This is a genomic window from Pseudomonas sp. EL_65y_Pfl1_R83, from assembly GCF_963970695.1.
GTDB lineage: Bacteria > Pseudomonadota > Gammaproteobacteria > Pseudomonadales > Pseudomonadaceae > Aquipseudomonas > Aquipseudomonas tritici.
This window is the reverse complement of sequence record NZ_CAXAQI010000002.1, coordinates 1-56,592: the sequence shown is the minus strand read 5'-3', so window position 1 is coordinate 56,592 and position 56,592 is coordinate 1. Positions and strand designations below refer to the sequence as shown.

The 56,592-nt window shown below is 60.4% G+C and carries 54 protein-coding genes (1 of these 54 only partly in view); 10 read left to right on the top strand and 44 right to left on the bottom strand.

The genetic code is table 11. The annotated features are described in order from the left end of the window. The 5 genes from AACY08_RS02485 to AACY08_RS02465 form a co-directional block, all read right to left on the bottom strand. Positions 1 to 630, bottom strand: the 5' portion of a protein-coding gene (locus AACY08_RS02485) for an OmpA family protein (RefSeq protein ID WP_339467820.1). The gene continues 186 nt to the left of window position 1, outside the view; only the first 630 of its 816 coding nucleotides appear in the window; the start codon lies at positions 628 to 630; its stop codon lies beyond the left edge, outside the window. Continuing rightward, positions 627 to 989, bottom strand: a complete 363-nt coding sequence (locus AACY08_RS02480; RefSeq protein WP_049711951.1) for a DUF4398 domain-containing protein — start codon at positions 987 to 989, stop codon at positions 627 to 629. The genes AACY08_RS02485 and AACY08_RS02480 overlap by 4 nt, the downstream gene beginning before the upstream one ends. 9 nt (positions 990 to 998) lie before the next feature. Beyond that, the gene (locus AACY08_RS02475) at positions 999 to 1,814 is read right to left on the bottom strand and encodes a substrate-binding periplasmic protein (RefSeq protein WP_339467816.1); all 816 of its coding nucleotides are present in this window, start codon (positions 1,812 to 1,814) and stop codon (positions 999 to 1,001) included. A gap of 84 nt (positions 1,815 to 1,898) precedes the next feature. After that, entirely contained in the window at positions 1,899 to 2,828 is a 930-nt protein-coding gene (locus AACY08_RS02470) for an electron transfer flavoprotein subunit alpha/FixB family protein (protein ID WP_065873947.1), read from the bottom strand. Between the two features lie 16 nt (positions 2,829 to 2,844). Then, a complete protein-coding gene (locus AACY08_RS02465) occupies positions 2,845 to 3,594 on the bottom strand; it encodes an electron transfer flavoprotein subunit beta/FixA family protein (RefSeq protein ID WP_339418878.1) in 750 nt (249 codons plus the stop codon). A gap of 506 nt (positions 3,595 to 4,100) precedes the next feature. Between AACY08_RS02465 and AACY08_RS02460 the strand changes: the two genes are divergently transcribed. After that, the gene (locus AACY08_RS02460; protein ID WP_339418880.1) at positions 4,101 to 5,765 is read left to right on the top strand and encodes an electron transfer flavoprotein-ubiquinone oxidoreductase; all 1,665 of its coding nucleotides are present in this window, start codon (positions 4,101 to 4,103) and stop codon (positions 5,763 to 5,765) included. Positions 5,766 to 5,881: 116 nt separating this feature from the next. Here the strand turns inward: AACY08_RS02460 and AACY08_RS02455 are convergent, their stop codons facing one another. Then, complete coding sequence (locus AACY08_RS02455; protein ID WP_049711947.1) at positions 5,882 to 6,775, bottom strand: AraC family transcriptional regulator; 894 nt, start codon at positions 6,773 to 6,775, stop codon at positions 5,882 to 5,884. 180 nt (positions 6,776 to 6,955) lie between these two features. Here AACY08_RS02455 and AACY08_RS02450 point away from each other — a divergent pair, with 180 nt between their 5' ends. After that, entirely contained in the window at positions 6,956 to 8,008 is a 1,053-nt protein-coding gene (locus AACY08_RS02450) for an NAD(P)-dependent alcohol dehydrogenase (RefSeq protein ID WP_339418883.1), read from the top strand. Between the two features lie 106 nt (positions 8,009 to 8,114). On the opposite strand, the gene AACY08_RS02445 is transcribed toward AACY08_RS02450, so the two are convergent. The 6 genes from AACY08_RS02445 to AACY08_RS02420 form a co-directional block, all read right to left on the bottom strand. Next, a complete protein-coding gene (locus AACY08_RS02445) occupies positions 8,115 to 8,918 on the bottom strand; it encodes an IclR family transcriptional regulator (RefSeq protein ID WP_339436497.1) in 804 nt (267 codons plus the stop codon). A gap of 140 nt (positions 8,919 to 9,058) precedes the next feature. Beyond that, positions 9,059 to 10,024, bottom strand: coding sequence for an L-arabinose ABC transporter permease AraH (araH, locus tag AACY08_RS02440; protein WP_339418886.1), 966 nt, complete (start codon positions 10,022 to 10,024; stop codon positions 9,059 to 9,061). Positions 10,025 to 10,041: 17 nt separating this feature from the next. Beyond that, a complete protein-coding gene (gene araG, locus AACY08_RS02435; protein WP_339467813.1) occupies positions 10,042 to 11,541 on the bottom strand; it encodes an L-arabinose ABC transporter ATP-binding protein AraG in 1,500 nt (499 codons plus the stop codon). Further along, a complete protein-coding gene (locus AACY08_RS02430; protein WP_339467811.1) occupies positions 11,538 to 12,518 on the bottom strand; it encodes a substrate-binding domain-containing protein in 981 nt (326 codons plus the stop codon). The genes araG and AACY08_RS02430 overlap by 4 nt, the downstream gene beginning before the upstream one ends. Before the next feature lie 35 nt (positions 12,519 to 12,553). Next, on the bottom strand, positions 12,554 to 13,375 hold the full coding sequence (locus AACY08_RS02425; protein ID WP_339467809.1) for an SDR family oxidoreductase: 822 nt from the start codon (positions 13,373 to 13,375) through the stop codon (positions 12,554 to 12,556). A 237-nt stretch (positions 13,376 to 13,612) separates the two neighbouring features. Continuing rightward, on the bottom strand, positions 13,613 to 14,092 hold the full coding sequence (locus tag AACY08_RS02420) for a GNAT family N-acetyltransferase (protein WP_034099874.1): 480 nt from the start codon (positions 14,090 to 14,092) through the stop codon (positions 13,613 to 13,615). Positions 14,093 to 14,280: 188 nt separating this feature from the next. Between AACY08_RS02420 and AACY08_RS02415 the strand changes: the two genes are divergently transcribed. The 3 genes from AACY08_RS02415 (at position 14,281) to AACY08_RS02405 (ending at position 16,213) form a co-directional block, all read left to right on the top strand. After that, the gene (locus tag AACY08_RS02415) at positions 14,281 to 15,477 is read left to right on the top strand and encodes an MFS transporter (RefSeq protein ID WP_339467807.1); all 1,197 of its coding nucleotides are present in this window, start codon (positions 14,281 to 14,283) and stop codon (positions 15,475 to 15,477) included. An 85-nt stretch (positions 15,478 to 15,562) separates the two neighbouring features. Continuing rightward, positions 15,563 to 15,895 (top strand): hypothetical protein, encoded by a 333-nt coding sequence (locus tag AACY08_RS02410; protein WP_339467805.1) that lies wholly within the window; start codon positions 15,563 to 15,565, stop codon positions 15,893 to 15,895. Positions 15,896 to 15,946: 51 nt separating this feature from the next. Beyond that, on the top strand, positions 15,947 to 16,213 hold the full coding sequence (locus tag AACY08_RS02405) for a hypothetical protein (RefSeq protein WP_339467803.1): 267 nt from the start codon (positions 15,947 to 15,949) through the stop codon (positions 16,211 to 16,213). A gap of 65 nt (positions 16,214 to 16,278) precedes the next feature. Here AACY08_RS02405 and AACY08_RS02400 read toward each other — a convergent pair whose 3' ends face one another. The 20 genes from AACY08_RS02400 to AACY08_RS02305 all read right to left on the bottom strand — a co-directional run bounded on the left by AACY08_RS02400 (position 16,279) and on the right by AACY08_RS02305 (position 33,989). Then, the gene (locus AACY08_RS02400; protein ID WP_339467801.1) at positions 16,279 to 17,196 is read right to left on the bottom strand and encodes a PfkB family carbohydrate kinase; all 918 of its coding nucleotides are present in this window, start codon (positions 17,194 to 17,196) and stop codon (positions 16,279 to 16,281) included. After that, the gene (locus AACY08_RS02395) at positions 17,189 to 18,655 is read right to left on the bottom strand and encodes a purine-cytosine permease family protein (RefSeq protein WP_339467799.1); all 1,467 of its coding nucleotides are present in this window, start codon (positions 18,653 to 18,655) and stop codon (positions 17,189 to 17,191) included. The genes AACY08_RS02400 and AACY08_RS02395 overlap by 8 nt, the downstream gene beginning before the upstream one ends. A gap of 192 nt (positions 18,656 to 18,847) precedes the next feature. Continuing rightward, complete coding sequence (locus AACY08_RS02390; protein ID WP_339467797.1) at positions 18,848 to 19,849, bottom strand: ADP-ribosylglycohydrolase family protein; 1,002 nt, start codon at positions 19,847 to 19,849, stop codon at positions 18,848 to 18,850. Continuing rightward, complete coding sequence (locus AACY08_RS02385; protein ID WP_339467795.1) at positions 19,846 to 20,559, bottom strand: GntR family transcriptional regulator; 714 nt, start codon at positions 20,557 to 20,559, stop codon at positions 19,846 to 19,848. Before AACY08_RS02385 ends, AACY08_RS02390 begins: the two co-directional genes overlap by 4 nt. A 70-nt stretch (positions 20,560 to 20,629) precedes the next feature. Further along, positions 20,630 to 21,190 (bottom strand): DUF1285 domain-containing protein, encoded by a 561-nt coding sequence (locus AACY08_RS02380; RefSeq protein ID WP_339467793.1) that lies wholly within the window; start codon positions 21,188 to 21,190, stop codon positions 20,630 to 20,632. Between the two features lie 16 nt (positions 21,191 to 21,206). Continuing rightward, a complete protein-coding gene (locus AACY08_RS02375; RefSeq protein ID WP_339467791.1) occupies positions 21,207 to 21,812 on the bottom strand; it encodes a DUF4823 domain-containing protein in 606 nt (201 codons plus the stop codon). 118 nt (positions 21,813 to 21,930) lie between these two features. Beyond that, the gene (locus AACY08_RS02370; RefSeq protein ID WP_339467789.1) at positions 21,931 to 22,899 is read right to left on the bottom strand and encodes a GTP 3',8-cyclase MoaA; all 969 of its coding nucleotides are present in this window, start codon (positions 22,897 to 22,899) and stop codon (positions 21,931 to 21,933) included. Between the two features lie 115 nt (positions 22,900 to 23,014). Then, on the bottom strand, positions 23,015 to 23,668 hold the full coding sequence (locus AACY08_RS02365; protein WP_010208394.1) for a TetR/AcrR family transcriptional regulator: 654 nt from the start codon (positions 23,666 to 23,668) through the stop codon (positions 23,015 to 23,017). 515 nt (positions 23,669 to 24,183) lie between these two features. Beyond that, positions 24,184 to 24,969, bottom strand: coding sequence for a TatD family hydrolase (locus tag AACY08_RS02360; RefSeq protein WP_339467787.1), 786 nt, complete (start codon positions 24,967 to 24,969; stop codon positions 24,184 to 24,186). A 53-nt stretch (positions 24,970 to 25,022) separates the two neighbouring features. Then, positions 25,023 to 26,012, bottom strand: coding sequence for a DNA polymerase III subunit delta' (locus AACY08_RS02355; protein WP_339420921.1), 990 nt, complete (start codon positions 26,010 to 26,012; stop codon positions 25,023 to 25,025). Then, positions 26,005 to 26,637 carry a dTMP kinase gene (gene tmk, locus AACY08_RS02350; RefSeq protein WP_339467784.1) on the bottom strand — a complete coding sequence of 211 codons (633 nt, stop codon included), beginning with the start codon at positions 26,635 to 26,637 and terminating at the stop codon, positions 26,005 to 26,007. Before tmk ends, AACY08_RS02355 begins: the two co-directional genes overlap by 8 nt. A 19-nt stretch (positions 26,638 to 26,656) precedes the next feature. Beyond that, the gene (gene mltG / locus AACY08_RS02345; protein ID WP_339467782.1) at positions 26,657 to 27,790 is read right to left on the bottom strand and encodes an endolytic transglycosylase MltG; all 1,134 of its coding nucleotides are present in this window, start codon (positions 27,788 to 27,790) and stop codon (positions 26,657 to 26,659) included. A gap of 1 nt (position 27,791) precedes the next feature. Then, on the bottom strand, positions 27,792 to 28,607 hold the full coding sequence (gene pabC / locus AACY08_RS02340) for an aminodeoxychorismate lyase (RefSeq protein ID WP_339467780.1): 816 nt from the start codon (positions 28,605 to 28,607) through the stop codon (positions 27,792 to 27,794). Beyond that, the gene (gene fabF / locus AACY08_RS02335; RefSeq protein ID WP_339420916.1) at positions 28,607 to 29,851 is read right to left on the bottom strand and encodes a beta-ketoacyl-ACP synthase II; all 1,245 of its coding nucleotides are present in this window, start codon (positions 29,849 to 29,851) and stop codon (positions 28,607 to 28,609) included. Before fabF ends, pabC begins: the two co-directional genes overlap by 1 nt. A 128-nt stretch (positions 29,852 to 29,979) precedes the next feature. Continuing rightward, complete coding sequence (gene acpP, locus AACY08_RS02330) at positions 29,980 to 30,216, bottom strand: acyl carrier protein (protein WP_003175607.1); 237 nt, start codon at positions 30,214 to 30,216, stop codon at positions 29,980 to 29,982. 191 nt (positions 30,217 to 30,407) lie between these two features. Further along, positions 30,408 to 31,151 (bottom strand): 3-oxoacyl-ACP reductase FabG, encoded by a 744-nt coding sequence (gene fabG / locus AACY08_RS02325; protein WP_005790544.1) that lies wholly within the window; start codon positions 31,149 to 31,151, stop codon positions 30,408 to 30,410. A 31-nt stretch (positions 31,152 to 31,182) separates the two neighbouring features. Next, the gene (gene fabD, locus AACY08_RS02320; RefSeq protein ID WP_339467777.1) at positions 31,183 to 32,121 is read right to left on the bottom strand and encodes an ACP S-malonyltransferase; all 939 of its coding nucleotides are present in this window, start codon (positions 32,119 to 32,121) and stop codon (positions 31,183 to 31,185) included. 126 nt (positions 32,122 to 32,247) lie between these two features. Next, on the bottom strand, positions 32,248 to 33,258 hold the full coding sequence (gene plsX, locus AACY08_RS02315; RefSeq protein WP_339467775.1) for a phosphate acyltransferase PlsX: 1,011 nt from the start codon (positions 33,256 to 33,258) through the stop codon (positions 32,248 to 32,250). A gap of 4 nt (positions 33,259 to 33,262) precedes the next feature. Beyond that, positions 33,263 to 33,445, bottom strand: coding sequence for a 50S ribosomal protein L32 (gene rpmF / locus AACY08_RS02310; protein WP_008152339.1), 183 nt, complete (start codon positions 33,443 to 33,445; stop codon positions 33,263 to 33,265). 13 nt (positions 33,446 to 33,458) lie between these two features. Beyond that, positions 33,459 to 33,989 (bottom strand): YceD family protein, encoded by a 531-nt coding sequence (locus tag AACY08_RS02305; RefSeq protein ID WP_049711923.1) that lies wholly within the window; start codon positions 33,987 to 33,989, stop codon positions 33,459 to 33,461. A 105-nt stretch (positions 33,990 to 34,094) separates the two neighbouring features. Between AACY08_RS02305 and AACY08_RS02300 the strand changes: the two genes are divergently transcribed. Next, the gene (locus tag AACY08_RS02300; protein WP_339420911.1) at positions 34,095 to 34,673 is read left to right on the top strand and encodes a Maf family protein; all 579 of its coding nucleotides are present in this window, start codon (positions 34,095 to 34,097) and stop codon (positions 34,671 to 34,673) included. Between the two features lie 130 nt (positions 34,674 to 34,803). On the opposite strand, the gene AACY08_RS02295 is transcribed toward AACY08_RS02300, so the two are convergent. From AACY08_RS02295 to rluC, 3 genes are read right to left on the bottom strand one after another with little or no spacing between them, the layout of a single operon-like run. After that, on the bottom strand, positions 34,804 to 35,787 hold the full coding sequence (locus AACY08_RS02295; RefSeq protein WP_339467773.1) for a S49 family peptidase: 984 nt from the start codon (positions 35,785 to 35,787) through the stop codon (positions 34,804 to 34,806). 21 nt (positions 35,788 to 35,808) lie between these two features. Beyond that, positions 35,809 to 36,471 (bottom strand): HAD-IA family hydrolase, encoded by a 663-nt coding sequence (locus AACY08_RS02290; protein WP_339467770.1) that lies wholly within the window; start codon positions 36,469 to 36,471, stop codon positions 35,809 to 35,811. Further along, complete coding sequence (gene rluC / locus AACY08_RS02285) at positions 36,458 to 37,417, bottom strand: 23S rRNA pseudouridine(955/2504/2580) synthase RluC (protein WP_065874021.1); 960 nt, start codon at positions 37,415 to 37,417, stop codon at positions 36,458 to 36,460. Before rluC ends, AACY08_RS02290 begins: the two co-directional genes overlap by 14 nt. A 766-nt stretch (positions 37,418 to 38,183) precedes the next feature. Between rluC and rne the strand changes: the two genes are divergently transcribed. Continuing rightward, a complete protein-coding gene (gene rne / locus AACY08_RS02280) occupies positions 38,184 to 41,327 on the top strand; it encodes a ribonuclease E (protein ID WP_339467768.1) in 3,144 nt (1,047 codons plus the stop codon). Between the two features lie 120 nt (positions 41,328 to 41,447). Here rne and AACY08_RS02275 read toward each other — a convergent pair whose 3' ends face one another. The 3 genes from AACY08_RS02275 to AACY08_RS02265 all read right to left on the bottom strand — a co-directional run bounded on the left by AACY08_RS02275 (position 41,448) and on the right by AACY08_RS02265 (position 44,493). Then, positions 41,448 to 42,038, bottom strand: a complete 591-nt coding sequence (locus tag AACY08_RS02275) for a nucleotidyltransferase family protein (RefSeq protein ID WP_339467765.1) — start codon at positions 42,036 to 42,038, stop codon at positions 41,448 to 41,450. Beyond that, positions 42,035 to 43,021: an XdhC family protein gene (locus AACY08_RS02270; protein WP_339420900.1), complete on the bottom strand. Its 987-nt coding sequence runs from the start codon at positions 43,019 to 43,021 to the stop codon at positions 42,035 to 42,037. Before AACY08_RS02270 ends, AACY08_RS02275 begins: the two co-directional genes overlap by 4 nt. A 140-nt stretch (positions 43,022 to 43,161) precedes the next feature. Next, complete coding sequence (locus AACY08_RS02265; protein ID WP_339420898.1) at positions 43,162 to 44,493, bottom strand: dicarboxylate/amino acid:cation symporter; 1,332 nt, start codon at positions 44,491 to 44,493, stop codon at positions 43,162 to 43,164. A gap of 339 nt (positions 44,494 to 44,832) precedes the next feature. On the opposite strand from AACY08_RS02265, the gene AACY08_RS02260 reads away from it, so the two are divergent. Continuing rightward, positions 44,833 to 45,831, top strand: coding sequence for an AraC family transcriptional regulator (locus AACY08_RS02260; protein WP_339467763.1), 999 nt, complete (start codon positions 44,833 to 44,835; stop codon positions 45,829 to 45,831). Between the two features lie 128 nt (positions 45,832 to 45,959). Here the strand turns inward: AACY08_RS02260 and AACY08_RS02255 are convergent, their stop codons facing one another. The 3 genes from AACY08_RS02255 to AACY08_RS02245 are packed head-to-tail and all read right to left on the bottom strand — an operon-like array spanning position 45,960 to position 48,307. Continuing rightward, positions 45,960 to 47,306, bottom strand: coding sequence for an ATP-binding protein (locus tag AACY08_RS02255; RefSeq protein ID WP_339467760.1), 1,347 nt, complete (start codon positions 47,304 to 47,306; stop codon positions 45,960 to 45,962). After that, on the bottom strand, positions 47,303 to 47,980 hold the full coding sequence (locus AACY08_RS02250) for a response regulator (protein ID WP_339420892.1): 678 nt from the start codon (positions 47,978 to 47,980) through the stop codon (positions 47,303 to 47,305). The genes AACY08_RS02255 and AACY08_RS02250 overlap by 4 nt, the downstream gene beginning before the upstream one ends. 18 nt (positions 47,981 to 47,998) lie before the next feature. Next, positions 47,999 to 48,307 carry a hypothetical protein gene (locus AACY08_RS02245; RefSeq protein ID WP_339437447.1) on the bottom strand — a complete coding sequence of 103 codons (309 nt, stop codon included), beginning with the start codon at positions 48,305 to 48,307 and terminating at the stop codon, positions 47,999 to 48,001. A 137-nt stretch (positions 48,308 to 48,444) separates the two neighbouring features. Here AACY08_RS02245 and AACY08_RS02240 point away from each other — a divergent pair, with 137 nt between their 5' ends. Beyond that, positions 48,445 to 49,161, top strand: a complete 717-nt coding sequence (locus AACY08_RS02240) for a 4'-phosphopantetheinyl transferase family protein (RefSeq protein ID WP_339467758.1) — start codon at positions 48,445 to 48,447, stop codon at positions 49,159 to 49,161. 36 nt (positions 49,162 to 49,197) lie between these two features. Here AACY08_RS02240 and AACY08_RS02235 read toward each other — a convergent pair whose 3' ends face one another. Continuing rightward, entirely contained in the window at positions 49,198 to 50,808 is a 1,611-nt protein-coding gene (locus AACY08_RS02235; protein WP_339467755.1) for an ATP-binding protein, read from the bottom strand. After that, positions 50,805 to 51,530, bottom strand: coding sequence for a response regulator (locus tag AACY08_RS02230; protein ID WP_339467752.1), 726 nt, complete (start codon positions 51,528 to 51,530; stop codon positions 50,805 to 50,807). Before AACY08_RS02230 ends, AACY08_RS02235 begins: the two co-directional genes overlap by 4 nt. 725 nt (positions 51,531 to 52,255) lie before the next feature. Between AACY08_RS02230 and AACY08_RS02225 the strand changes: the two genes are divergently transcribed. Continuing rightward, positions 52,256 to 55,153, top strand: coding sequence for a ribonucleoside-diphosphate reductase subunit alpha (locus AACY08_RS02225; RefSeq protein ID WP_339420882.1), 2,898 nt, complete (start codon positions 52,256 to 52,258; stop codon positions 55,151 to 55,153). Between the two features lie 67 nt (positions 55,154 to 55,220). On the opposite strand, the gene AACY08_RS02220 is transcribed toward AACY08_RS02225, so the two are convergent. Further along, complete coding sequence (locus AACY08_RS02220; protein ID WP_339467750.1) at positions 55,221 to 56,312, bottom strand: hypothetical protein; 1,092 nt, start codon at positions 56,310 to 56,312, stop codon at positions 55,221 to 55,223. Positions 56,313 to 56,592 lie beyond the last annotated feature (280 nt).

Genomic DNA, 56,592 nt, shown 5'->3' with positions numbered 1-56,592 from the left:
GCGGGACAGTTTCAGATTTTCCCGCTCACCGCCCGTGTTGTCGGCATAACCCTCGATGCGCACCACGCGCTTGGGGTTCAATTGCAGGAACTGTACGATTTTCAGCACGGTACGGTTGGCCGAGTTTTTCAGTTCTGCCACACCGGTATCGAACAGCACGTCGCCCAACGTCATCACCAGGCCGCGATCGGTCTGGGTGGTGGCCAGGGTGGCGATCTGTTCTTCAAGCCACTTGCCCTGCTGCTGCACGCTGATCAGCTTGCTTTCACGCAGGGCCAGTTGCAGGCGCTGGCGCTCCAGCTCGAGCTTGGCGGCGCGCTCTTCGTTGAGGGCCTGCTCGGTGTGCTCGCGGGCAATGGCGCTGTAGCGCTGGCTCAGGTAGGCGTAATGCACGACGTCGGAGCCGCTGCCCAAATAAGTGGACAAGCGGTCGGCACGGGCCAGGGATTCACCGGCACGGATCACGTCCTTGGGGGCGATGCGCAACACGTTGGCGTCTTCCTTGACCCTCTGGAAGTCAGTGCCCGCCTGTTGCAAGGCCTGTTCGCTATCGGGATGGCTGGCGCAACCGCCCAGCACGGCAGTGCCCAATAGCACCGCACAACTCAAACCGCGGATCATCGGGCTCATTGGGCTTCCCCCAACTGCAATTGCTTGCGCAGGCGGGTGATACGGGTGTTGAGCACGTTCAGTTGTTCCTGGCTCTTGCGCGTCAGCACCTTGGCTTCGGCCAGGCGTGCGTCCAGCTCGGCTTGCTCGAAACGCATACGCGCGTTTTTGTAGGACTCGTCGGCCATGCTCGACTTGGCTCGGGCGAATTTAGCTTCGGCCAGTTTCAATTCAGGCGATTCATCCGCGTTGGCGCCCACGGCACTGGCTTGCTCCAAGGCTTGCTGGGTCAGGCGCATTTGTTCATTCGGCGCAGGATCGGCTGCACATCCCGCCAGAGCGACAACGGCGAGGGCCGCGAAAAGAGGTCGAAGAGTCACTGAAAATCCCTACTTTGTTGGGGTGCCGACGGGTTGCTGCAATTGTGCTTTCCAGCGCTCCAGATTGCGCTGCAGCGCGGCTTCCGCCACACCGGACGTCGGCAATTCTGTCATCTTTTTGGCGAGCTGTCCGCGCAACCACGGATCATTGCAGGCCGAGTTGTGGGAAATCGCCAGGTACAAGCCCGGCTGGTCGATCGGCACATCGCGGGCGACCAGGTCGTTGCTCATGCCCAAGGTCTGCGCCATGGCCATGCCGGAATAACGCCCGGCGAGCACATAGTCCACCTCGCCCAGCAGCAGTTTCTGAAACGCTGGCGTCAGGGACGGCAGGCGTTGCAGGGTCAGTTGCTGGCCGGCGAAGGTTTCGAAGCCCGCGCTGAGGCGCGCCCGCTCGGACACGGCGCCCTTGTGGCCGTGCAGATCGGCGGCCGTGGTGTAGGCCAGCGCCGAATCCTTGCGCGTCCAAACCAGATAGTCGAGCTGCACCAGCGCCGGGTGGATGTAATCGAGGGTTTCCAGCTCACCCAGGTTCAGCGGCGCGTCGGCGAGGATGTCCATGCGCCCACTGCGCACTTCATCCAGGGCCAGGGAACGTGTGCCGCCGTAGAGCAGGTCGATTTTTAACCCGAGGTCCTTGCCCACTTGTTGCAACACATCGGCGGTGGCGCCGATCAGGTGCGTGGGGTCCTGCGGGTCGCGCCAGAGCAAAGGTGGGGTGTCCGGGCTGCCGGTGATCACCAGGCGATCGCATTTGCCCGCCGCCAGCGACAGCGTCGGCAGCAGCGTGAGGCCCAGCAAAACGCTCCAGGGGCGCAGTTCCATGGCGAAGCTCTCCGGTGTTCAAAAAAGGGGCCGCAAAAAAAGCCCGGTCATAAGACCGGGCTCTTTATAAGTGAAGCGACTGGATTAGACCAGCTTCTCCAACTCAGGTACGGCTTCGAACAAATCCGCCACCAGGCCGTAATCAGCCACCTGGAAGATCGGTGCTTCTTCGTCCTTGTTGATCGCAACGATCACTTTGGAGTCTTTCATACCGGCCAAGTGCTGGATCGCGCCGGAGATACCGACGGCGATGTACAGCTGTGGCGCAACGATTTTGCCGGTCTGGCCGACCTGCATATCGTTGGGTACGAAACCTGCGTCGACGGCCGCGCGGGAAGCGCCGACCGCAGCGCCCAGCTTGTCAGCCAGGGCGTACAGGTGCTTGAAGTTGTCACCGTTCTGCATGCCACGGCCGCCGGAAACGACGATCTTGGCAGCGGTCAGTTCAGGACGATCCGACTTGGCCAGCTCTTCGCCAACAAAGCTGGAAGTGCCAGCGTCGTGGGCAGCTGCAACAGCTTCAACGGCAGCCGAACCACCTTCGGCGGCAACCGGGTCGAAACCGGTGGCACGTACGGTGATGACTTTTACCGAGGCAGTCGATTGCACGGTGGCAATGGCGTTACCGGCGTAGATCGGGCGCTTGAAGGTGTCGGCGCTTTCGACCGAGATGATTTCGGAGATCTGGTCAACGTCCAGCTGCGCGGCAACGCGTGGCAGGATGTTTTTGCCGTTGGAGGTCGCGGCAGCCAGGATGTGGCTGTAGCCAGCGCCCAACTCTGCTACCAGCGGCGCGACGTTTTCCGGCAGTTGATGAGCGTAGGCCGCGTTGTCGGCGACCAGTACTTTGCTCACACCCGCGATTTTCGCAGCAGCTTCAGCCACGGCGCCAGCGCCCTGGCCGGCAACCAGTACGTGAATGTCGCCACCGATTTTAGCGGCGGCAGCCACGGTATTCAGGGTGGCCGGAGCCAGCACCTTGTTATCGTGTTCGGCGATTACGAGGATAGTCATGATCCTGCTCTCCAATTCAAAGCACCTTCGCTTCGTTTTTCAGTTTCTCGACCAATTCTGCCACCGACTTGACCTTGATGCCTGCGCTGCGAGCAGCCGGCGCTTCAACTTTTACAGTCTTGTTGGTGGAGGCGGTGGAAACGCCCAAAGCGTCAGGCGTCAGCACTTCGAGAGGCTTCTTCTTGGCTTTCATGATGTTTGGCAGGGACGCGTAGCGCGGCTCGTTCAAACGCAGGTCGGTGGTCACGATGGCCGGCAGTTTCAGCGAAACGGTCTGTGCGCCGCCGTCGATTTCACGGGTCACCGCCACGCTGTCGCCACTCACTTCGACTTTCGAGGCGAAGGTGCCTTGGCCGTAACCAGTCAGTGCAGCCAGCATCTGGCCGGTCTGGTTGTTGTCGCTGTCGATGGCTTGTTTGCCGAGGATCACCAACTGAGGCTGTTCCTTGTCGACAACCGCCTTGAGCAGCTTGGCCACGGCCAGGGAGGTCAGGTCTTCAGCGGACTCGACCAGGATAGCGCGGTCGGCGCCCAGTGCCAGGGCGGTACGCAGCTGCTCTTGAGCAGTGGTAGGGCCGATGGAAACCACGACGATTTCAGTCGCCACGCCTTTCTCTTTCAGGCGGACGGCTTCTTCCACAGCGATTTCGCAGAAAGGGTTCATCGACATTTTGACGTTAGCAAGGTCGACGCCGGAATTGTCCGCCTTGACGCGAACTTTCACGTTGTAATCGACAACGCGTTTGACAGCTACAAGAACCTTCATGGATTCCTCGTTACTCTCCGGTGAAAAGAAAGTCGCCTAGGCGAACCTGGCGGTTGATGCTCATCGGCACACAAGGGCACCTCCAAAAGCCTCGGCGAGTGACCTGGCTCACGGGAAATGATGACCGTTCGTCAGTGGTGACTGAGAGGTCATTCTTTATCGCAGCGTGTAAACTGCGCGCCAACGTTTGGGCGCGCGTCACCTGTCTTGCTTTTGGACGTGCTCTTGAAACCTGCAGTCTGCCTACGGTAAGCGCGAAACCGACCGTATATTGACCGGAACACCTATTCTGGTCAATACGGCAAAATAGCCAGTCATAAGCCGCGCCTCTTTGATTTACCTAGCCTGCGGGCAATTCAAACAAACGTTTGTATTGGACGCTAGCAGTGGTCTATATATAATGCGCCACCTAGAGAGAAAGGTGGGTCCGGCCCTCGCGCCGGACGACACCGAACCTCCACCCATTAGAAAAAAAAGCCTGTTGAGCCTTGAGTAGGAGATAGCCTGTGGAACGCGAATACATGGAATTCGACGTGGTCATCGTCGGCGCTGGCCCGGCGGGTCTGTCTGCCGCCTGCCGACTGAAGCAGAAGGCCGCCGAAGCCGGTAAGGAAATCAGCGTCTGCGTGGTTGAAAAAGGCTCCGAAGTCGGCGCACACATCCTCTCCGGTGCCGTGTTTGAACCACGCGCCCTGAACGAACTGTTCCCGGACTGGAAAGCACTCGGTGCCCCGCTCAACACCCCCGTGGTGCGCGATGACATTTATGTACTGCGCAGCCCGGACGCTTCCACCAAGGTGCCTGACTTTTTTGTGCCCAAGACCATGCACAACGAAGGCAACTACATCATCTCCCTGGGCAACCTGTGCCGCTGGCTGGCCCAGCAGGCCGAGAACCTGGGCGTGGAAGTCTACCCAGGCTTTGCAGCACAGGAAGCGCTGTTCGACGAGAACGGCGTGGTGCGCGGGATTATCACCGGTGACCTCGGCGTCGACCGCGAAGGCAATCCAAAAGAAGGCGTATACACCCCGGGTATGGAACTGCGTGGCAAATACACGCTGTTCGCCGAAGGCTGCCGTGGCCACATCGGCAAGCAACTCATCGAACGTTTTAACCTGGCCAGCGATGCCGACGCCCAGCACTACGGCATCGGCCTGAAGGAAATCTGGGAGATCGACCCGGCCAAGCATCAACCCGGCCTGGTGGTGCACACCGCCGGCTGGCCGCTGGACATCATGGGCAACGAGAACACCGGTGGCTCGTTCCTGTATCACCTGGAAAACAACCAGGTGGTTGTCGGCCTGATTGTCGACCTGTCTTACAGCAATACCTTTCTGTCGCCGTTCGATGAGTTCCAGCGCCTCAAGCATCACCCGGTGCTTGCCCAGTACCTGGAAGGTGGCAAGCGCATCAGCTACGGCGCACGCGCCTTGGCCAAAGGCGGCATCAATTCGCTACCGAAGATGATCTTCAAGGGCGGCGCACTGATCGGTTGCGACCTGGGCACCATGAACGTGGCCAAGATCAAAGGCAGCCACACCGCGATGAAGTCCGGCATGCTCGCCGCCGACGCCGTGGCCGACCGCCTGTTTGCCGAGTCCGAAGGCGGTGATGAACTGACCGCTTACGTCGACAACTTCAAGTCCAGCTGGCTTTATGAGGAACTGTTCGCCAGCCGTAACTTCGGCCCGGCGATGCACAAGTTCGGCCCGATCATCGGCGCGGGCTTCAACTGGTTCGACCAGAACATCCTCGGCGGCAAAATGCCGTTCACCCTGCACGACACCAAGCCGGACTACGCCTGCCTCAAGCTGGCCAAGGACAGCACCCGGATCAACTACCCGAAACCTGACGGCAAGCTGAGCTTCGACAAACTGAGCTCGGTGTTCATCTCCGGTACCAACCATGAAGAAGAGCAGCCGTGCCACTTGAAGTTGAAAGACCCGAGCATCCCAATCGGCACCAACCTGCCGCTCTACGATGAACCGGCGCAGCGCTACTGCCCGGCGGGTGTGTATGAGGTGATCACCCAGGAAGACGGCGAGAAGCGCTTCCAGATCAACGCCCAGAACTGTGTGCACTGCAAGACCTGTGACATCAAGGACCCTTCGCAGAACATTACCTGGGTGACGCCGGAAGGCGCGGGTGGGCCGACTTATCCGAACATGTAAGTCAGCTGCTTGAACAACGAGGCCCTCAGTGCGAGGGCCTTTTTTGTGCTCGACTCGGTCAAAATGTGGGAGCTGGCTTGCCTGCTCCCATACTGACCGGGTTGAATCAATAAGATTTATGCGGCCCGCTCTTCCCCGGGATTACGCTCGAAGTAGCGCTTATATTCCCGGCTGAACTGCGATGTACTCTGATACCCCACGCTGTGCGCCGCCTGCGCCACACCCATCCCTTCCACCAGCAGCAACTGCTGGGCCTTGAGCAAGCGCAAACGCTTCAGATATTGCACCGGCGACAACAGCGTGCAGCGCTTGAAGTGCTCATGAAAAGTCGACGCGCTCATGTGCGCATAGCCCGCCAGCGTCTCGATGTTCAGCGGCTCGGCGTAATGCGCATGCAGGTGATTCAGTGACGTGGCAATTCGCGAGAACTGCCCTTGCTGTTCGACCAGCGCACGCAGCACATCGGCCTGCGGCCCGCGCAACGCGGTGAACAATAACTCGCGCACCCGCGCCGGGCCCATGATCCGGCTTTCCAGCGGATCGTGCAGGCACTGCAACAGCCGTTCGACACACCCGCGCATGGCATCATCAAGCACCACCGAACTCATCGACTCCAGCGTCTGCGCCGTCGGCGGCGGCCCGGCCTGAATGCCCATGGCCATCACCAGCTCGCCCAGCACCACACGATCGATCCCCACCGTCACACCCAAAAGCGGTGCATCCGGCGCCATGGCAAACGTCTCGCACTCGAACGGTACCGGCATCGCCTGAATCAGGTAATGCCCGGCGCCATACTCCAGCGTACGCGGGCCCAGGTAGGCGACCTTGCTGCCCTGAGCCACAAACATCAGGCTCGGCTCATAGATCTGCGGCCCGCGCGCCACGTCGCAACTGGCGCGCAGCACCTGCACGCCGGGCAGGTGGGTGGGAGAAAAACCGTCACGCGGCGTGAGGCCTTCAATCAGGGAAACCAGCGTGGCGTTGGCGTCGAGATGGCGAGTCAACAACATGGCAAAAACTTCGTAAAAAAGGGATGAGAACATCATCGCAGGTCTGGCGACACAAAAATCCAATCAAGGGGCACTCCCGGACAAATAGGCATGAGACTCGGAGCAATCGCCATGGCCGCATCAAGGCTCGGCGCGGAAAATGCGCGGCCTCTCCTGTGATTGCTTTTGCGAGGTTCCCCCATGTACACCGCCATCGGTTACGCCGCCCAGTCGGCCACCACTCCCCTCGCCCCCATGTCCTTCCAACGTCGCAGCCCGCGCGTGGATGACGTGGCTATCGAGATCCTGTACTGCGGCGTTTGTCACTCCGATATCCACCAGGCGCGCAACGAATGGGGCATCGCCGTGTACCCGCTGATGCCGGGCCACGAGATTGTCGGCAAGGTCACCGCCGTCGGCGCCAACGTGACCGCGCATAAGGTCGGCGACTTGGTCGGCGTGGGCTGCATGGTCGACTCGTGCCGTCACTGCGACGCGTGCAAAGCCGACCTGGAGCAATACTGCCTCGAAGGTCCAACCATGACCTACGCCACCCCGGACCGCGTCGACGGCAGCAACACCATGGGCGGCTACTCGGACAGCATCGTGGTCAGCGAGCACTTCGTGGTGAAGATCCCAGCCAAGCTCGACCTGGCCAGCGCCGCGCCGATCCTGTGCGCCGGCGTCACCATGTACTCGCCGATCAAGCACTACGGCATCAAGGCCGGCGATAAAGTGGGCGTATTGGGCATGGGCGGCCTGGGCCATATGGGCATCAAGCTGGCCAAGGCGATTGGCGCGCAAGTGACCTTGTTCACCCGCTCCGCGAGCAAGGCCGAAGAAGGTCGTCGCCAGGGCGCCGATCACGTGATCGTGTCCACCGACGCCGAGCAGATGAAAGCCGCCGCCGGGCACTTCGACTTCCTGCTGGACACCATCCCGGTGCAACACGACCTCAACCCCTACCTCGACGTATTGCGCTTTGACGGCGTGCACATCCTGGTCGGCCTGATCGAACCGATCGACCCGCCGGTCAACGCCGCCAAGCTGATCATGGGCCGCAAAGTGCTGGCGGGTTCGTTGATCGGTGGCATTGCCGAAACCCAGGAAGTCCTGGATTTCTGCGCCGAGCACGGCATCAGCTGTGACATCGAGATGCTCGATATCCGCAACATCAACGAAGCCTACAGCCGCATGATCGCGGGCGATGTGAAGTACCGCTTTGTCATCGACATGGCGACCTTGAAGGTCTAACCAAACGACGCTCGCCCGTAGCAGCTGGCGAGCCTTGGCGAGGCTGCGGCGTGTCAGGTACACCGCGAACGCAGCCTCGCTGGCGCTCGACAGCTGCTACGGGGGGTCAGGTTCTTGCGCCCAATTCCGCGGAGAGGCGCGCTGCGACCTGTTTGATCACAGGAATCAGCTCGGCCATTTTTTCCAGCGGCATGTAGGGCACGGTACTGGCGATGCTGATGCCGGCGACGATTCGCCGGCTGGCATCGCGCACCGGTGCGGCCACGCACCGGATCGACGGTTCGTTGTCTTCCAGGTCGAACGCATAACCGCCCACCACGTATTCACGCATGCGCTGCTCGAACTGCGCCCAGGATTGCTCCGGGTGCTGCGGCCATTGCAGGTTCTTGCCACCCTCCGGCAAGCTGGCTTCGTAGAGACGCCGCCATTCCTCAGCCGAGTCATCCAGCAACATCGCCTTGCCAACCCCGGTCCGTGCCAGCGGCATGCGATGACCGACCCGCGAACGCATTTCCGGGCCGTAGCGGCCAGGGTTCTTGTGCAGGTAAAGCACGTCGTCGTATTCGCGAATAGCCAGGTGAATGGTGTCACCGGTCAGGGCCGACAGCTCGTCCAGATACGGGATGGCCAGGGTCACCAATGGCAACTCTTCCCGCGCTTGAAAACCCAGTTCGATCAACTTCGGCCCCAGCAGGTAACCAACCTGGGGCACCACGCGCAGGTAACGCTCGTCCACCAGGCAACTGGCCAGGCGGTGGGTGGTGCTGCGGGTGGTGCCGATGCGCCGGGCGATCTCTTTCAGATCCCGCGCACCGGCCGCCACTGCCTGTACCACGCCCAGGCCACGCAGCAGGGTCTGGGTACCGGTGGGGGCGGTGTCTTTGGCGGGGGTGTGGGCGTTTTCCTGCATATCGGGCCTATTGGGAAGTACGAAAACGGCGCCATTATGGCAAAAGCTGAACCTCAATACTGTGGAGATCCAAATGTGGGAGCGGCGGTTCGACTTGCTCGCTCCCACATTAGATTTCCAGCGTCTTTTAGACTGTGACGTTAGCGTTGCTTCATGCGGTCGATGATGACGGCCAGCAACAGGATCGAGCCCCGGATCACGTACTGGTAAAACGTGTCGATGTTCTTCAGGTTCATCGCATTCTCGATGATCGCTAAGATCAGCACACCCGCAATCACATGGCGGATCATGCCGATGCCGCCGCTCAACGACACCCCGCCCAGCACGCAAGCCGAAATCACCGTCAGCTCAAAACCCTGGCCAATCATTGGCTGGCCTGAGGTCATGCGCGACGCAAGAATCACCCCGGCCAAGGCGCCAATCAAACCATGCACGGCAAAGATGATGATCTTGGTCCGGTCAACGTTCACCCCGGCCAGCAACGCGGCTTCCTGGTTACCGCCGATGGCCATGGTGTTGCGCCCGTAGGTGGTGTAGTTGAGCAGCCAGCCGAAGAATATAAAGCACAGCACGGTGATGATGATCGGCACCGGCACACCCAACAGCTGGCCGCTGCCAAAGACGAAGAAGTCTTCGTTCATCACGCCAACCGCCTTGCCGTTGGAGAAGATGTACGCCAGCCCACGCACGATCTGCATGGTCGCCAACGTCGCGATCAACGCGTTGATGCGCAGCTTGGCGATGACGATGCCGTTGATCAGCCCTACCACCAGGCCCATGGCCAAGGCCGCCGATACGCCAAGGAGCACGCTGTCGGTGTCACGAATCACAATGCCCGCGACGACGCCGGCGCAGGCGATCACCGAGCCCACCGACAAGTCGAAATGCCCCGACGCCAGGCAGAACAGCATGGTGCACGCCGCAATGCCCACCGTAGAAATAGCCAGGCCCAGCCCGCGCATATTCAGCGGAGAAAGGAAGTTGTCGATAAACAGCGCGCTGAGCACAAAGATGCCGAGTGCCGCCAACAGCATCACCCAATCGTCCAGGAACTTGCGCTGGTTGAAACCCGGCCAGAAGCCCTTTGCAGTTTTTACCTCAGACATCATTCACCTCGAATTCTTCAAGCCCGCGAACGCGGGAGAGCCAGTTGCAACAGCCGTGCTTCATCCGCCTGATCGCGGGCCACCTCGCCGGTCAGGGCGCCTTCGCTCATCGCCAGGATGCGGTCGGAGATACCCATCACTTCCATCAGGTCGCTGGACACCACAATCACCGCGATGCCGCTGGCCGCGAGGTTATGGATGATCTGGTAGATCTCCGACTTGGCGCCGATATCAATACCCCGAGTCGGCTCATCCAGCAGCAGCACTTTCATCGGCATCGACAGCCAGCGGCCGAGAATGGCCTTCTGCTGATTGCCACCGGACAGGTACATGATTTTCTGTTCAGCGTTAGGCGTTTTGACTTTCATTGCCTTGATTTGCTGGTCGGCATTGCGCGTTTCCCAGCCGTCCCGCAGTAGCCAGCCAAAGGCGCAATGGGCACCGCGTGCGCTGATATTGATGTTCTCGGCCACGCTGGACAGCGCAATGATGCCTTCCTTCTTGCGGTCTTCCGGGCACAGCAGCACGCCGGCGGCGATGGCATCGCGCGGTGAGCGCAGTTGCAGTTTTTTGCCGCACAGTTCCAGCTGCCCTGCGGTCGTACGCGTTAATCCGCTTAAAAGCCGAAACAGCTCGGTACGCCCCGCCCCTACCAGCCCGAACAGGCCGAGAATCTCGCCCTTGTGGACCTGAAAACTGACAGGCTCACGCAGCCCTGGACCGAGCAGCCCCTGGACCTTGAGTGCCACTTCGCCGCGTTCACGCGAACGGTAGTCGTAGATATCCTGGATATCGCGACCAACCATGCAGGTCACCAACTGGTCATGGGTCAGCGCGCTCATGTCCTCGAAGGTGCGCACGTAGCGGCCGTCCTTGAACACCGTGACCGCGTTGCAGATGCGGAACACTTCTTCCATGCGGTGCGACACGTAGAGCACCACTTTGCCCTCATCGCGCAGGCGCGTGATGATCGCCATCAAGCGGTCGATCTCCCGCGCCGACAGGCTGCTGGTGGGTTCATCAAACGCGATCACATGCGCACCACGGGACAACGCCTTGGCGATTTCCACCAGTTGGCGCTGCCCCAGGGACAGGCGGCCGAGCTTTTCATCCGGGTCGATTTCATCCGCCAGCCCCTTGAGGCAAGCCAAGGCCTGCTTGCGCAGCAGCGCCCGATTGACCACCCCAAAACGCGACGGCAAATGCCCAAGGAACAGGTTCTCGGCCACGGTCATTTCCGGCACCAGATGCAGCTCCTGGTGGATCACCGCCACGCCGCTGGCGATGCTGTCGGCCGCGCACTTGAAGGCCATGGTCTGCTCGCCGATTTGCAGCGTGCCGCTGTTGGGGATGTAGGCACCACCGAGAATTTTCAGCAGCGTCGACTTGCCCGCGCCGTTCTCGCCCATCAGCGCGTGCACCTCGCGCGGCCGCGCTTCAAAGCTGATCTGCGCCAGGGCCTTGACCCCAGGAAACTCCTTGCCGATACCGTTGAAGCGCAAGGCCGCGCCGGTCATTTCCACAGCCCGATTTTGGTCAGCTCTTCCTGAAAGTTGGCACGGGTGATCAAGGTGACTTCGTCCATGGCGGTGTATTTCGCCGGTTCCTTGCCGGTGGTGACCCACTCGTACATCGCCAGCGCAGTGTTGTAGCCCTCAATGTGCGGGCTGGGCAGCATCGAACCAAAGAAGCCACTGTCGGCTTTCTTCAATTCGCCGATGGCGTCAGTGCCATTGATGCCGATGCCGATCACGTTGGCCGCCTTGAAGCCGGCGCTTTCGGTGGCGCGCACGCCGCCCAGTACGGTGTTGTCGTTCATGCCGCCGATGATCAGGTTCTTCGCGCCGCTGGGCAGCTTGACCAGGGCTGAGTTGGTGGCGTCCATGCTGCCGGGAACATCAAGGGTCTTGAGAGCGGCGGTCAGGATGTGGGCTTTGGGAATGCCCGCCTCTTCAAGGGATTTGATCGAACCGTCGGTGCGTTTTTTGCCGGTGTCGAGTTCGTTGTAGGTGTTGATCACAGCGTAGGTTTCTTTCCAGTCCCAGCCGCGTTTTTTCGCTTCGGCGGCCATGGCGGCGCCCTGTTTCTGGCCGACTTCAAAGGCGGCCATGCCCAGGTAAGGCACGTCTTCCATGAAGTTGCCCTTGGCATCGACAAAGCGATCGTCCACCGCCATCACCTTCAAGCCGTTGACCTTGGCCTTGGCAACAATGGCCGGGCCCAGGGACACGTCCGGCGGGCAGATCACAAAGCCCTTGGCGCCATTAGCGGCCAGGCTGTCGATGGCCGAGAGGGTTTTCTCGCCATCCGGTACGGCGATCTTGATCACGGTAAAACCGTGTTCCTTACCGGCTTTTTCGGCGAAGGCCCATTCGGTCTGAAACCAGGGTTCTTCGGCCTGCTTGACCAGAAAGCCGATCTTCACTTCCTCGGCCAATGCCACGCCGCTGAACGCCATCGCAAGCGCTACTGCGCCTAGAGTTTTCTTGAACATGAGCTACCTCTTGTTGTTATTGAGCGCTGCAGGTTTTAGTCGTGGTACATCACAGACCGCCCGCCATCGATCATCAGGCAGGTGGCATTGATAAAGGGCGCCTCGTCGGTCGCCAGGAACAATGCAGTCATCGCCACCTCGATCGGCTGGCCGATGCGCTTGGGCGGGTGCAGGTCGAAGGCGCGCTGGCGCTCGGCGTGGGGGTCGGCGAAGCCGTTCCAGTAATCGACGTTGAGCTGGGTTTCGATATAGCCCGGCGCGATGGCATTCACACGAATGCCCTTGGGCGCGTACTCGATGCCGAGGGCACGCGTAAGGCCGAGCAGGCCGTGTTTGGCCACGGGATAGGGGAAGCAGCCGGGAATGATGTGACTGGAATGGGTAGACGCGATGTTGATGATGCTGCCGATGCCCTGCTCGATCATGTGCGGCAACACCGAGCGGCAGCCGTACCAGGCGCCGTCGAGGTCGATGGCGAAGCAGCGGCGCCAGTCTTCGTCGGTCATTTCCAGCGGGTCGCGGAACACATTGACCCCGGCGCAGTTGACCAGCACATCCACGCGGCCGAAGCGCTCGAGGGTCAGATCGACCAGCGCCTGCCATTGATCTTTAGACGTAATGTCGACGGCTTGCGCGTAGATGTCAGCACCGCGTTCACGCCAGTGGGCGGCGACTTGCTCGACCTTCTCACTCTGGATATCGGCGATGACCAGGCGCGCCTGCTGAGCCTGGAAACACGCGACGATGGCCTCGCCAATGCCTTGGGCGGCGCCAGTGATGATCACCACCTTGCCTTTGAGCCGCTCGCCGTAGGTGGGCTCGGGCACGGCGGGGAGTGACAACGGTTGTGCCTGCATCGCTTCACCTGTTTTATTTTTGGTAGTGAGTGCTGATGCAGCCGACTATAAACCTATCATTTGAAACATCTCAATATATAAATTTGCATCCCATATAGTGAGAGAGACACAAAAATAATGTGGGAGCGGGCTTGCTCGCGAATGCGGTGTGTCAGTCACCAAAAATGTCGACTGATCCACTGCATTCGCGAGCAAGCCCGCTCCCACATTTTGATCTTCAGTGGTTACAGAAGGGTGCTAGCCGAGGGCGAAGTCTCGTAGTGCGTCGCCTTCCATGCGATAGCGCACCCACTCTTCCTGCGGCTGCGCGCCGATGGATTTGTAGAAGGCAATCGCCGGCTCATTCCAGTCCAGCACGCTCCACTCAAAGCGCCCGCAACCGTTATCAAAAGCAATCTTCGCCAGGTGGCGCAGCAGCTTCTTGCCCGCCCCGCCGCCGCGTTGCTCCGGGTTGATGTAGAGGTCTTCCAGGTACAGGCAGTTGCTGCCCAACCACGTGGAATAGCTGAAGAAAAATACCGCGAACCCAATCGGCACGCCATCGCGAGAGCAGATCAGGCCGTGGGCGGTGGCGCCCTCGCTGAACAGGCTGCGCTCAATGTCCACCACGCTGGCGATCACCTCATGCCGGGCTTTTTCGTACTCAGCCAATTCAGTGATGAACGTCAGGATCTGCGCAGCATCGCTGGGCACGGCGGGGCGAATCTCGATGGTCATGGGCGAGCCTTGGCAATTTCAAAGCACACATACTAAGGCGCTTTCATGACTGATTGCAGTGCATTTTCACCGGGGCCGGGGCGCTTTACTCCGCTGTGGAGCAATGCGAGCACCATCAACCACAGAACAATCCGCGCAGGCATGCATGGTAAACAGACGGCACACCTCCAACGATTCGAGACGTGCCCATGCCTGCGATGCCCTCGGTGAGCGCGAAAACCTTCGCGCTGTTCTGCCTTGCCAGTTTCCTGCTGTCGCTGTCCTACGGCTCGACCTTTTTGCTGTCACTGCTGATTCATTCACGCGGCGGCAATGAGCACGATGCCGGTAGCGTGATCTCCACGGCGATGCTCAGTACCTTTGTGGCGGTGGTGCTTTCCGGGCATTTGGCGGATGCGTTGGGTGCGGCGCGTGCGATTGCGGGAATGGGCGTATTGCTGGTGGTGGCCTGCCTGGGTTTTGCGCTGGTGCCAGGGTTTGGTCAAGGCTTGATGCTTTTCGGGCTGTCACTGGGGCTGGGCTGGGGCGTGTTCTACACGTTGGGACCGATCATCGTGACGTTGCTGGTGGAGCCTCACCATCGGGCCAAGTACTTTGCGCTGCTGTCGGGCAGCATGTTGAGCGGGATCGGCGCGGGCCCTCTGCTCGGGCGCGCCGCCAGCGCGCTGGAGCTGCCACTGACAACCGCATTTTATATCGCCGGGTTGGCCAGCCTCGCAGGTGCCGTGATGTTCTGGCGCATGGGCGCACAATTCAAGCATCACACCCACGTACCTACGGCAAAGATTTCCTGGGGTGCCAGCCGTCGAGTGCTGTCTTCCAAAGCGGTGTTCGCCATCCTGATGGTTGGCCTGGGGGGTTGCGTATTTGGCGGGCTTTCATCGTTCCAGACCAGCTACGCCGCCGCGCATGGGCTGGATTATTCGCTGTTCTTCGCAGGTTTCCTGAGTGCGGCAATCACCAGTCGCCTGTTGATCGCCGGCTTTGTGGTCAAGCGTGATGCTTACCGGGCGGCCTGCGTGTTATCCGGGATCATGCTCGGGTCGATCGCGCTGTTTGCCTTTGGCGTGAGCGGAAACCTCAGCTATTTGCTGGCAGCGGCGCTGCTGGGGGTCGGGTACGGCCTGACGTATTCCGTGATCAACGGGTTGGTAGCCCATGAGGCGCCATCCGGCATGACGTCCCAGGCGTTGCTGCTGTTCAGCCTGGCGTATTTTGTCGGGGTCTTCGGGTTTCCCTGGTTGGCGGGCAAGCTCATCGTCGACTACGGCTTGTCGGCACTGATGATGAGCGTGCTGGCGGTGGCCACCTGCAATTGGTTGATCAGCGTGGCGCGGTTGGCCTGGCGTCGGGTCTCGTCACACAAAATCTTACAGGTCACTTGATACCGTTCGTCGCCATCAAGGCACGATCAGGAAACGTCAACTGACCAATAGAGGGTAAGGACATTAATCATATGGAGACACCCTCATGAAGAATTCCAAGTTTGCTGCCCTCGCGCTCACCGGCCTGCTGTCGGCGGTGTCCCTGAGCAGTTTCGCCGCCACATCGTCGACCGGCACCACCACGCCTGACGCGACCAGCGAGTCGCAGAAATCCATGGGCACGGGCCTGGATACCAATGGCGGCGCGGTCATCGACAACACTAATGGCGCTGACCCGCACACCCAAGGCCACGACACCGAACGCCAGGCGCCTGCCGCCGTCGGCAACGGCAAAATGGGCCCATCCGTGAATGAGCCGACGATCAATAAAAGCGATGATTCGAACCTGCCAGGCGCGCCGAAAAAAACTGCGCCATAAACAGCGAGTCGCTCTAAAGACACCCGATCATTCCCCAGTGAAGAGGTATGCATGAACGTCGATAAAGACCTTGAAAAAGAAGTCCTCACCCGCCTGCTGCACGCGCACCCCCAAGGGTTGGGCAAGGAAGTGCTGGATAACTACCGCGGAGAAAAAGTGGTCGCCAGTGCCTTGGCATTTCTGCAGGATCGCGGGCTTATCAAGGATGGGCATGTGACCACCGATGAGGCCGGGGAGTATTCGTTGAACTTGCCGATCAAGTTGACGGCGTCCGGGGTGGATGAGGCGCGCAAGCTGGAAAGTCAGACCGCCCAGTAATGTAGGGCACACCGCTAAACACTGTGGGAGCCGGGCTTGCCCGGCTCCCACAGTGTTGATTGGGTTTATTCAGTGAGTAGGGCATTGACTTCAGGGGTGCCGGGCGATGTAGCCGGGCCCCAACGTGTCACGGCCAACGCCGCTGCCGCATTTGCCCGCCGTGCCGCTTGAGCGGGTGCCAGTCCGTTCGCCAGCCCCGCAATAAACACCCCCGCATGCGCATCGCCCGCGCCGTTACTGTCCACCGCCTGTACCTTGAAGCCCGGCACATGCTCGACGGCACCCTCGGCGCTGACCCAGCAACCCTTCGGCCCATCGCGCACCACCAGCAAGGCAGTGTCGGGCAGGTGACGCTTCAGCTCGCTCAGTGCCTCCGTTAACGTACCTGCCCCCGTAAATGCCAGCGCCTCCGGGCCATTGCTGGTCCAGATATCGATACGCGGCAGCAGGGCCACCATCCGTGCAGAATCCGGCGCCTTGACCAGCGGGCCGGGGTCGAACACGACGGTGACGTGACGGGGCAGCGTCAGCAGCCAGTCGAGCAGCGCCTGGGCCTTGCCTTCCAGCAACAAGCTGTAACCGCTGACATAAACGTAATCGTCCGATTGTGGCACCACGCTCGCCAAATCCTCGGCGTTCAAATCACCTTCAGCGCCGATATGGGAAATGAACGTGCGCTCGGTGCTGGCCTCGGTCAGCGAAACGCATAGCCCCGTGTCTTTGTCCGTGCTGGGCGCCTGGGCGATTTCCACACCTTCGGCCAGCATCGCTGCGCGGGCCAGGTCGCCAAAGCGCCCGTTGCCGTGGCACCCCAGATAGATCACCGCCAGCCCATTGCGCTTGGCCGCAGCCATCACATTGAACCCCCCACCGGTTTCGAAGCTGGCCGATTGCGCCAGCACGTCGCTGCCGGATGCGGGCAAGGTATCGAGGGCCATGACCAGGTCGACGATGACTTGGCCGGTGTGCAGCAATCTAGACATTGGGGTTCTCTATCAAAGCCGGGCGACGGTCAGCCGCGCCACCCAGCGCCGCATAAACCCCGCCGGCCACCAGGAAGGTAACGATCCAGCCGAGGCCGTTATGGCCCAGCCACGAGTCGGACAACGGCCCGGCGAACCAGATGTTTTCGGCGGTGGTGCCAATAGTGGTGAAGCTGAAGCCCAACACGATCGCCAGGGCCCAGGCGCCGAATGCGCGCCACTCCACACCACCGCGATACCAATAGGCGCTGCTTGGGCTCACGTCCAGCAAGTCCGTGGGGCTGTAGTAGTGACGGTGGATCAGGTCGACCACGAAAATGCCGACCCAGGCCGTAATCGGCACCGCCAGCAACGATATGAACGTGATAAATGGGCCATAGAAACTGTCGGCGATCAGCATGAAGTAAATCGAACCGGCGAAGATTGCCACAATGTCGACGATCACCGCGTGCACACGCTTGACCTTCAAGCCAAGGGTCAAGGTGGTGAGACCCGCCGAGTACACCGACAGGTTGTTGGAGAGCAGCAGCCCGCCAAACGCCGTGATCAGGTACGGAACCGCCATCCAGGTCGGCAGCATGTCGCGGATCGCGATGATCGGGTCAGTGGCCGACGCCAAGTCGTTATTGCCCACCGACAGCAGGCCGCCAAGGGTGATCAGCAACACCAGCGGGATGCCCGCACCAAACGCGGCGGATGCCACCAGGCGCGCCGCTTTCACACTGCGGTGCTGGTAGCGCGACATGTCGGCGCCGGCATTGGCCCAGCCGATACCGGTGCCCGCGGCCATGGTGCCGACGCCAATGATCATCGCGCTGAGCGGTGCCGGCGTGGCATTGAACACTGCGCTCCAATCGATAGTGGCGCAAAGGAAGCCGCCGACCAGAATGTTCAAGGCGCCAAACACGTAGGTGGCCCACTTCTGGATCACCAGCAAGGTGGCGTGTCCGAGGCCGGATACGGCCAGGGTCAGCAGCACGAAGATCGCGATGAATATCAGGGTGAGTAACGGTGCGCTTTTCGCTTCCACCGCAGAACCGAACAGGATCGAACTCAACGACAGCAGCACAAAGGCGGCTGTGGTGGTGTTGACGGTTTCCCAGCCCAGGCGTGACATCAGCGACACCAGCGTTGGGCCGATATTGCCGCGCACGCCAAAGATGGCGCGGGACAGCGTCAGGCTGGGCGCGCGGCCACGCCGACCGGCGATGGAGATGATGCCTACCACGGCAAAGGAACCGGCAGCGCCGAGGATCGCCACGATGATTGCTTGCCAGATCGCCAGGCCTCGAAACGCCACCAGCGTCGCGCCAAGCGGTAAGCCAAGAATGCTGATGTTGGCCGCGAACCACACCCAGAACAGTTGCAGCGGGTGCCCGTTACACTCGCTTTCCGGGACAGGTTCGATACCACGTGTTTCCAATTGCCCAGCGCTCTGGCCGGAAGAGGTGCTGCTCATGAGGGGCGCTCCTGGTGCCTGTATTGTTGTAATTGTGGCAAAGAATCCAACCTCTAAGCCGGTCATCCTGACTCAACACGATTCAGTGTGGGAGCTGGCTTGCCTGCGAAGGCGGTTATCCAGTGAGCGCATCAATGGCTGGCACACCGTCATCGCAGGCAAGCCAGCGCCCACATTTTTGCTCTGTGGTGTTCAGCGTAATTTGAGCAGCGCTTGAACCAGAGGCTGAATATCCAGGCCGTTGACCTGCTTGACCTGATCGATCATCGCCACAGGCCAGCACTGCATGCCCAGGCATGCGCCCAACATGGCCCCTAGAATCGCGGCGATGGTGTCGGTGTCGCCACCAAGGCTGGCGGCCAGGCACAGGGCCTCGAAGGCATTTATCTCGCCGACCGCCACTTGCTGGGCCAAGGCAAAGGACACCACCACTGACTCCTGTGAAGCCACGGAGGTGCCAATCAACTCATACAGCAGGTCGGCGAACAGGACCTTGTCACCGCTGTCGACGCTCAACGTCCGCGCCCAACTGATGCGCGTGGAAATACGCCCGCCGGCGATCCAGTGTCCGTGGTGCTCTGCTTGTTGGGCGATTTGCATACCGATATTGAGTGCCTCACCCAAATCCACGCCATTAATGCCAGCCGACACCACCGCCGCCACCGCCGCCGCACTGGAAATACCCAGGGTGGTGTTATGGGTGACCTGGCAGGCCTGGATCACCGCCTGGATAAACGGTGCCGGGTCGCTGACATCAGCGGCGATCCCCACCGGCGTGATGCGCATCGCGGCGCCGTTGGTGGTGCCATAGCGCCCGGATTCTTCCGGCGTGTGGCCGGCGAGGATCATGTCGATCGCACGCTTGGTCGATGGGCCGAGTAAATCCTGCGAGCCCTTGGCACGCATGACTGCCTCCCAGTCGATCAGGCGCTGTGCGAGCACGGTAGGTTCAATCGTGCCCTGGCCTTCCACCAGCAATTCGCCCACAAGGATCGCCTGCTCGGTGTCATCGGTGATGGAGCCGGCGGGCATGTTTGGCGCGATGGGCTGGTCAGCATCGGCATCTTCCAGGCCGGTGATAGCACCGAAGCGCGCCCGGACCTGTTCACGGCTCAAGGATTGGGTCGGCATGCCCAGCGCATCGCCCAATGCCAGGCCGTAGAACGCGCCGAGGGCGCGAGTGTGCGGGGTCATTTCGAATGTCCAAACTGCAGGTGCAGACGAAAGTGCAGAGGATCGAGCCAGCTTTCGACGTACTCCATGAAACGCTCGCGACGGTCGTAGGTCGTGCGCGACGCCTTGAGGAACACCGTACCTGTAGGGCGGCCAAGCAACTCGGCGTCTTCATCGCTGAGGGGCTCGGCGCCGATCCACTGGTCACCTTCGGCCCCGACATACCCGTAGGCTGCCAGGGTGATGGTCAGGGAGTCATCGATCAGGCCCACGTCAGGCAGGCTCTCCAGGCCTCCGGAGGCTGGCATCAGCGAGCGCTCCAGGGACACGGCGGTGCCGTCGGCAGTACGCCGGCGCCGGTCTAGGGCGATGAATTGGTCACTGCCGAAACGGTTGAACAGGTCCGGGCGAGTCACCGCTTCCAGGCGCAGGATATCAGTGCTCACCCGCGCGCCGGTGTCGGCCAGGGCCTGGGCCCAACCGCTATGTTGGTCGAGCACCATGCCGTCAAAGGTGACGATGGAGCCGACGCCGCTCTGGGTCGCTATGTAATTACGCCGCTTGAGTTCAGCCAGCGCTTCGCGCAGGGTGCCGCGACTGACCGCAAACTCCTCGGCCAATTGGTGCTCACCCGGCAACAGAAAACCGTCGACCATCACTCCGCCCTCGATACGGCGTATAAGCTCGTCGACGACGCGTTTTTTCTTATCAAATCGAACATGTCTAATCATGTACAAATTGATAACCGAAAGCCGTTATTTACAGCAAGCGAATTATTTCAGGAACATGAAAAAACGGGCCCTAAGGCTCCAGCCCAATACGGAAAAATTCCCCAGCGCTCCAGACACCAAGCCAGTTCTGACCGTTGATCGGACGGATCACCGCCAGTTCCACTAATTGGTAGAACGCGTTTCGATGCACCAAGGCTTCAAGGTTGGTGCGCACCCGGATGTAGGGCGCGGGCTCCTGGGTGACCGGATCGACCACCACGCGCAACGGATGTTCAAGACCGGCTTCGACTTGCTCATCCACGTTGGTGGTAAAGCGCAATACCTGGCTTTCGCCCTGCCCTTCGACTTCCAGGGTCACGGCGACAAACGGCGCATCGTCGACGGTGATGCCAACTTTTTCCACGGGAGTGATCAGGAAGTAATCATCGCCATCGCGGCGGATGATGTTGGAGAACAGCTTGACCATCGGCTTACGCCCGATCGGCGTGCCCTGATAGAACCAGGTGCCGTCGCGGGCGATACGCATATCGATATTGCCGCAGAAATCCGGGTTCCACAGATGCACCGGCGCCGGTCCCTTGCCTTTGGGCAGTTGGGCCAACAGATCGTTGGCTTTGGCGGAATCGGTCATGGGCTTCTCCTGGTGCTTATTGATCACTCATCCCAAGCAGGCCGCGGGCGTACTGCGCCAGGGGGCGGGCAATCAAGTCTTCTGGCTTATTGTCGTGGAACGTCAGTAAACCGCCACGACTGCGAATACGTGCAGTATCAATCAAATACTGGGTGCTGGTCTCGATCAACATGATCTGGATGACACCGTTGTCCAGGCCAAGCCGGTCAAGGGCCTGCTGATCAGCCCACTCGTCGGCATTGCCGATACGGTCATCCGCTGCCGCAAATCGGCAGTACAACAGGTAGTGAGCGCCGGCTGCACGAGCTTCGGACATTGCCTGTTCCAGACCTTCCGGTTGGCGGGCGCGGCGCACCATGGGGAAGTATTCGACGAAGCCGTTGAAGGCTTCCTCTGCCACCACGTTAGGACGCGGGTAGGCACTGCCCGGCGGTACGAAGGCACCCTGGGCGATAAAGATAAAGGAGTCCGGCTGCACGCGAATCGAGGCCGTGCGACGGGTGTCGCTGTGGTCGAGCAAGCCGGCATCACTCATCTGATAGCGAGTGCCTTCGGCCATATCGCTGACGGTCATGCAACCACTCAGCGTCAACGACGCCAGCAATAAAACCAGACTACGCATCCTAATCCTCCAGAAGCCGGTGACGGAAAACCGGCGAATGGGCATGAGATGCAGAATCCGCGCCACTCAGAGATGACGCATAACCAAATGCGGGATTGAGTTGAGTTAGGAAATCGCGTTAGCCGCCAATGATTTTCATGATGGTGGCACCGCCGGAGAACGCCACTTCCTGTTTATCCCCCAACGCCTTCATCAACAGGCCTTGCAGCGCAGGCAGTGCTTGATGGCGCGGCTTGTCCAGCAGGTCGCCGACATAGTGACGGTTGCTCGACGACAGGCAGCCATGCAACCAGCCCGTGGACGACAACCGCAGCCGTGAACAGGTACGGCAGAACGGCACACTCTCGTTGGCAATCACGCCAAAGAAACCCTTGCCCGGTACTTCGTAGCGTACGGCGGTGGCGTCCACGGGGGCATTGGCTTGCAGGTATTCATACTGTTCGCCGATCAGGCTCAGCAGTTGCTGCAAGCTGACAAATTGCTGCAGGAACGCGTTGGAGTCCTTGGCCAGGTGGCCCATGCGCATCAGCTCGATAAAGCGCAACTCGTAGCCGCGCTCCAGGCAGTAGTCGAGCAGCGGCATCACTTGGTCAAGATTCTGGCCGCGCAACGGCACCATGTTGACTTTGATCTTGATACCGGCAGCGCGGGCCTGGTCCATGCCATCGAGCACGGTGGCCAAGTCGCCGCCACGGGCGATGCTGCGGAAGGCGTCCGCATCCAGGGTGTCGAGGGAGACATTGATGCGCTTGATCCCGGCCTCCACCAGCAACGGCAGTTTGCGCGCCAGCAGTTGGCCGTTGGTCGTCAAACTGATGTCACTGAGGCCCATCTGCCCCACTGCGCCCATGAAGGCTTCCAGCTTGGGGCTGACCAGTGGCTCTCCGCCGGTAATGCGCAAGCGGTCGATGCCGGCCGCCTCAATAAGATAAGCCACGCCGCGCGCCATCGCCTCGGCCGAGAGTTCGTCCTGGGCAGCCACCAGCCGCTTGCCGTTAGGCACGCAGTAGGTACACGCGTAATTGCAGGCTGAGGTCAGGCTGATCCGCAAATTGCGAAAACGCCTGCCTTGACGATCAACGATCATGGATCACTCCGGCAGAGGATGATTCGGGCGCACTAAAAGCTGACTGATAAATCAGCTTTTAGCAAGAGTCCATGCCTGAGTATATTCCTGGGGTACTGCGCGTGGCAGCAAATCATTACGTGGCGGGCGTTTCAGCCGGTGGCTGCTCGGCGCTGTGCTTGCGCTTGTTGCCCATGCGCACGCCAATATCCATCAGGAACTGGAAAAAGCCTTCCTGATCTTCCAGCACATTGCTCCAGAACGGCGAGTGGTACAGCGCGACAGCGCCGTGTACCAAGGCCCAGGCAGCGCAATAGTGGAAATACGGCGGCACGTCCTCCAGCTTGCCTTCGCTGATGCGGCCCTTGATCAGCAGAGTCAGGCGTTCGAAGTTCGAGGCACGGATCTTGTGCAACTCCTCGACCATTTCCGGCACTTGATGGCCCTTGACCACCTTCTCTTCCAAACGGTCGAACAGGCGATAGCGCTGCGGATCACGCATCCGGAACTCGAAGTAGGCGCGGGACAGGGCTTCCTTGTCCTTGTCCACATCGGCCGAATGCAGCAACTCGTTCAAATCACGCTCGTAGTCGAGCATCAGGCGCAGGTAAATCTCGGCCTTGGACTTGAAGTGCTTGTAGATCGTGCCTTTGCCGATACCCACGGCATCCGCAATCATCTCGACGGTGACGCTGTCTTCACCTTGTTCGAGGAACAACTTCAGTGCGGTGTCGAGAATTTCCTGCTCACGGCGGCGAAACTCACGGACCTTACGGGGTTCTTTGTGCATGAGAAAGAGGTCTGCAGAGGTCGAAATAGGGAGGGTTGCGCAGGGCCACGGATACGTGGCGATACGATTTACCCAGTGCGCGGGATTATCCCGACTGAACGGTCGTTGGGCAATGTCTATGTGAACCCGTAACGCACTTTACTTTCAGCGCACCAACGTTTGCATTGATTTCAGTCAGAAATAATACGCAACAACTCCCTCCGTACACCTGCCTGATGAGAACTCAAGCGAAGCGCGCGTATTCCAAATCTGTTTAAAAAACGACCAGTCGCGACTGGACTGAATCGGATACTGATCAATACTTGAACTGTCGGCGTGACATCTCCCCCAAGTGACGCGCCGACCTGGGTACCAACGGACCGCGTGCCCTTGTTTTACTCCTAATGGTCTTAGCCCGGATTCACCCCCCCAGAACCCGGGTTTTTTTTGCCTGCGATTTGGCCGCGTCAACAGCATCGGTATCTACACAAGCCCGCTCACTACGCGGAAATTTTTCAGCTTTTGAAAATTGTGCGTCAGTAGGCCACATGAGCCAGCGGGAACAGGCGTTTGAAGTTCTCGGTGGTCTGTTCGGCAAAGCGCTCGTAGGATTCGCCACGCAGCATCGCCAGGTAATCCGCCACATCGCGCACATACTCCGGCAGGTTCGGCTTGCCGCGATGTGGGATGGGCGCCAGGTACGGCGAGTCGGTTTCCACCAGCAGGCGGTCGGCCGGTACTTGGCGCGCTACGTCGCGCAGGGCGTCAGCATTGCGGAAGGTGACGATGCCCGACAGGGAAATGTAGAACCCGAGGTCCAGGGCCGCCTTGGCCATGTCCCAGTCTTCGGTGAAGCAGTGCAACACGCCAGCCTGGGGCAGCGCGGCTTCGCGCAGCAGGGTCAGGGTGTCGGCACGGGCGCCACGGGTGTGGACGATCACCGGTTTACCGGTCTGCTGGGCAGCCTGCAGGTGCAAACGAAAGGAGGCTTGCTGCAACTCGGCGGCTTCGGGCTCGTAGTGGTAATCCAGGCCGGTTTCACCGATGGCCACCACGCGCGGGTGATTGAGTTCGCCGAGCAGCCAGTCGAGGGCTGGGGCTTCACCGGGCTTGAGGTCCAGCGGATGGATACCCACCGAACAATCCACATCGGCATAGCGATCAGCCAGGGCTTTGACGTCGCCAGCATTTTCAGCGCTGACGCCGATGCACAGGAAGTGCCCTACTCCGCGCTGGCGCGCCGCTTCGAGCGCGGCGTCAAGGGAGCCGCCGTGCTGGGCAAGGTCGAGGCGATCAAGGTGGCAATGGGAATCTACGAGCATAAGAATTAAGTCACTGAAAGTGTTTGACCAACGATACCCGTCAGCCAGGGAAATTAACGCCGGCCGAGCAAACCGACCCACTGCACCAGCAGCGCTTCAAGCAACAGCACACGGTTGAGGTTGGCTTTGCCGAGCACTTTCTGGCGCTGGGCGAGGATCCAGTCCTGGATCGTCAGCACTTTGTCCTGGGCACTTTTTTGCGCCAGGTACTGCACCACTTTGCGCATATCTGGCAGGCCCAGACCGCTTTCGTCCTGGGTCAGCTGGTAGCGCAGGATCAGGCTCGACCAATCGCAGAACCAGTCGAACAGCAATAGCAGCGGAATGTCCTTCCAGGCAGTTTCAGCCAACTGGGTCGCGGACACTTCCTGCTTGATCAGCTTCTTTACGCCCTCCACCACCAGTGCGCGTTGCTCACGCACCCCCTGGGCTTGCAGCTTCACCGCGGCCAATGGCGAGCCCGCTGCCAGTGTCAGCAACTCGACCCGTTCTTCCTGACTGCACTGCGGCAACGCCTGCGCCAGCCACTCAAGACTCAGCGCCTCGCTTGGCAGCGGGCACGCCTGCTGAACGCAGCGGCTGCGAATGGTCGGCAGCAAACGGCTCGATTGGTGGCTGACCAGCAACAACACGGTATCGCCAGACGGCTCTTCCAGGCTCTTGAGCAAGGCGTTGGCAGCGTTGATGTTCATCGCCTCCACGGGCTCGATCAACACCACCTTGCGCCCACCCATCTGCGCGGTTTGCACCACGAAGCTGACGAGGTCACGGACCTGGTCGACCTTGATCGCCTTGTCGGCTTCCTCGGGCTCCAGCACGTAGTTGTCCGGATGGCTGCCGGCCTTGAGCAACAGGCAGGATTTGCACTCGCCACAGGCTTCCAGGTCGACCGGGCGCTGGCACAGCAGGCTGGCCATGAGTCGCTCAGCCAAGTCCCGCTTACCGATACCCACCGGTCCATGCAACAGGTAGGCATGGGCGTGGTGAGCACGGCCGGCCAATTGTTGCCACAGGCTGGCCTGCCACGGATAGGCTTCAGGCACGGGCGCGCTCCAGCAGGGTTGGCAACAGCGCGTCGATGGCTTGCTGCACCTGGGCCAGCGGTTGGGCCGCGTCCAGCAGGTAATAACGCGCAGGCTCGGCCGCAGCACGTTTGAGGAACGCAGTACGGACCGCGTCGAAGAAGGCCTGGCCTTCGAGCTCAAAACGGTCCAGGCGACCACGGGCACTGGCGCGGGCCAGGCCCACTTCCACCGGCAGGTCGAACACCAGGGTCAGGTCAGGGCGCAGGTCGCCTTGGACGAACGTTTCCAATGTAGCAATGCGCTCCAGGCACAAGCCTCGACCGCCGCCCTGGTAGGCATAGGTGGAATCGGTAAACCGGTCGCAGATCACTACGGCACCGCGCGCCAGGGCCGGGCGAATCACCTCGGCCAAGTGCTGGGCGCGCGCGGCGAACACCAGCAGCAGCTCGGTGTCCGGGTTCATCTGCTCTTCACCCGGAGCGAGCAGGACCTCACGAATGCGCTCGGCCAGCGGCGTACCGCCAGGCTCGCGGGTCAACACCACCTCGATGCCTTGGGCGCGCAAGCACTCGGCCAGGTAATCGCGGTTAGTGCTTTTGCCGGCGCCCTCGGGGCCTTCCAGGGTAATAAACAAGCCAGTCACAGGCAGTCCTTAGTCAGAATTATTGCGGGCTTGGCGGCGCAGTGGTGTCCGGCGCAGGCTCGGCCGGTTTATCAGCTGGCTCATCCGCCGGTGGCGTTGCGTCTTGCGCAGGCTTCGCCACCGGTGCCGGACTGGAGCGGTAATCGGCGCGGCGTTTGAGTTGAAACTCGCGCACGGCGGCATTATGCGCATCCAGGTTATCCGAGAAAATATGGCTGCCATCGCCGCGTGCGACGAAATACAGGCTGCTGCCCGGCACCGGGTTCAGCGCGGCATGGATCGCCTCGCGGCCGACCATCGCGATAGGCGTCGGCGGCAGGCCGGCAATCATGTAGGTGTTGTAAGGGTTGGCTTCCTTGAGATGAGCGCGGGTCAACTTGCCGTTGTAGCGCTCGCCCAGGCCGTAGATAACCGTTGGGTCGGTCTGCAACAGCATGCCGATCTTCAATCGACGCACAAATACCCCGGCGATCTGCCCACGCTCCTCAGGTACGCCGGTCTCTTTCTCCACCAGGGAGGCCATGATCAGCGCTTGATAAGGGTCGGTGTACGGCGCATCGGCGGCGCGCTTGCTCCACTCCTGGGCGAGTACATCGTCCAGGCGGTTATAGGCTTTTTTCAGGAATTCGACGTCGGTCATGCCACGCACGAAGCGGTAGGTATCGGGGAAAAACCGCCCCTCGGGGAACACGCCAGGGTGGCCGAGTTTATCCATGACTTCACTGTCAGTGAGGCCCGAAAGGCTCTGCACGATCTTTTCATGGTTGGCTAAGGCCGAGCGCACCTGGCGGAAGTTCCAGCCCTCGACCAGGGTCAGGCTGTATTGCACCACTTCGCCACGCTGCCAGAGGCCGATCAAGCCCTGCGCCGTCATGCCAGGCGTCATGCGGTATTCGCCGCTCTGCAGTGGCTGGCCGTCGAGGTTTAAGCGCCAGTACAGGCGCAACCAGAACGCGCCGTCGAGCACGCCATCGGCTTCCAGGCGATTAAAGGTACCGGTCGGGGTCGCCCCTGCCGGTACATCGAGCAATTGCTCCTGGGTCAGGTTCAAAGGCTGCTTCAAGGCAGAATCGAACTTCCAGGCAGAATAACCCAACAGCAAAGCCGCCGAGAACAGACCGATCAGCAGCAGTACAACCAGTTTTCGTATCAACTCAAATTTCCAATAGCGCGCGAATAATGCCCTGCAGTTTACGGGTGAGCGGGCCAACCGACCAGCTCATCGCAGCGTACCCGCGCACAGGCCAAATGCCATAAACGCTGTTGCACACAAAGACTTCGTCAGCCTGCTGCAACTGCGTAAGGCTGATGTCGGCCACGGCCACCGGGGTACCCAGTGCTTGAGCCTGGGCCAGAATCTCGGCGCGCATCACACCGGCAACGCCGCAACGCGTCAGATCAGCGGTTAGTAACAAGCCGTTGCGCACAAGAAACAGGTTGCTGAATACGCCTTCGATGACACGCCCAGACATGTCCAGCATCAAACCCTCAGCGTGCTCGGCATCCTGCCATTCGGCGCGGGCGATCACCTGCTCGAGGCGATTGAGGTGTTTGAGGCCGGCCAGCAGTGGCTGCTCGGCCAAGCGGGTGGCGCACGGAAAAAGGCGGATGCCGTCGGTTCCATGGGCGAGGGGATAAGTAGCGGGCGGGTTGCCCTGCAAGATACGGCGCACTGGCGCGCCAGGGTTGATGCCATAGCCACGCAGGCTGTCGCCACGGGTAAGGATCACCTTGAGGACACCGTCGCCAAGGGCGCCGGCATAGGCCAGCACTTCGTTGCGGATCAAAGGCTGATCTGCAACCAAAGCGAGGCGCCTGCAACCCTGATCGAGGCGTTGCAGGTGACGGTCGAGCAGCACCGGTTGCCCGGCCCTGACGGCAATGGTCTCGAACAACCCGTCGCCATACGCCAGGCCGCGATCTTTCAGGGGCACGTTATCCGCTGGCTGACCGTCGACCCAGCTGTGCATCACTCGGCGAACCGGCGGAACACCAGGGACCCGTTAGTGCCACCAAAACCGAACGAGTTGGAGATCACCACGTCGATCGGCATCGGCTGCGCTTCGTGAGGCACGAAGTTCAAGTCGCAGCCTTCGTCCGGCTCATCGAGGTTGATGGTCGGGGGAGCGACCTGATCCTTGATGGCCATCACGCTGAAGATCGCTTCGACCGCACCCGCCGCGCCCAACAAGTGGCCGGTCATGGACTTGGTGGAGCTGACCGCCAGCTTGTAGGCATGCTCGCCGAACACCGACTTGATGGCTTCAGCTTCCGCCAAATCGCCAGTCGGCGTCGACGTGCCATGAGCGTTGATGTGCTGCACCTGGTTCGGGTTGACCTTCGCATCGCGCAGCGCGTTGGTGATGCAACGCGCAGCGCCGGCACCGTCGGAGGGTGGCGAGGTCATGTGGTAGGCGTCGCCGCTCATGCCAAAGCCGATCAGCTCGGCATAGATGGTCGCGCCACGCGCCTTAGCGTGTTCCAACTCTTCCAGCACCAGTGCACCGGCGCCGTCGGACAGAACGAAACCATCACGGCCTTTGTCCCAAGGGCGACTGGCGCGGGTGGGCTCGTCGTTGCGGGTCGACAGTGCACGGGACGCGCCGAAGCCGCCCATGCCAAGGCCACAGGCCGCCATCTCGGCGCCGCCAGCGATCATCACGTCAGCTTCGTCATAGGCGATGTTGCGCGCCGCCATGCCGATGCAGTGCGTGCCCGTGGTGCACGCGGTGGCAATGGCGTAATTAGGCCCCTGTGCGCCCAAGTGGATGGACAGGAAACCGGAAATCATGTTGATGATCGAGCCCGGCACGAAGAACGGTGAAATTCGACGGGGGCCGGAATCGTGCAACGTGCGGCTGGTTTCTTCGATATTGGTCAAACCACCAATACCCGATCCCATGGCCACGCCGATGCGGTCACGGTTGGCGTCGGTGACTTCCAGGCCGGCGTTACGCACTGCCTGAAAACCGGCTGCCAGGCCGTATTGAATGAACAGGTCGAGTTTGCGGGATTCTTTGACCGAGAGATATTCCTCGACATTGAAGCCCTTTACCGAGCCGCCAAAACGGGTGGAATAGGCAGAAAGGTCCGTGTGTTCGATCAGACCAATACCACTGTGGCCAGCCAGAATGCCCTGCCAACTGCTCGGCACATCCGTGCCCAGTGGCGACAACATACCCATACCGGTGACTACGACGCGTCTACGCGACACAGCACTCTCCTTTTTCTAATGACGACACTTTTGCTTCAGCGCTCACATTTCGTCAGGGCTAAAGAAAAAACCGCACGCCGTTACAGCAGTGCGGTTTTTCCCTGAAAGCAAGCGACGACTACAAACTATTACGCCTGGTGGCTAGTAACGTAGTCGATAGCAGCTTGAACAGTAGTGATTTTTTCAGCTTCTTCGTCCGGGATTTCGGTCTCGAATTCCTCTTCCAAAGCCATCACCAGCTCAACGGTGTCAAGGGAATCGGCACCCAGGTCTTCTACGAAGGAAGCAGTGTTGACCACTTCTTCTTCCTTAACGCCCAGTTGCTCGGCGACGATTTTCTTGACGCGCTCTTCGATGGTGCTCATACCTTGTTTAACTCCTAATGGACAAATTCAGGCAGCTGGCCAGTGGGTAAGTGTATAGAAAGCCATTTCAGCTTTTCAACTGAAAGCTTCACCCAGTACCCGGTCGGCCACCCGCCTATAAATTAAGTTGCAGCTTTATAACGGATTTTAGACAGCTCGTATGACATTTTTTTGAAGCGATCCGTCACAATTTAACTCATGTACATCCCGCCGTTCACCGGGATTGTAGCCCCAGTCACGTATGCCGCACCGTCGGATGCCAGGAAAGTGACCACATTCGCGATCTCTTGAGCCTGGCCCAGACGGCCCAGCGGAATCTGCGTCAGCAAGGCTTCACGCTGTGCTTCCGGCAGCTCACGGGTCATATCGGTGTCGATGAACCCTGGGGCCACCGAGTTGACCGTAATCGACCGCGAGCCGACTTCACGTGCCAATGCACGGCTGAAACCTTCCAGACCGGCCTTGGCGGACGCGTAGTTTACTTGGCCTGCGTTGCCCATGGCACCCACTACGGAGCCAATATTGATAATTCGCCCCCAACGCGCCTTGGTCATGCCACGCAAAACGCCCTTGGACAGGCGAAACAGACTGTTCAAGTTGGTATCGACCACGTCGTACCACTCGTCGTCTTTCATGCGCATCATCAGGTTGTCGCGGGTGATGCCGGCGTTGTTTACCAGAATCGCCGGCGCGCCAAATTGTGCGGTGATCTCGGCCAGTACGGCGGCCACTGACTCATCGCTGGTCACGTTCAGCTCAAGGCCGGTGCCTTGCACGCCGTTTTCCTTCAGGGTCGCGGCGATACGCTCGGCGCCCGAGGCGGACGTGGCAGTGCCGATCACAACGGCGCCCTGACGGCCCAGCTCCAGGGCGATGGCCTGGCCAATGCCACGGCTTGCGCCGGTAACCAGTGCAACTTTACCTTGCAGACTCATGCAGGCTTCTCCTAAGTTCGGAAATAGAGGGTCAGGCCAGGGCTGCGCGAGCGGCAGCAAAGGCGTCAGGTGTATTGAGGTTGGCCGTCGAGACGCCGTCGGCGCAGCGCTTGTTCAGGCCGCCGAGGACTTTGCCCGGGCCACACTCGACCAGCTCGGTGGCGCCATTGGCCGCCAAGGTCTGGACCGACTCAACCCAGCGTACGGGCTTGTAGAGCTGCTCAAGCAGGTCGCGCTTGAGGGTGTCGAGGTCGGCCGCCACGGCGGCGCTGACGTTCTGTACCAGTGGGATCTGCGGTGCCTGCCAGTTGACGGCAGCGATGGACTCGGCAAAACGCTCGGCAGCCGGGCGCATCAATTCGCAGTGGGACGGCACGCTTACCGGCAACGGCAAGGCACGCTTGGCACCACGGGCTTTGCAGATTTCGATTGCGCGCTCAACGGCGGCCTTGGCACCCGCGATGACCACTTGGCCAGGGGAGTTGAAGTTAACGGCGCTGACCACTTCACCCTGGGCCGCTTCGGCGCAGGCTTCGATCACCACGGCGTCGTCCAGGCCCAGGATGGCAGCCATGCCGCCCTGCCCTGCCGGAACGGCTTCTTGCATCAGCTGCCCACGACGCTCGACCAGCTTGACCGCTTCAGCCAGGGTCAGGCTGCCCGCCGCCACCAAGGCGCTGTATTCGCCCAGGCTGTGACCGGCGACGAATGCTGGACGCGCGCCGCCTTCCGCCAGCCACAAGCGCCACAGGGCGACCGAAGCGGTCAGGATGGCCGGCTGGGTTTTATCGGTTTGATTGAGTTGTTCTTCCGGCCCCTGCTGGGTCAGCGCCCACAGGTCGTAACCCAGGGCGTCGGAAGCTTCCTTGAAGGTGTCCAGGATCAACGGGTATTGCGCGCCCAGTTCGGCCAACATGCCGAGGGACTGCGAACCCTGCCCTGGAAAGACGAATGCGAGGGATGTAGACATGTAACAAGCCCCTAATGATCTGGTCGTCAAAAATGCGCACGCCTACGGTGGGAGCGCACGAAACTGACAGATTGGATGGTCAATTGAACTGGCCGGTCACATTTAAGCATTCCCGGGCCGATTCGCCTAAGGCAACAGATCCTCAAGACGGCCGTGCAAGCGTTGCGGCAGGTTCTCCTGGATCTCGATCACGGCCCGCGCAATAGCACTTTGAAAGCCCTCGACGCCAGCCGAGCCATGGCTTTTTACCACAATGCCCTGCAGCCCCAGGAAACTTGCGCCGTTATGCCGCGCCGGGGCCAGGTCAGCCTGCAAGCGGCGCATCAACGGCAGCGCCAGGGCGCCGACCAGGCGCGACGCCAGGCTCTGTTTGAACAACGCCTCGATACGCGCGGCGATCATGGTCGCCAAGCCTTCGCTGGACTTGAGCAGGATATTGCCGACAAACCCGTCGCACACCACCACTTCCGCCTCGCCACGGTACAACCCATCACCCTCGACGAATCCGATGTAGTTCAAGCCGCGCGCGCTTTGCAGCAAGGTGGCGGCGAGCTTGACCTGCTGGTTGCCCTTGATATCTTCGGTGCCGATATTCAGCAACGCCACCCGCGGCCGGGCCACGCCCAGCGCTTCGGCGGCCACCGAGCCCATCACAGCAAACTGCAACAGGTGCTCGGCACTGCAATCGACATTCGCACCCAGGTCCAGCAACTGGCAGTAACCTTTCTGCGTCGGAATCGCCGCCACCATCGCCGGGCGATCAATGCCCGGCAATGTCTTGAGCACATGCCGCGACAACGCCATCAAGGCCCCGGTGTTGCCGGCACTGACACAGGCTTGCACCTTGCCATCACGCAGCAGCTCCAGGGCCACCCGCATCGAAGAATCGGGCTTGCCACGCAGGGCTGCCGCCGGCTTTTCATCCATACCAATGGTTTCGCTGGCCGGCGTAATCGTCAGGCGCGCGCGATCCACTGCCGGATGGCTGGCAATCAGTTCTTCAAGAGGGGAAGGTTGACCGACGAGGGTCAGGTGCAGCGAGGGTGTGGCAGACAGGCTGGCAATGCAGGCCTGAACAATGCTGCGGGGACCGAAGTCCCCGCCCATTGCGTCTATCGCGATGACTAGAGCAGACAAGTGATTACTCGTCAGCGCCCTTGTCGATCACTTTACGACCACGGTATACGCCTTCTGGCGATACGTGGTGACGCAGGTGAATTTCACCGGTGGTTTTTTCTACAGACAGAGTGCTCGCCGTCAGGGCATCGTGCGAACGACGCATGTCACGGGCAGAGCGGGATTTTTTGTTCTGCTGAACAGCCATAATTGATTAACTCCTAAACGTTTGGGTCACGCTTTAACTGCGCCAATACACTGAACGGGTTGGACCGCGTTACCTCGTCCTCGCTCGGTTCGGACTCGTCGCCGAGGTCCGCCGGCTGCTGGCATTCTTCCGGATGATGAGCAGGCACAATGGGCAAGGCGAGCAGAAGCTCCTCCTCGATCAGTGCATGCAGATCCAATGGATCTTCGCCCAGTTCCAGCACGTCATAACCTTTCGGCAACGACTGGGTATTCGCACCCTCTTTCACCACAGCGTAACTGCATTCGCTGTGGATCGGCAGGGTGACCAGCTCAAGACAACGCTGGCAAACCATTTTGACTTCGGTGTCGATAACGCTGTGAATTACCACAGATTTACGTTCATCTCGTTCAAAAACGAATTTAGCCTGCACCGTACCGACAGTGTCGGAAAGCGGGTCGCAGAGTCTCTCCAAATTGGCCAACAGCAACTCACCTTGAAGGGAAGTGCCACGATCAGCCAGTTTGCGCGGGTCAACGTGAGGTGGAATCGGGTCATTCAACATAGGCGCAGCATTATAGGGATGCACCGGGCCATGTCAAAGGAAATTCAGCCCTGTGCGTCAGCCGGTCACGCGCTAGAATCTGCCACTGCCTTTTAGGAGTCGCCCATGCTGCCTTTATTACTCGCATCCAGCTCGATTTATCGCAGGGAATTGCTGAGCCGCCTGCACCTGCCATTCATCTGCAGCTCGCCGGATATCGATGAAAGCCATCGCACAAATGAGTCCGCCATTGAGCTGGTCAAGCGCCTGGCCGAAGAGAAGGCCCGCGCGTTAGCGGCCAGCCATCCAGGGCATTTGATTATCGGCTCTGATCAGGTTGCCGCACTGGAAGGCCGGATCATCGGCAAGCCTCACACCTTTGAAAACGCCCGCGAGCAATTATTAGCCGCCAGCGGCAAGCGCGTCAGCTTTCTCACCGGCCTGGCGCTGTTGAACAGCGAGACAGGACACTGCCAAGTCGACTGCGTACCTTTTACCGTGCACATGCGTGAGCTGGACGTTGAGCGTGTTGAGCGCTATCTGCGGATTGAGCAGCCGTATGACTGCGCAGGCAGCTTCAAGGCTGAGGGGCTGGGCGTGAGCCTGTTCCAGAGCACTGAAGGGCCGGACGCAACCAGCCTGGTTGGGCTGCCGCTAATCCGCCTGGTGGATATGCTATTGGCTGAAGGCGTGCAAATCCCTTAATTCCACCACCAAACTACTGTGGAAGCTGGCTTGCCTGCGATAGCGGTGGTCCAGCCACTATAAATGTCGACTGGCCAACCGATATCGCGGGCAAGCCCGCTCCCACATTTGAATCTATGCATCTGTTAGATCAGCGCAAGCTTGGACCCTGGAAGCCCATATACAACGCCAGCTTCTCGGCTACGCTGGCACCCAGCCTCTTGGAGAACCGATCAAACGGCGATTCCTCAACCGTAAAATCCACCAACTCCTTCTCGCCAATCACATCCCGCGCAACGAAACTGGCACTCCCCAGGCCGTCAATCAAGCCCAACGGCAACGCCTGCTCGCCTGACCACACCAACCCGGAGAACAACTCGGGATGTTCCTTATCCTTTAGGCGGTCGCCACGCCCCTGCTTCACGCTGGCGATAAACTGGCGATGGGTGGTGTCGAGCACGCCCTGCCAGAATGCGGTTTCATCAGCCTTCTGTGGCTGGAACGGGTCGAGGAACGACTTGTGCTCGCCCGAGGTGTAGGTGCGGCGCTCCACACCCAGCTTCTCCATGGCGCCGACAAAGCCATAACCGGCCGCCGTCACACCAATGGACCCCACCAGACTGGCCTTGTCGGCGTAGATCTGGTCTGCCGCACTGGCGATGTAATAGGCACCGGAAGCGCCCAGGTCGGAAATCACCGCATACAGCTTGATATCCGGGTGCAGGCCACGCAGACGGCGAATCTCGTCATACACATAACCCGACTGCACCGGACTGCCGCCCGGGCTGTTGATGCGCAGGATCACGCCCTTGACCTTGGGATCTTCAAACGCAGCACGCAGGCTGCTGACGATATTGTCGGCGCTGGCGGGTTCCTTATCGGCGATCACCCCGCGCACCTCGATCAGGGCGGTGTAGTTGGCGCCACGGGTCGCATTTTTTTCCACGTCCATCAGCGGGCTGAACAATGCCAGCATGGCAATAAGCCAGACAAAGGTCAGCAGCTTGAAGAAAATCCCCCAGCGCCGCGCACGACGCTGCTCCTGAACGCTGGCCAGGAGGGTTTTCTCCAGCAGTTTCCAGCTCTTGTCATCACCGCTTTCAGCCTTTTCGGGCGCTTTCCATTCGTCACTCATGCCATTAACCCCAGCAAAGACTCATCGGGCCCGGTTTAGCCAGGCCTGCAATTCGGAAAAATGATCAATCGTCAGTCGCGGCTCATAATGCTGCAAGGCCTCGGCAGCCTGGGCGCCGTAGCTGACCGCCACGCTGTCCATGCCTGCATTGCGCGCCATCATCAGATCGAAAGAGGCATCCCCCACCATCAAGGCCTGGCGTGGCGACACGCCGCAATGCGCGAGGATCTGCTCCAGCATCAGAGGATGAGGTTTGCTGGCGGTTTCATCGGCAGCACGGGTGATATCGAAATAATCACCCCAACCGTGGGCCTTGAGCACTCGATCCAACCCGCGACGCGACTTGCCGGTGGCAACCGCCAAGTGGTAACCCTCGGCGCGAAAGGCCTGCAGGGACTGCACCACACCCTCAAACAGCGGCGAAGGCTCCGCCTCCAGCGCCGTGTAGTGATCGGCGTAGTGCTCGCGAAACGCGACCAATTCGGCTTCACTAATGTCGGGGTACAAGGTGCGGATCGCCTCAGGCAAGCCCAGACCGATAATGCCCTTGACCGCGAAGTCGCTGCACAGCTCGAAACCCGAACGCGTTGACGCCATGTGCATCGATTCGACGATCCGGCCAATGGAATTGGCCAGGGTGCCGTCCCAATCAAATATCAGCAGCTTGTAATCACGGTGCGACACTCAAGCGCTCCACGGTCTTGGCCCACATCTCGTCGACCGGCGCTTGCAGCTTCAACTCACCACCATCCGGCAGCGGCACGGTGAGCATGTAGGCGTGCAGGAACAGCCGTTTGCCGCCCAGGTCGCGGATCTCCTTGGAGAAGTCCTCGTCGCCGTATTTGGTATCGCCAGCGATGCAGTGGCCCGCATGCAGCGTGTGCACACGAATCTGGTGGGTACGACCGGTCACCGGCTTGGCCTCGACCAGGGTGGCAAAGTCGCCGAAACGGCGAAGCACCTTGAACAAAGTCAGGGCTTCTTTGCCCTCCTCGTCCACTTCCACCATGCGCTCGCCGGAACGCAGGTTGCTCTTCTGCAACGGCGCGCGAACGCTCTTGATGGAGCTGGCCCAGTTGCCGCGCACCAGCGCCATGTAGCGCTTGTCCACACCATCGCCACGCAGGGCGGTGTGCAGGTGGCGCAACATACTGCGTTTCTTGGCGATCATTAGCAGGCCGGAGGTGTCTCGGTCCAGGCGATGGACCAACTCAAGCTCCTTGGCGTCCGGACGCAACTGACGAAAGGCTTCGATCACGCCAAACGTCAGGCCGCTGCCGCCGTGAACCGCAATGCCGCAGGGCTTGTTGATCACGATCAGCTTGTTATCTTCAAAGACAATCGACGCCTCAAGGCGCTGCAACAGACCCTGCGCCAACGGCACGGGCTCATCACGCTCGGGCACGCGAACCGGCGGCACACGGACGATGTCGCCCGCCTGCAACTTGTACTCGGGCTTGATCCGACCCTTGTTCACCCGCACTTCACCTTTACGCAAGATGCGATAAATCAAGGTCTTGGGCACGCCTTTGAGCCTGGCCAGGAGAAAATTGTCGATGCGTTGGCCGGCATATTCCGGCGAGACCTCAAGCAGCTGGACGCTGGGGGTCTGGGGGGCGGTATTCGTCATGGCGGCGATGATAACAATTTTTATGGAATTGAAGCACTTAATCATTGCTGCTATAGTCGCGAACGCCGCCAAAAGCGGCCTGGACAGAGGACTAGCGGCAAACTGCCGGCCCTGACCATCGCAATTCATCAGGACGCGAGGCCGTCCTACGGGGTGTTCGCCACCTTGGAAGGCTCAGGATTGTAACGAGCGCAGGTGACATGAGGCCTGAAGCGAGTGCAGAACGCAGAGTGAATACTCGCGTTTTGCGCCGATATTTACGGCCAGTTCACAAAGTGCAGTCAGTTTTGAGCCAGACCATGGCGAATGCTTCGGAAACAACGCCTGTTAAGAGCTGAGTGAGAGCGCAGTCGCCCACATTCAGTCTTGTTTAGCCATGAGCGTGGACTCCCCATTGGAGAACACGGTAAATGCCAACCCGCTGCGGATTCTGCGCGCGGCAGCACCCGAATTATCAGGGATACGTGTAGGGTGGAGATGCACAACCGTCGGACCGTGTAGCACTAGGCTTATATTTAGACGCTTCATCTCGTCCACAGTCGTCGGTTGATTCCTCCTCCTGACCTTAGCTTTTGTTGAAGTGGTGCCTTTGTCACCACCGCTAACAAGCAGGACGCGTCCGTCGCGATACGGCCCAATTGGCCTGTTATTGCTGGACACTGGAGTGGCCAACCACTCTTGACGCACCTGACACCGACCGTGAGAAGTCGTGTGTGCCGAACGCCGTTTCCGGCAGCCCGGAAACCGACGGTACAACATGAAAAGAATGCTGATTAACGCAACTCAACCCGAAGAGTTGCGTGTTGCACTGGTAGATGGCCAACGCCTCTACGACCTGGACATCGAATCCGGTGCACGCGAGCAAAAGAAGGCCAACATCTATAAAGGCCGAATTACTCGCATCGAACCAAGCCTTGAGGCTGCCTTTGTCGATTTCGGCTCCGAGCGCCACGGCTTCCTGCCCCTCAAAGAAATCTCCCGCGAATACTTCAAGAAAGCCCCTGAAGGCCGCGTGAACATCAAGGACGTCCTGAGCGAAGGCCAGGAAGTCATCGTCCAGGTCGAAAAAGAAGAACGTGGCAACAAGGGCGCCGCCCTGACCACCTTCATCAGCCTGGCCGGCCGTTACCTGGTGCTGATGCCGAACAACCCACGTGCCGGCGGCATTTCCCGTCGCATCGAAGGCGAAGAGCGCAACGAACTGCGTGAAGCGCTGAACGGCCTGATCGCACCGGCCGACATGGGCCTGATCGTTCGTACTGCCGGCCTGGGCCGCAGCAGCGAAGAAATGCAGTGGGACCTCGACTACCTGCTGCAACTGTGGACCGCCATCAAAGAAGCGTCCCTGGATCGTTCCGCGCCGTTCCTGATCTATCAGGAAAGCAACGTGATCATCCGCGCCATCCGTGATTACCTGCGCCAGGACATCGGCGAAGTGCTGATCGACAGCGTTGAAGCCCAGGACGAAGCCCTGACCTTCATCCGCCAGGTGATGCCGCAGTACGCCAGCAAGATCAAGCTCTACGAAGACAGCGTTCCGCTGTTCAACCGTTTCCAGATCGAAAGCCAGATCGAGACCGCCTTCCAGCGCGTGGTCGAACTGCCTTCCGGCGGCTCCATTGTGATCGACCCGACCGAAGCCCTGGTGTCCATCGATATCAACTCGGCGCGTGCGACCAAAGGCAGCGACATCGAAGAAACCGCGCTGCAGACCAACCTGGAAGCGGCTGAAGAAATCGCCCGCCAACTGCGCCTGCGTGATATCGGCGGCCTGATCGTGATCGACTTTATCGACATGACCCCAGCCAAGAACCAGCGCGCCGTGGAAGAGAAAGTCCGCGAATGCCTGGAAGCTGACCGTGCCCGCGTGCAAGTCGGCCGCATCTCGCGCTTCGGCCTGTTGGAAATGTCTCGTCAGCGCCTGCGTCCTTCCCTGGGCGAAAGCAGCGGTATCGTCTGCCCGCGTTGCAACGGCACCGGTATCATCCGTGACGTTGAATCGCTGTCCCTGGCGATCCTGCGCCTGATCGAAGAAGAAGCCCTGAAAGACCGCACCGCCGAAGTCCGCGCACAAGTGCCGATTCCGGTTGCAGCTTTCCTGCTCAACGAAAAACGCAACTCGATCACCAAGATCGAACTGCGCACCCGTGCCCGTATCGTCATCCTGCCGAACGATCACCTCGAAACGCCGCACTTCGAAGTGCAGCGCCTGCGTGATGACAGCCCGGAAGCCCACAGCGGCCAGTCCAGCTACGAAATCGCCGCTGCCGCTGCTGAAGTGGAAGAAGTCCAGCCAGCCGCTGCGACCCGCACCTTGGTTCGCCAGGAAGCTGCGGTCAAGACGGCCCCTGCCCGCGCCAATGCACCGGTACCAGTTGAAGCAGCAGCGCCTGTTGCCGCACCGGCCGTTATGCCTGAGCCAAGCCTGTTCAAAGGCCTGGTGAAGTCGCTGGTCAGCCTGTTCGCCACCAAAGAAGAGCCAGCCGCTCCGGTTGTGGTTGAAAAACCGGCTTCCGAGCGTCCTGCACGCAACGAAGAGCGTCGCAACGGTCGCCAACAAAGCCGTAACCGCAACGGTCGCCGTGACGAAGAGCGCAAGCCGCGCGAAGAACGTGCGCCGCGTGAAGAACGCGCCCCACGTGAAGAGCGTGCCCCTCGCGAAGCCCGTGAAGAAACGCCAGCCGTAGAACGCGCACCGCGTGAAGAGCGCGCACCACGTGCTCCACGTGCCCCGCGTGAAGATCGCAAGCCTCGCGGCGAGCGTGAAGAGCGTGTGCGTGAACTGCGCGAGCCACTGGACGCTGCGCCAGCCGTTGCCGTTGCCGGTGCCGCTGTCGTTGCAGAAGAACGCCCGGCTCGCCAACCACGCGAAGAGCGTGCGCCACGTGAAGAACGCCAACCGCGCGCTCCGCGTGAAGAGCGTCAACCACGTGCCGAGCAAACGGCTACCGCCAGCGAAGAAGAGGAAGTGCTGACCAGCGAAGAGCAACGGCAGGAAGACGGTCAGGAAGGCGCCGAAGGCGATCGTCCACGCCGCCGCTCCCGTGGCCAGCGTCGTCGCAGCAACCGTCGTGAGCGTCAACGTGATGCCAACGGCAACGTGATCGAAGGCTCGGAAGAAGCCGGCGAAAACGCAGAAACCGCTACCAGCGAGCCAACTGGCGACGAACTGGCTGCCGGCCTGGCCGTTACTGCTGCCGTTGCCAGCTCGGTCATCAGCGCACCTGCTGAAGCCCAGGCCCACGATCAGGCTGAACGCGCTAACGCCACTGTCGAAGAAACCGCTGCTGTGCAAGCACCTGTTGCCGAGACCCCAGTCGTTGAAACGCCGGTTGTTGAAGCCCCCGCTGCTGAAGCGCCAGTGGTAGAAGCACCGGTTGTCGAAGCGACTAGCCCAATCGAAGCGCCGGTTGTACCGGAAGTGGAAGTGGCGCAGGCGCCTGAAGCTCAGCCAGAAGTTGAAGTGGCAGCTGTTGAGCCAGCACCTGTGGTTGAATCTCAGCCAGTGGTCGAAGCGGTTGTTGAAACACCGGTTGTCGAAGCCGCATCAGAAGTACGCGAAGTTCGTGAGGAACAGACCGCCTTCCAATGGACTGCCGAGCCTGCCGCTCCGGTTGAAGCGCCAGCCCCTGTGGTGGAAGAAGCGCCAGCACCGGCTGCTGAAGTCGTGGTTGCCGAGCCTGCCCCAGTGGTTGAGCCAGCTCCGGTCGTTGAACCTGCGCCAGTCGTTGAAGCGCCGGTGGTTGCCGAAGTTGCCGCTCCAGTGGTTGAAGCCGCACCGGCCAGCGCGCTGACCGAAAACGGCCGTGCACCGAACGACCCACGTGAAGTGCGTCGTCGTCGCAAGGAAGCTGAAGCCGCCGCCGCGGCTGCACGGGAAGCAGAGCACGAGCCTAAACCCCTCGCCTGATTCCAGCAGCAACTGAAAAGCCCCGCCTGAGTGATCAGGCGGGGCTTTTTATGGCTACGAAAACACTGATTTATCGATTAGGAATGCAATCAACTGTGTGTGGCTTGCCAGCTCCAACACTTAGATCGGGGTGAAAGTCAGGGAAGGCGGCAAGTCGACGTCCCAGAGTACGCCCGGATCATCTACCGACACTTCACGCACCATCGCCTGCGCAAACAGCGGTTTGGCCCCACGGTCACCGGTCAATGCCATCAGCGCCGACCCAGATGACCGATCAAACGCCACTGGATGCCCATACTGCCCATCCTGCACCGGCACGCTGATGCCACCCTCCTCCAACCCATCGATTACTTGCTCAATGCTCGATGACTGAATAAACGGCATGTCCCCCAGCAGCACCAGCCAGCCGTCCGCCGGACCGCTGGCCGCCACCGCCGCGGCAAGACTGTCGCCCATCCCCGCCGAGCGCAGCAGCAGGACGTCGCAGCCATACGCCTCAGCCAAACGGATCACCTGCGTTCGCTCTGGCGAGGTCACCAGCCAGCGCTTTACAACGCGCCTCGGTAAATTCACCAGCACCTGCTCGATCACTGGCCGAGTCACGCCATCCAGGCCGACGCAATCAGCCAACAGCTTATCTTGGTCAGCCCCCGCCTCGGCACGAAAGCGACTGCCCTGCCCCGCCGCGAGCACAATCGCCGTCAGCGTCACTCAGCGACCACCGGCAGCGGCTTTTTCTGCATTGGCGCCACACCGTTCTTGATCGCAACAATTTCCGCCATCAAAGACAGCGCGATTTCCGCCGGCGTATGGCTGCCGATATGCAACCCGATCGGCCCGTGCAGGCGCGCAATCGCCTGCGCCGACAACCCCAGCACCGCGAGGTTTTCCCGGCGTTTCTGGGTGTTGACCCGCGAACCCAGGGCGCCGATGTAGAACGCCGAGGAATTCAATGCCGTAAGCAGTGCCATATCATCCAGGCGCGGATCATGGGTGAGGCAGACGATAGCCGTACGCTCATCGGTCTGTATGTTCAGCACCGCTTCATCGGGCATGCCCGGTACGAAGCGGCCGTGCTGTTCTTCCCAGCCGTAGACGAACTCGTCGCGCGGGTCGCAGATCAGCACTTCGAAATCCAGCAACCGCGCCATTTCCGCCACGTAGCGCGACAACTGCCCGGCGCCGATCAGCAGCAAACGCCAGCGCGGGCCATAGATAGCCCGCAGCCGTTTGCCGTCGAAGGTCACCCCATCGGTCTTGCTCGCGCTGCTCAAGGTGACTTTACCGGTGGTCAAGTCCAGCTCACGTGCGACGATCTGATGATCTTCACAACGCGCCAGCAGTTCCGACACCCATTCCCACGCGTCCACGCGCTCTTCAGTCAGGCGCAAGGTGCCCCCGCATGGCAGGCCAAAACGCGCCGCTTCATCGCGGGTGACGCCGTAAGTCACCAACTGCACCGGCGGCCCGTCTTCAGGCAGTCGGCCATCCTGCAGGCGCGCAATCAAGTCATCCTCGATGCAACCGCCAGACACTGAGCCGATCACCACGCCATCGCCGCGCAGCGCCAGCATGGCGCCCGGCGGGCGCGGCGCGCTGCCCCAGGTCTGGACCACGCTGTACAACACCACTCGCTGCCCGGCGCGACGCCATTCCAGCACGCTGCGCAGGACATTCAGATCCACACTGTCCACAAAACCTCCTGCAAGCGTAAAAAACCATTCACTTACTGTAAAACAAAAGCCACCAAAGTGACGCGCCAGAAACGCAAACGCCCCGAACCAGTCGGGGCGTTTGTGCGTTGCAGTCGGCGTTAGTTCACACCATCAGCGACTTACTTGACGACAGGTGCAGGGCCTTCGGCCACGCCCAGGTCATCCAGCTCGCGGGTTTCCGAGATACCGGTACCGCCGGACGCCAGCTCGCTTTGCAGCTTGTCTTCGTCCAGTTCGTTGACCCATTTGGCCACAACGATGGTGGCAACGGCGTTACCCACCAGGTTGGTCAGCGCGCGAGCTTCGGACATGAAGCGGTCGATACCCAGAATCAGCGCCAGGCCGGCAACCGGCAGGTGGCCTACAGCCGACAGGGTCGCAGCCAGGACGATAAAGCCCGAACCCGTCACGCCAGCAGCGCCTTTGGAGGACAGCAACAGCACCAGCAGCAGGGTGATCTGATGGGTGATGTCCATGTGGGTGTCAGTCGCCTGGGCGATAAACACGGCAGCCATGGTCAGGTAGATCGACGTGCCGTCGAGGTTGAACGAGTAGCCCGTCGGGATCACCAGGCCTACTACGGATTTCTTCGCGCCCAGACGCTCCATCTTGATCAGCATGCGTGGCAGTGCGGATTCGGAAGACGAAGTACCCAGAACGATCAGCAACTCTTCACGGATGTAGCGGATCATTTTGATCACGCTGAAACCGTGAGCGCGGCAGATGCCACCCAGCACCACCAGCACGAACAGAACGCAGGTGATGTAGAAGCAGATCATCAACTGACCCAGTTGCACCAGGGAACCTACACCATAGGCACCAATGGTGAACGCCATGGCGCCCAGGGCACCGATTGGCGCGAGCTTCATGATCATGTTGATGATGTTGAACATCACGTGGGCGAAGCGATCGATGAAGTCCAGCACTGGTTTGCCGTAGGCACCCAGGCGATGCAGGGCGAAACCGAAGATCACCGAGAACATCAGCACTTGCAGGATGTCGCCGTTGGCGAAAGCGCCGACGATGGTGTTAGGGATGACGTTGAGGATAAAGCCAACGATGCTCTGGTCTTTACCGGCAGTCACGTAGGCCGCGACTTTGGAGGCGTCCAGGGTCGCTACGTCGATGTGCATGCCGGCGCCCGGTTGCACAACGTTGACCACGATCAAGCCGATCAGCAGCGCGATGGTAGATACGACTTCGAAGTACAGCAGCGCGTAGCCGCCGGTTTTGCCCACCGATTTCATACTTTGCATGCCAGCGATGCCGCTGACAACGGTGCAGAAGATGATCGGGGCGATGACCATTTTGATCAGTTTGATGAACCCGTCACCCAGTGGCTTCAGGGCCACGCCGGTCTGCGGGTAGAAGTGACCGAGCAAAATACCGATAACGATTGCAACGATCACCTGGAAGTACAGGGATTTGTAGATTGGCTGACGAGTCGTCATTGCAAAGTTCCTCAATCGTCCCGTGTGGCAAATATCCGCCATTGCCCACGACACTTGAATTGCGAACCCTCCTGCACTGGAGGGATTTGTTGTTTACGCGATCTGTAGGACCAGGCCTGCGCTGTAGTCCTTATCGCAAACGCCGTGCCACTTCGTTGAAAAGCCTTAAAGGCCTTTAGACATCAGGGTTTCGGGGTTCCTGGCGCCCTCCCAAGCGCGAAAGCCAGTGGCGGATTTCCGCCCACCAACCCAATCTCGTCCTACAATTTGGCGGATATCCGCCTTGTGAGCCTCTCCGGCGCTGGCTACCATCCGCAACTCCATGGACGAGGCCTTCGCATGCGTGAACGTACCATCGCCAGTCATTTCGCCCGGGCTGCCCTCGGCGGGGCGCGTCGGGCCGGTTACGACTATTCGGGGCTGTTGCACCAGGTGGGCATCGCTCCGGAGCTGCTCGCAGAACCCCGTGCCCGCATCGCGCCGGAGCAATTCACCCGACTGCTGCAAATGCTCTGGCTGGCACTGGACGATGAATACCTGGGGTTCGCCGAAGGTCCGAGCAAGCGCGGCACCTTTGCCATGATGTGCCACGCGCTCATCCACTGCCGCACCCTGGAGAAAGCCCTGGAGCGCGGCTTATTATTTTATGGCCTATTCCCACAAGGCCCGCGCTGGGAGCTGACACGTGAAGGCGAAATGGCCCGCTTGAGTCTGGACGACTCGCAGTTGTGGGACCCGGATCACTTCCTCAGCGAATGCCTGCTGGTGATCTGGCATCGCCTGGGCAGCTGGCTGATCGGCCAGCGTATTCGGCTGCACCAGGCCACCTTCAGTTATCCGATGCCGGCCCACGCCGGCGAATACGACCTGTTGTTTCCCTGTGCCCAGGTATTCGGTTCGCCGAACAGTAGCTTGGTGTTTCCCGCGCGCTACCTGAACCTGCCGCTGCTGCAGGATGAGCGCACACTCAAACACTTTTTGGAGCGCTCACCCGCCGATTTGCTCTCTCGGCCCGATGAAGGTGATAGCTTGAGCAGTCAGCTACGCCGCTTGCTCAGCCGCGACCGCACACCCTGGCCAGACCTGGAAGCCGTCGCCCAGCACCTGCACATCAGCCCGCAGACCCTGCGCAGGCACTTACGCGAAGAAGGCACCAGCTTTCAGGCACTCAAGGATGAGCTGCGGCGGGACATCGCCATTTATCATTTGGGCCGAGCGAATTTGTCGTTGCAGGAGCTAGCCGAGCAGTTGGGGTTTTCCGAGCCGTCGGCGTTTCATCGGGCGTTCAAGAAGTGGACCGGGCTGACGCCGGGGGCGTATCGGGCCCAAGAGAGTTAGAGGTGTGTTGCCATTGCCGGCCCTTTCGCGAGCAAGCCCGCACACATTTAACCGCGTTTATCCTGCAGGAGTGCGGTCGAATGTGGGAGCGGGCTTGCTCGCGAAGAGACCAGTGGAGTCAATAGAGATCACAAGGCCGGAAAGTGAATCTTGAACGCAGCACCACCCAACGCTGAATCCCCCAGGGTCAACCGTGCGCCGTAGCTTTCAATAATATCCTTGACCACCGCCAAGCCAATCCCCTGCCCGGGATGCTGGCGATCCAGCCTTTCACCCCGTTGCAGAATCCGCGCACGCTGGTCCGGCGGCACACCCGGCCCGTCATCCTCGATGCACAGCTCACTGCCCTCCAGGCTTTCCACCAGGCTGATGCGCACTTCGCTCAAACACAGGCGGTAAGCGTTTTCCAGCACGTTGCCGAGCAATTCCAGCAAGGCGCCCTTCTCGATGGGCACGTCGCATTCATCCGGCAGTTCAAAGGAGACGGTGACGCGTTTGTCGCGGTAGACCTTGTCCAGTGTGTCGCACAGACTTTGCAGCACCGGCGCCAGGCGTACCTGGTGGCGCACCAGGCCGCTTTTGCGCAGGCTGGCGCGTTGCAACTGGTAACTGATCTGCTGGCTCATGCGCTCAATCTGCGACTGCAAAACCCAGGCCTGGTCGCGATCTTCCGGGCGCTGGGCCATGTCTTCGCTCACGCCCTGCAACACCGCCAGCGGGGTTTTCAGGCTGTGGGCCAAATCGTCGAGGGAGTCGCGGTAGCGCGCACGTTGCTCACGTTCGCTGTGCAGCAAGCGGTTGAGGGAGCCGGTGAGGCGCAGCAATTCGCGGGGGTGTTGTTCACTAAGGCTCTCTCGGGTGCCGCCTTCGATCTGGTCGAGTTCCTGGCTAAGCCGCCGCAACGCTTGTAAGCCCCAGGTCAGGCCCAGCCAGAGCAAGGTCAGCAACACCAGCAACGCCGCACCAAAACCCAGGTAGAGGTTTTCGCGCAGGCCCTCGAGGGTCAGTTGATATTCACGCACCGGTTGCAGGGCGACGATACTGAACGCCGCGCTCTTGCCGCCCAGCAGCCTGACCTCGACGTCATACACAAAGAATTCCTGACCATTGGCCTCACGAATTCGCGCAAATTCATTACCGCGCCCGTCGTAGCGCGGTTTGTAGTTGATGTTCTCTTCTTTGGTCGCCCGCGAACGCCACACCAGGTGGCCCTCGCGGTCGTAGATATAGCCGAGCAGGCGGCTGTCGGTGAGGTTGAAACGTTCGTCCGGCAACTGCGCCGGCATCTGCAGGCGGTTATTGTCGACCCGCGCGGCGGAAATCAGGGTGGTGACGTCCGACGCCAGGCGCTGCTCGATGGAATCCTGCAATGCCAGGCTGAACGCACCCTGCATGGCCGGCAACAAACCCAGCATAAACAGCACGGCCAGGGTGGCGGCCGCCAGCATCAAGCGCACGCGTAACGAGCGAATCAACGGCAGCGCTCATTGAACAGGTAGCCCAGGCCACGCACGGTGTCGATCGGCTTGAACCCGACCGGGCCTTCCAGCTTGCGGCGCAGGCGACCGACCAGCACTTCGATGACATTTGGATCACGCTCGTCGTCATCAGGGTACAGCTGCTCCATCAAACGGTCCTTGGCGACCACTTGCTGGTGGTGGCGCATCAGGTATTCGAGAATCCGGTATTCGTAGGCGGTCAGCGCCAGGGGCTGTTCGTCCAGGGACGCTTGCTTGCGGTTAAGGTCCAGCAGCAACGGCCCGGCCACGATGGTTGACTGGGTGAAACCACTGGAGCGACGCAGCAACGCGTTCATCCGCGCTTCCAGCTCTTCGAACTGGAACGGCTTGACCAAGTAGTCGTCCGCGCCAGCAGCCAACCCTTCGACCTTGTCCTGCCAGTTGCCGCGAGCCGTGAGGATCAGGATCGGAAAGGTCTTGGCCTGGGTGCGCAGTTGGCGGATCAGGTCCAGCCCACCCAGGCCGGGCAGGCCCAGGTCGATGATGGCCAAGTCATGGTTGAATTGGCCCGTCTGGTAGAGGGCCTCTTCGGCATTGGCCACGGCCTCGACCACGTGGCCGCTGTCGGTCAGGCGGGTAAACAGGTGATGGCGCAGCAGCGCCTCATCTTCCACCACCAGCAATTTCATAAGGCTCTCCAAAGCAAATCAACTGTCCGACAGAGGGATATCATAGCGGCCCTGCAGATCTTGCGGGCGCAGTTTAATACCATTGAACTGACCGGTCAGGTGTTCATAGCCAGCGCGGTAGGCCGGCTGCGGGGTTACAAGGCCAAGGGACTGGCCCCAAGGCGTAGGTTGGCTGCCAGCGTCTTCGACGCTGACACGCTGAATCAAGGTGCTGGTTTTTCGGGTCTTTTCTTTGCCGAATGCGGCAAAGGCACCATCGGCGGCCTGGGCCCCTGCGGTGGCACTGAGCATGGTTAACGCCAACATCAGCTTTTTGATCGCACTCATGGTGCTTACCTCCACGCGTTTTGGCTGTAGGGCCAGACTACGCAGGCGCCCCTGAACTCCCCCTGAACAGGCTCTGAACCGCACCTGAACCGCAGCCGGGCTATCCTGTTGCCCATCAACTCGGCAAAATACCGCCCATGAATTCCCTACCCGCTTGCTGCACTCCGCTCGACGCCCATTGGCCGCTGCCCGATCCCTTGCCGGGCACGGTGTTTTTCAGCACCCGGTTTGACCCAGCCTTATTAGCGCCAGGCGACTTCCAGCGCAGTGCCGTACCGCCCCCCGCGAGCATCCAGCGTTCAGTGGCCAAGCGTCAGGCCGAGTTCCTGGCCGGCCGGCTCTGCGCCCGCGCGGCACTGCAACAGCTCGATCACTTCGACTGCGTGCCGGCCATCGGTGAAGACCGCGCACCGGTGTGGCCCGCGCACATCAGTGGCTCCATCACCCACAGCACCGGGCATGCCGCTGCGATTGCCGCGCACACGGCACAATGGCGCGGGCTTGGGATGGACCTGGAGAATGTGCTGACGCTGGAGCGGGCTGAACGGCTGGCCGGAGAAATCCTGACGGCCGATGAAATGCGGCGTATGGCCGCCCTCCCGCGAGAGCAGGTCGCATTGCTGGTGACGCTGACGTTTTCCGCCAAGGAGAGCCTGTTCAAGGCGCTCTACCCGATGGTGCAGAAGCGTTTTTATTTTGAGCATGCGGAGTTGCTGGAGTGGTCCGAGTCGGGCCAACTGCGGCTACGGTTGCTGACGGATCTTTCCAGTGAGTGGTGCCATGGCAAGGCGTTGGTGGGGCAGTTTGCGATGACCGATGGGCAGTTGTTGAGCCTGGTGGCTATCAGCGCCTGATCGATCGCTTTCGCGAGCCAGCCCGCGAAGGCGGTATCAGGGTTTCTCTTGATCCCTGGGCCAACTCAGACTGAAGCACGCCCCACCCAAATTGTTGCTCTTGCTGATCAACGCCCGGCCGCCGTGCCAGTAGATAATCCGACGCACAATCGATAAGCCCAGGCCATGCCCACCCGAGGCGCGAGTGCGGCTGTCGTCCAGGCGCAAGAACGGCGTGAAGATGCGCTCCCAAGCGCTTTCCGGCACGCCAGGGCCGTCGTCTTCCACGTCGACACGGCAGCGCACCTGGCCCACCTGATAACTGATCAACACGCGGCCTTGGGCGTGGCGCATGGCGTTGCTCACCAGGTTCTGCAGGGCACGGTGCAAATAACGCGGCTCGGCGTCGACCCAGGCGTCATCCCAATGCGTCGAAGACAGGCAGATACCCCGCGCCACGTTGATCTGCGGGCGCAGTGGCGATAATTCACCGATCACCTGATCGAGCAGCGCATTGAGGTCGACCCGCTGGAAATTCAGCTCCGGCGAGCCCTGTTCCAGACGCGCATAAGTGAGCATTTCATCGACCAGGCCATCGAGGTCCTGGATGTCGCTGTCCATGCCCTCCAGGTATTTGCGCCGTGCCTCAGGGGTGGTGGCATCGCCGACCATCTCCAGGCCGAAACGCAGACGCGCCACTGGCGTGCGCAGTTCGTGGGACACCGCGCGCACCAGTTCACGCTGGATCGCCAGCAACTGCTGCAAGTGCTCGGCCATGCCGTTGAACGCTGCAGCGAGGCGCCCCACCGAGTCAGCGCCACGGGCCGGCACGCGGACTTCCAGGTTGCCCTTGGCAATGCGTGTGGCGGCGGCTTCAAGGCCGCGCAAGCGACGTTCAAGCTGACGCACCAATAGATAGACGATCAGACCGATCAGGGTCAGGCCGATCAAGGCGATCAAGATCAGCCACTGCGCCGGATAAGGGTTCATCTGATACAGGGGGCCGAGTTCCAACACCCACGGCGTGCCAACCATGCCGGCAAACACGCGGATCGAATCGCCGCCCTTGCCCAGGGCCATCACTGTATCGCCTTCCGATACGCGACGGCGTTGGTCTTCGTCCATATCAGCATGGTCGAGGGTCATCAAGTGCATGTCGAAGCCAAAACCCTTGGCTTCTTTTATGTCTGCCAGGCGCTGCGGCTGTTCGGCCACCGGGAAGCGCACCAGTTCGTCGGCGAGCAGGTAGATCGTCGCGCGCGCCAGTTGCTCACTGATCTGCTGCACCTCCCCCTCCAGCACGAGAGGTTCCTGGGCACTGACCAATCGCAGCACCCGCGCGGCGTGAGGCCCAGTCTGTTGCACCAGCACTTGGCCACGTTGCAGGCTGTTGCGCTGGCTCAAGTCCAAGTGCGCATCGGCCAGGGGGCGCAATTCCAGCGGGATCCCCAGCAAACGCTCCCACACCGCCAGGGCGCGTTGGCGCTCGATGGGACTCATGGGCTGCAGGTTGTCGCCCATCAAGGCAAAGGTGCCATGGGCCAGGCGCTCGCGGTACTGGCCGCTGCGCACCTCGTTGAGCAGGTGCAGGGCCAGTACGCCGAGCAGCGCCACCAGAATCAGCGCTGCGCACATACCTCCGTAGATACGCAGGAAGATCGAATTCACAGCGGCATGTCGGCGGCGGCTTCGGGGACGAACAAATAGCCTTTGCTGCGGACGGTCTTGATCAGACGTGGGTGGATCGGGTCGTCGCCGATTTTCGGGCGGATGCGCGAGATGCGCACATCAATCGAACGGTCCTGGCCGTCGTAGCCGATACCACGCAAGGCGATGAAAATTTCTTCGCGGGACAGGATGCGACCGGCATTCGCCACCAGCAGCCAGAGCAGGTCGAATTCGGCACTGGTCAACTCGATACCGTCATTATTCAACCAGGCCTCGCGCAGGGCATTGTCCACCACCAAACGGCCGAATTGCAGGCGGCGCTGATTCTCTACCGCAGGCGGTTCCGCCGGTTCGCTGCGCCGCAGCAGGGCCTGGATGCGTGCCAGCAACAAACGCGGGCGCACGGGTTTGCACACGTAGTCATCGGCGCCCATGTCCAGGCCCATCACCTGGTCCATGTCGTCGGTGCGCGCGGTGAGCATCAGGATCACGCCGTCATAGCGCTCGCGCACCTTGCGGCAGATGCTCAGGCCGTCTTCGCCGGGCAGCATCAGGTCCAGAATCACCAGGTTCGGTTGCTCGGCGATGATACGCGCGGCCGCCTGGGCGCCATCGCCTTCCACTGACACCCGCAGGCCATTGCTCTCCAGATACTCACGGGTCAGTTCGGCCAGTCGCTGGTCGTCCTCGACGATCAGTATTTGCCAGGCTTCTTGCTCCACGGGTGGTCCTCGTTATTATTAGAAACTGCGTTGGCCATACCCTGTTTGTCATGTTTTGAGGGCATAACAATGGCCGATTGTAGCCATGCCCCAACCCCGAAACACAAGCCGGGAAATCCATTCGGTGATCGCGTTTTTTTGTGATAGGGTTCGCGCCCTCAAAAATCCAACCCGCTGTTTTTATCTTGGAATATCCGGTGACAAACGGCCGAATCCAGCAGCAATGCGGCCTACACGGGTGTTCCACGTTTCATACACATTTTACCCACAACGTTATCCACAGGTAGTGCGTTGCTAAGCCCCCCAAAACGCATTATCTTGTAGCCCGGCGCAAAAAAAACCCTACATGTAGCGTTTTGAGCGAAAAACCAAACACAGATCAGACAAGAAACTCAAGCCCTTTCTTGCACTCGTTTGGTTGAACCCACGCACTTTTTGAAAGCCCAAACCGCGCACGCGGATGGCAGCCGTTTTCAAGCTCATACAGCGGAAAACGGTACGGGTGTTGCAGTGCCTGAACCTGGCAACTGTCACCCACCAGGAATACGGCCAAGGGCTTTTCAGCCCCGAACCGAAGACTTCGGCATGGAAGCGGCGCGAACAGCTCCCTTCCTCCTGTCCCGAAGTTGTTATGCCAGGCCCAGGCCTGCTGTAAGTGCTTCAGGACGGAACGGTGGGCACCGAGATGGTGCCCAAATAAATATAGAATGTGGAGACACCCCCCCATGCAAACCGACACAACTCGCGAGAACCCGCAGGGCTCCGTGCCGCAGGCCGCTGATTCGAACCTGGATCTGTCCGCCACTGCACCTGGCCAATTGCGCGTGATCAAGCGTAACGGCACTGTCGTTCCTTACACCGATGACAAAATCACCGTCGCGATCACCAAAGCGTTTCTTGCAGTTGAAGGCGGCACCGCTGCCGCTTCGTCGCGCATCCACGACACCGTTGCCCGCCTGACCGAACAAGTCACCGCGACCTTCAAGCGTCGCATGCCCTCGGGCGGCACCATCCACATCGAAGAAATCCAGGACCAGGTCGAACTGGCCCTGATGCGTGCCGGCGAGCAAAAAGTTGCCCGTGACTACGTGATCTACCGTGATTCGCGTGCCAAGGAACGTGCCGTGCGCACTCCGGCCGACGAAGCCGCCGTTCAAGCGCACCCCTCGATCCGCATCACCCTGGCCGACGGTACCTTTGCACCGCTGGACCTGGGCCGCCTGAACACCATCATCACCGAGGCCTGCGAAGGCCTCGAAGAAGTCGACGGTGACCTGATCCAGCGTGAAACCCTGAAGAACCTGTACGACGGCGTGGCCCTGACCGACGTCAATACCGCCTTGGTAATGACCGCCCGTACCCTGGTTGAACGTGAGCCGAACTATTCGTTCGTGACCGCGCGCCTGCTGATGGACACCCTGCGTGCTGAAGGCCTGGGCTTCCTCGGTGTCGCCGACAGCGCTACCCACCACGAAATGGCCGACCTGTACGCCAAGGCCCTGCCGGCCTACATCGCCAAGGGTATCGAATTCGAATTGCTGAACCCGATCCTGGCCACTTTCGACCTGGAAAAACTCGGCAAGGCGATCAACCACGAGCGCGACCAGCAGTTCACGTACCTGGGCCTGCAAACCCTGTACGACCGTTACTTCATCCACAAGGACGGTATCCGCTTCGAACTGCCGCAAGTGTTCTTCATGCGCGTGGCCATGGGCCTGGCGATTGAAGAGAAGCACAAAGAAGACCGTGCCATCGAGTTCTACAACCTGTTGTCGTCCTTTGACTACATGTCGTCGACCCCGACCCTGTTCAACGCCGGCACCCTGCGTCCACAGCTGTCGAGCTGCTACCTGACCACCGTGCCGGATGACCTGTCGGGCATCTACCACGCGATCCACGACAACGCCATGCTGTCCAAATTCGCTGGCGGCCTGGGCAACGACTGGACGCCAGTACGTGCCTTGGGTTCGTACATCAAGGGCACCAACGGCAAGTCCCAGGGCGTTGTGCCGTTCCTCAAAGTTGTGAACGACACCGCCGTAGCGGTCAACCAGGGCGGCAAGCGCAAAGGCGCGGTGTGTGCCTACCTGGAAACCTGGCACATGGACATCGAGGAGTTCATCGAGCTACGCAAGAACACGGGTGATGACCGTCGTCGTACCCACGACATGAACACCGCCAACTGGATCCCTGACCTGTTCATGAAGCGTGTCTTCGATGACGGCCAGTGGACCCTGTTCTCGCCCTCCGAAGTTCCGGACCTGCACGACCTGACCGGCAAGGCCTTCGAAGAGCGCTACGAGTACTACGAAGCGCTGTCCCAGTACCCTGGCAAGATCAAGCTGTTCAAGACCATACAGGCCAAAGACCTGTGGCGTAAAATGCTGTCCATGCTGTTTGAAACCGGCCACCCATGGCTGACCTTCAAAGACCCGTGCAACCTGCGCAGCCCGCAGCAACACGTGGGCGTGGTCCACAGCTCGAACCTGTGCACCGAGATCACCTTGAACACCAACAAGGACGAGATCGCCGTTTGCAACCTGGGCTCGATCAACCTGCCGAATCACATCGTCAACGGCAAGCTGGACACCGCCAAGCTGGAACGCACCGTCAACACCGCCGTCCGTATGCTCGATAACGTGATCGACATCAACTACTACTCGGTGCCACAGGCGCAGAATTCCAACTTCAAGCACCGTCCGGTCGGCCTGGGCATCATGGGCTTCCAGGACGCGCTGTACCTGCAGCACATTCCTTACGGTTCGGATGCAGCGGTCGAATTCGCCGACAAGTCCATGGAAGCGGTCAGCTACTACGCGATCCAGGCTTCCTGCGACTTGGCTGACGAGCGCGGCGCCTACGAGACGTTCCAGGGTTCGCTGTGGTCCAAAGGCATCCTGCCGCTGGATTCTCAACAGATCCTGATCGAGCAACGTGGCCAGAAGTACATCGACGTTGACCTGGAAGAATCCCTGGACTGGGCGCCGGTACGTGCCCGTGTGCAGAAGGGCATTCGTAACTCCAACATCATGGCCATCGCTCCGACCGCCACCATCGCCAACATCACTGGCGTATCGCAGTCGATCGAACCGACCTACCAGAACCTGTATGTGAAATCGAACCTGTCCGGCGAATTCACCGTGATCAACCCGTACCTGGTTCGCGACCTGAAAGCCCGCGGTCTGTGGGACTCGGTCATGATCAACGACCTGAAGTACTACGACGGTTCCGTGCAGCAGATCGAGCGCATCCCGCAAGAACTCAAAGAGCTCTACGCGACGGCCTTCGAAGTGGACACCAAGTGGATCGTTGACGCCGCCAGCCGTCGCCAGAAGTGGATCGACCAGGCGCAGTCCCTGAACCTGTACATCGCCGGCGCTTCGGGCAAGAAGCTGGACGTGACCTACCGCATGGCGTGGTACCGTGGCCTGAAAACCACTTACTACCTCCGTGCCCTGGCCGCGACCAGCACCGAGAAGTCGACCATCAACACCGGCAAGCTGAACGCAGTTTCCAGCGGCGGCAACCACGGTGATGACTCGGTACTCGCCGCTCCAGCCGGTCCGGCCCCGGTGCCAAAGGCTTGCGCGATTGACGAGCCGGATTGCGAAGCTTGCCAATAAGCTAAGCCAATCCCAGGCTGAAACGCCCGGGATTGAATGAAACCGATAACCTCTGTACTCGCTGGGGTTATCGGTTTTTTATTGGCGGCCATTTAAACGCATACGCGTTACCGGGCTGTGGCGCCTGGCCCCGCTGCCCCCATAGCTCGATGCTGCCGTCTATCACCGCCATCGAATGACCACCATAATCAACGACACCCAACTTGCCGCTTGCAAGTTCAGAACTCGAAGAGTTCCTGTAAAGACCTTTCAAGCCAAGCCTATCCAGCGCTTCCCAGCCCATTTCTCCATTGTTCAAACTTTGCATCGCATGAGCAAAACTCTGCTTTGCGACATTTTTGTCATCATCGAACCCATTACCCTCCATCTGCGCTCGCTTGGCACTCGCCGCGTACATGAAGTTAGCATCGGCCATCATGGCCGGATCATCCCCCTGGAACTGTGCATACCTCGCTGCCTGCTTCAATTCGGCCTTGGATAAATGCAGCTCGAACCCATCCCGCATCTTTACGTCGTAGCCATCTCCCACTCGTTTGACGTCCTTGAAGACGTCCGTGGGCTTCTGGCCAAACTGCATCATTGATGCCTTTATGGCTGAAACGGTGACACAGTTTCCATCCGGACCTTGCTTGAAACCACTCCAGATATTGCCATCCCCTTTGCCCACGCGCGGTTTCTTGCCAGGGTTACTGTGGTCAGGTTTGTAGTCGAAGTGGCGCGCACCCTCAGTGAATGGCTTGTTGGTCATGGGTTCGCTGCTGCCGAAATCCCGTGGATTGACCCTGCGTCCACCGCCGCCGCCACCTCCTCCTCCCGGTGAAGGCGGAGGCGGAGCAACATCCTCATTCTCGGGAAATAGCGCCTTCAGCAGCCGCTTGAGAAATTCAAGAAACTGCTGATCAGCCTGATCGATCAGCTTGTTAAGGATGTCCTTGAATGTTGCATCACCCATCTGCTCACGCAGCTTGTTCAACTTATCGCGTGTGTCCTGAACCGTTTGGGTCTTACCTGTTTGCTGCGCATCAAACAGTTCGCTGAGCAGCGTCTTGACCGCGGTCACTTCGGCAACCGGCGCGACCGGTGTTGCCCTCCCTGGCGCTGCACCGGGTACAGAAACTGCGCGTCCGGCACCTGGCCCGAAAATCCCAGAACTCCACATATCCCGCGCCCTCCCAATGATTGGTGAGCCTCTGCGGCTCTGATCCGATCAGTGGCAAGACGGGGACTGGACGTTCCCCACCAAACGATTCAGCGCGTAACCCTAGTGGTCGAAGGTATTTTTCTTACGCCCACAAAAAAACCCCTCTTACGAGGTAATGCTGTTCACTTAAGCGGAGCAGCCTTACGATCCACCGGAAACCGGGTCTTTGATATCTTCACCGTCCTGGGTCTCGAAGGCCTTGGACGGTGGTTCAGAAACATCCCTCCAACACCCGCCC

What these genes read in the sequence shown, in the direction of transcription:
- rpmF (WP_008152339.1), bottom strand. Translation starts at nt 33,445, where the DNA reads ATGGCTGTTCAGCAGAACAAAAAATCCCGCTCTGCCCGTGACATGCGT.
- fabG (WP_005790544.1), bottom strand. Translation starts at nt 31,151, where the DNA reads ATGAGTCTGCAAGGTAAAGTTGCACTGGTTACCGGCGCAAGCCGTGGC.
- rluC (WP_065874021.1), bottom strand. Translation starts at nt 37,417, where the DNA reads ATGACGAATACCGCCCCCCAGACCCCCAGCGTCCAGCTGCTTGAGGTC.
- araH (WP_339418886.1), bottom strand. Translation starts at nt 10,024, where the DNA reads ATGTCTGAGGTAAAAACTGCAAAGGGCTTCTGGCCGGGTTTCAACCAG.
- AACY08_RS02405 (WP_339467803.1), top strand. Translation starts at nt 15,947, where the DNA reads ATGAACGTCGATAAAGACCTTGAAAAAGAAGTCCTCACCCGCCTGCTG.
- AACY08_RS02360 (WP_339467787.1), bottom strand. Translation starts at nt 24,969, where the DNA reads ATGCTCGTAGATTCCCATTGCCACCTTGATCGCCTCGACCTTGCCCAG.
- AACY08_RS02370 (WP_339467789.1), bottom strand. Translation starts at nt 22,899, where the DNA reads ATGATCGTTGATCGTCAAGGCAGGCGTTTTCGCAATTTGCGGATCAGC.
- AACY08_RS02220 (WP_339467750.1), bottom strand. Translation starts at nt 56,312, where the DNA reads ATGTGGAGTTCTGGGATTTTCGGGCCAGGTGCCGGACGCGCAGTTTCT.
- acpP (WP_003175607.1), bottom strand. Translation starts at nt 30,216, where the DNA reads ATGAGCACCATCGAAGAGCGCGTCAAGAAAATCGTCGCCGAGCAACTG.
- AACY08_RS02295 (WP_339467773.1), bottom strand. Translation starts at nt 35,787, where the DNA reads ATGAGTGACGAATGGAAAGCGCCCGAAAAGGCTGAAAGCGGTGATGAC.
- AACY08_RS02450 (WP_339418883.1), top strand. Translation starts at nt 6,956, where the DNA reads ATGTACACCGCCATCGGTTACGCCGCCCAGTCGGCCACCACTCCCCTC.
- AACY08_RS02225 (WP_339420882.1), top strand. Translation starts at nt 52,256, where the DNA reads ATGCAAACCGACACAACTCGCGAGAACCCGCAGGGCTCCGTGCCGCAG.
- araG (WP_339467813.1), bottom strand. Translation starts at nt 11,541, where the DNA reads ATGACCGGCGCGGCCTTGCGCTTCAACGGTATCGGCAAGGAGTTTCCT.
- fabD (WP_339467777.1), bottom strand. Translation starts at nt 32,121, where the DNA reads ATGTCTACATCCCTCGCATTCGTCTTTCCAGGGCAGGGTTCGCAGTCC.
- AACY08_RS02430 (WP_339467811.1), bottom strand. Translation starts at nt 12,518, where the DNA reads ATGTTCAAGAAAACTCTAGGCGCAGTAGCGCTTGCGATGGCGTTCAGC.
- AACY08_RS02445 (WP_339436497.1), bottom strand. Translation starts at nt 8,918, where the DNA reads ATGCAGGAAAACGCCCACACCCCCGCCAAAGACACCGCCCCCACCGGT.
- AACY08_RS02470 (WP_065873947.1), bottom strand. Translation starts at nt 2,828, where the DNA reads ATGACTATCCTCGTAATCGCCGAACACGATAACAAGGTGCTGGCTCCG.
- AACY08_RS02390 (WP_339467797.1), bottom strand. Translation starts at nt 19,849, where the DNA reads ATGACCCCGCACACTCGCGCCCTCGGCGCGTTCTACGGCCTGGCATTG.
- AACY08_RS02395 (WP_339467799.1), bottom strand. Translation starts at nt 18,655, where the DNA reads ATGAGCAGCACCTCTTCCGGCCAGAGCGCTGGGCAATTGGAAACACGT.
- AACY08_RS02475 (WP_339467816.1), bottom strand. Translation starts at nt 1,814, where the DNA reads ATGGAACTGCGCCCCTGGAGCGTTTTGCTGGGCCTCACGCTGCTGCCG.
- pabC (WP_339467780.1), bottom strand. Translation starts at nt 28,607, where the DNA reads ATGCACAGCTGGGTCGACGGTCAGCCAGCGGATAACGTGCCCCTGAAA.
- AACY08_RS02245 (WP_339437447.1), bottom strand. Translation starts at nt 48,307, where the DNA reads ATGAGTGCGATCAAAAAGCTGATGTTGGCGTTAACCATGCTCAGTGCC.
- AACY08_RS02415 (WP_339467807.1), top strand. Translation starts at nt 14,281, where the DNA reads ATGCCTGCGATGCCCTCGGTGAGCGCGAAAACCTTCGCGCTGTTCTGC.
- AACY08_RS02455 (WP_049711947.1), bottom strand. Translation starts at nt 6,775, where the DNA reads ATGTTGTTGACTCGCCATCTCGACGCCAACGCCACGCTGGTTTCCCTG.
- AACY08_RS02375 (WP_339467791.1), bottom strand. Translation starts at nt 21,812, where the DNA reads ATGCGTAGTCTGGTTTTATTGCTGGCGTCGTTGACGCTGAGTGGTTGC.
- AACY08_RS02240 (WP_339467758.1), top strand. Translation starts at nt 48,445, where the DNA reads ATGAATTCCCTACCCGCTTGCTGCACTCCGCTCGACGCCCATTGGCCG.
- AACY08_RS02385 (WP_339467795.1), bottom strand. Translation starts at nt 20,559, where the DNA reads ATGATTAGACATGTTCGATTTGATAAGAAAAAACGCGTCGTCGACGAG.
- AACY08_RS02265 (WP_339420898.1), bottom strand. Translation starts at nt 44,493, where the DNA reads ATGACGACTCGTCAGCCAATCTACAAATCCCTGTACTTCCAGGTGATC.
- rne (WP_339467768.1), top strand. Translation starts at nt 38,184, where the DNA reads ATGCTGATTAACGCAACTCAACCCGAAGAGTTGCGTGTTGCACTGGTA.
- AACY08_RS02300 (WP_339420911.1), top strand. Translation starts at nt 34,095, where the DNA reads ATGCTGCCTTTATTACTCGCATCCAGCTCGATTTATCGCAGGGAATTG.
- AACY08_RS02420 (WP_034099874.1), bottom strand. Translation starts at nt 14,092, where the DNA reads ATGACCATCGAGATTCGCCCCGCCGTGCCCAGCGATGCTGCGCAGATC.
- AACY08_RS02380 (WP_339467793.1), bottom strand. Translation starts at nt 21,190, where the DNA reads ATGACCGATTCCGCCAAAGCCAACGATCTGTTGGCCCAACTGCCCAAA.
- AACY08_RS02260 (WP_339467763.1), top strand. Translation starts at nt 44,833, where the DNA reads ATGCGTGAACGTACCATCGCCAGTCATTTCGCCCGGGCTGCCCTCGGC.
- AACY08_RS02365 (WP_010208394.1), bottom strand. Translation starts at nt 23,668, where the DNA reads ATGCACAAAGAACCCCGTAAGGTCCGTGAGTTTCGCCGCCGTGAGCAG.
- AACY08_RS02410 (WP_339467805.1), top strand. Translation starts at nt 15,563, where the DNA reads ATGAAGAATTCCAAGTTTGCTGCCCTCGCGCTCACCGGCCTGCTGTCG.
- AACY08_RS02305 (WP_049711923.1), bottom strand. Translation starts at nt 33,989, where the DNA reads ATGTTGAATGACCCGATTCCACCTCACGTTGACCCGCGCAAACTGGCT.
- AACY08_RS02425 (WP_339467809.1), bottom strand. Translation starts at nt 13,375, where the DNA reads ATGCAGGCACAACCGTTGTCACTCCCCGCCGTGCCCGAGCCCACCTAC.
- AACY08_RS02465 (WP_339418878.1), bottom strand. Translation starts at nt 3,594, where the DNA reads ATGAAGGTTCTTGTAGCTGTCAAACGCGTTGTCGATTACAACGTGAAA.
- AACY08_RS02400 (WP_339467801.1), bottom strand. Translation starts at nt 17,196, where the DNA reads ATGTCTAGATTGCTGCACACCGGCCAAGTCATCGTCGACCTGGTCATG.
- AACY08_RS02250 (WP_339420892.1), bottom strand. Translation starts at nt 47,980, where the DNA reads ATGAAATTGCTGGTGGTGGAAGATGAGGCGCTGCTGCGCCATCACCTG.